Source organism: Rosettibacter primus (assembly GCF_036860675.1).
GTDB lineage: Bacteria > Bacteroidota > Ignavibacteria > Ignavibacteriales > Melioribacteraceae > Rosettibacter > Rosettibacter primus.
The window spans coordinates 137,844-195,514 of the sequence record NZ_JAYKGK010000006.1; the positions used below are offsets into that span (position 1 = coordinate 137,844).

The 57,671-nt window shown below is 32.8% G+C and carries 57 protein-coding genes and 4 tRNA genes (2 of these 61 cut by a window edge); 3 read left to right on the forward strand and 58 right to left on the reverse strand.

Going from position 1 to position 57,671, the window contains the following annotated elements; genetic code table 11:
- The 35 genes from rplR to VJY32_RS09515 form a co-directional block, all read right to left on the reverse strand.
- Positions 1-267 carry the 5' portion of a 50S ribosomal protein L18 gene (gene rplR / locus VJY32_RS09345; RefSeq protein WP_353677646.1) on the reverse strand. Its footprint begins 99 nt before the window's first position, so the window shows 267 of its 366 coding nt (coding positions 1-267); its start codon is at positions 265-267; its stop codon lies beyond the left edge, outside the window.
- 21 nt (positions 268-288) lie between these two features.
- Entirely contained in the window at positions 289-825 is a 537-nt protein-coding gene (gene rplF / locus VJY32_RS09350; protein WP_353677647.1) for a 50S ribosomal protein L6, read from the reverse strand.
- Positions 826-843: 18 nt separating this feature from the next.
- Positions 844-1,239, reverse strand: coding sequence for a 30S ribosomal protein S8 (gene rpsH / locus VJY32_RS09355; protein ID WP_353677648.1), 396 nt, complete (start codon positions 1,237-1,239; stop codon positions 844-846).
- Positions 1,240-1,256: 17 nt separating this feature from the next.
- Positions 1,257-1,526, reverse strand: a complete 270-nt coding sequence (rpsN, locus tag VJY32_RS09360; protein ID WP_353677649.1) for a 30S ribosomal protein S14 — start codon at positions 1,524-1,526, stop codon at positions 1,257-1,259.
- Between the two features lie 9 nt (positions 1,527-1,535).
- The gene (gene rplE / locus VJY32_RS09365; protein WP_353677650.1) at positions 1,536-2,180 is read right to left on the reverse strand and encodes a 50S ribosomal protein L5; all 645 of its coding nucleotides are present in this window, start codon (positions 2,178-2,180) and stop codon (positions 1,536-1,538) included.
- Between the two features lie 21 nt (positions 2,181-2,201).
- Positions 2,202-2,528, reverse strand: coding sequence for a 50S ribosomal protein L24 (gene rplX, locus VJY32_RS09370; protein WP_353677651.1), 327 nt, complete (start codon positions 2,526-2,528; stop codon positions 2,202-2,204).
- Positions 2,529-2,540: 12 nt separating this feature from the next.
- Positions 2,541-2,909: a 50S ribosomal protein L14 gene (gene rplN / locus VJY32_RS09375; protein WP_353677652.1), complete on the reverse strand. Its 369-nt coding sequence runs from the start codon at positions 2,907-2,909 to the stop codon at positions 2,541-2,543.
- A 26-nt stretch (positions 2,910-2,935) separates the two neighbouring features.
- Positions 2,936-3,193, reverse strand: a complete 258-nt coding sequence (rpsQ, locus tag VJY32_RS09380) for a 30S ribosomal protein S17 (RefSeq protein WP_353677653.1) — start codon at positions 3,191-3,193, stop codon at positions 2,936-2,938.
- A gap of 17 nt (positions 3,194-3,210) precedes the next feature.
- Complete coding sequence (gene rpmC, locus VJY32_RS09385; RefSeq protein WP_353677654.1) at positions 3,211-3,429, reverse strand: 50S ribosomal protein L29; 219 nt, start codon at positions 3,427-3,429, stop codon at positions 3,211-3,213.
- A 14-nt stretch (positions 3,430-3,443) separates the two neighbouring features.
- On the reverse strand, positions 3,444-3,863 hold the full coding sequence (gene rplP, locus VJY32_RS09390) for a 50S ribosomal protein L16 (protein ID WP_353677655.1): 420 nt from the start codon (positions 3,861-3,863) through the stop codon (positions 3,444-3,446).
- Positions 3,864-3,881: 18 nt separating this feature from the next.
- Positions 3,882-4,523 (reverse strand): 30S ribosomal protein S3, encoded by a 642-nt coding sequence (gene rpsC / locus VJY32_RS09395; RefSeq protein WP_353677656.1) that lies wholly within the window; start codon positions 4,521-4,523, stop codon positions 3,882-3,884.
- Positions 4,524-4,535: 12 nt separating this feature from the next.
- The gene (gene rplV / locus VJY32_RS09400; RefSeq protein ID WP_353677657.1) at positions 4,536-4,880 is read right to left on the reverse strand and encodes a 50S ribosomal protein L22; all 345 of its coding nucleotides are present in this window, start codon (positions 4,878-4,880) and stop codon (positions 4,536-4,538) included.
- A gap of 21 nt (positions 4,881-4,901) precedes the next feature.
- Positions 4,902-5,189, reverse strand: a complete 288-nt coding sequence (gene rpsS / locus VJY32_RS09405) for a 30S ribosomal protein S19 (RefSeq protein ID WP_353677658.1) — start codon at positions 5,187-5,189, stop codon at positions 4,902-4,904.
- 12 nt (positions 5,190-5,201) lie between these two features.
- Positions 5,202-6,026, reverse strand: coding sequence for a 50S ribosomal protein L2 (gene rplB, locus VJY32_RS09410; protein WP_353677659.1), 825 nt, complete (start codon positions 6,024-6,026; stop codon positions 5,202-5,204).
- A gap of 21 nt (positions 6,027-6,047) precedes the next feature.
- Positions 6,048-6,344, reverse strand: a complete 297-nt coding sequence (gene rplW / locus VJY32_RS09415) for a 50S ribosomal protein L23 (RefSeq protein ID WP_353677660.1) — start codon at positions 6,342-6,344, stop codon at positions 6,048-6,050.
- Between the two features lie 12 nt (positions 6,345-6,356).
- Complete coding sequence (rplD, locus tag VJY32_RS09420; RefSeq protein ID WP_353677661.1) at positions 6,357-6,983, reverse strand: 50S ribosomal protein L4; 627 nt, start codon at positions 6,981-6,983, stop codon at positions 6,357-6,359.
- 13 nt (positions 6,984-6,996) lie between these two features.
- Entirely contained in the window at positions 6,997-7,617 is a 621-nt protein-coding gene (gene rplC, locus VJY32_RS09425) for a 50S ribosomal protein L3 (RefSeq protein ID WP_353677662.1), read from the reverse strand.
- A gap of 10 nt (positions 7,618-7,627) precedes the next feature.
- Positions 7,628-7,936, reverse strand: a complete 309-nt coding sequence (gene rpsJ, locus VJY32_RS09430) for a 30S ribosomal protein S10 (protein WP_014854898.1) — start codon at positions 7,934-7,936, stop codon at positions 7,628-7,630.
- A gap of 66 nt (positions 7,937-8,002) precedes the next feature.
- Positions 8,003-9,208 carry an elongation factor Tu gene (gene tuf / locus VJY32_RS09435; protein WP_353677663.1) on the reverse strand — a complete coding sequence of 402 codons (1,206 nt, stop codon included), beginning with the start codon at positions 9,206-9,208 and terminating at the stop codon, positions 8,003-8,005.
- A 48-nt stretch (positions 9,209-9,256) separates the two neighbouring features.
- Positions 9,257-11,359, reverse strand: a complete 2,103-nt coding sequence (fusA, locus tag VJY32_RS09440) for an elongation factor G (RefSeq protein WP_353677664.1) — start codon at positions 11,357-11,359, stop codon at positions 9,257-9,259.
- Between the two features lie 23 nt (positions 11,360-11,382).
- On the reverse strand, positions 11,383-11,850 hold the full coding sequence (gene rpsG / locus VJY32_RS09445) for a 30S ribosomal protein S7 (protein ID WP_353677665.1): 468 nt from the start codon (positions 11,848-11,850) through the stop codon (positions 11,383-11,385).
- Positions 11,851-11,853: 3 nt separating this feature from the next.
- On the reverse strand, positions 11,854-12,231 hold the full coding sequence (gene rpsL / locus VJY32_RS09450) for a 30S ribosomal protein S12 (protein ID WP_353677666.1): 378 nt from the start codon (positions 12,229-12,231) through the stop codon (positions 11,854-11,856).
- Between the two features lie 101 nt (positions 12,232-12,332).
- Positions 12,333-16,574, reverse strand: coding sequence for a DNA-directed RNA polymerase subunit beta' (gene rpoC / locus VJY32_RS09455; protein WP_353677667.1), 4,242 nt, complete (start codon positions 16,572-16,574; stop codon positions 12,333-12,335).
- Between the two features lie 44 nt (positions 16,575-16,618).
- Positions 16,619-20,398, reverse strand: coding sequence for a DNA-directed RNA polymerase subunit beta (gene rpoB, locus VJY32_RS09460; RefSeq protein ID WP_434968536.1), 3,780 nt, complete (start codon positions 20,396-20,398; stop codon positions 16,619-16,621).
- A 114-nt stretch (positions 20,399-20,512) separates the two neighbouring features.
- Entirely contained in the window at positions 20,513-20,893 is a 381-nt protein-coding gene (rplL, locus tag VJY32_RS09465) for a 50S ribosomal protein L7/L12 (RefSeq protein ID WP_353677668.1), read from the reverse strand.
- A 38-nt stretch (positions 20,894-20,931) separates the two neighbouring features.
- Positions 20,932-21,453, reverse strand: a complete 522-nt coding sequence (gene rplJ, locus VJY32_RS09470) for a 50S ribosomal protein L10 (protein WP_353677669.1) — start codon at positions 21,451-21,453, stop codon at positions 20,932-20,934.
- A gap of 97 nt (positions 21,454-21,550) precedes the next feature.
- A complete protein-coding gene (gene rplA / locus VJY32_RS09475) occupies positions 21,551-22,252 on the reverse strand; it encodes a 50S ribosomal protein L1 (protein WP_353677670.1) in 702 nt (233 codons plus the stop codon).
- Between the two features lie 17 nt (positions 22,253-22,269).
- Positions 22,270-22,695 (reverse strand): 50S ribosomal protein L11, encoded by a 426-nt coding sequence (gene rplK / locus VJY32_RS09480; RefSeq protein ID WP_353677671.1) that lies wholly within the window; start codon positions 22,693-22,695, stop codon positions 22,270-22,272.
- A gap of 17 nt (positions 22,696-22,712) precedes the next feature.
- Positions 22,713-23,258, reverse strand: a complete 546-nt coding sequence (gene nusG, locus VJY32_RS09485) for a transcription termination/antitermination protein NusG (protein ID WP_353677672.1) — start codon at positions 23,256-23,258, stop codon at positions 22,713-22,715.
- Positions 23,259-23,260: 2 nt separating this feature from the next.
- Complete coding sequence (secE, locus tag VJY32_RS09490; protein ID WP_353677673.1) at positions 23,261-23,443, reverse strand: preprotein translocase subunit SecE; 183 nt, start codon at positions 23,441-23,443, stop codon at positions 23,261-23,263.
- A gap of 20 nt (positions 23,444-23,463) precedes the next feature.
- Positions 23,464-23,536: transfer RNA gene (locus VJY32_RS09495), tRNA-Trp, on the reverse strand.
- Positions 23,537-23,538: 2 nt separating this feature from the next.
- On the reverse strand, positions 23,539-23,706 hold the full coding sequence (rpmG, locus tag VJY32_RS09500) for a 50S ribosomal protein L33 (RefSeq protein WP_353677674.1): 168 nt from the start codon (positions 23,704-23,706) through the stop codon (positions 23,539-23,541).
- Positions 23,707-23,727: 21 nt separating this feature from the next.
- Positions 23,728-23,803, reverse strand: a tRNA-Gly gene (locus tag VJY32_RS09505).
- 104 nt (positions 23,804-23,907) lie between these two features.
- Positions 23,908-23,980: transfer RNA gene (locus tag VJY32_RS09510), tRNA-Thr, on the reverse strand.
- A gap of 22 nt (positions 23,981-24,002) precedes the next feature.
- Positions 24,003-24,086, reverse strand: a tRNA-Tyr gene (locus VJY32_RS09515).
- A 196-nt stretch (positions 24,087-24,282) separates the two neighbouring features.
- On the opposite strand from VJY32_RS09515, the gene proC reads away from it, so the two are divergent.
- Positions 24,283-25,107: a pyrroline-5-carboxylate reductase gene (gene proC / locus VJY32_RS09520; protein ID WP_353677675.1), complete on the forward strand. Its 825-nt coding sequence runs from the start codon at positions 24,283-24,285 to the stop codon at positions 25,105-25,107.
- A 40-nt stretch (positions 25,108-25,147) separates the two neighbouring features.
- Here proC and cimA read toward each other — a convergent pair whose 3' ends face one another.
- From cimA to VJY32_RS09615, 19 genes are all read right to left on the reverse strand, one after another.
- On the reverse strand, positions 25,148-26,734 hold the full coding sequence (gene cimA / locus VJY32_RS09525; RefSeq protein WP_353677676.1) for a citramalate synthase: 1,587 nt from the start codon (positions 26,732-26,734) through the stop codon (positions 25,148-25,150).
- Positions 26,735-26,773: 39 nt separating this feature from the next.
- Entirely contained in the window at positions 26,774-27,331 is a 558-nt protein-coding gene (locus VJY32_RS09530; protein WP_353677677.1) for a LeuD/DmdB family oxidoreductase small subunit, read from the reverse strand.
- Between the two features lie 20 nt (positions 27,332-27,351).
- A complete protein-coding gene (locus VJY32_RS09535; protein WP_353677678.1) occupies positions 27,352-28,647 on the reverse strand; it encodes a 3-isopropylmalate dehydratase large subunit in 1,296 nt (431 codons plus the stop codon).
- A 12-nt stretch (positions 28,648-28,659) separates the two neighbouring features.
- Positions 28,660-30,243 (reverse strand): 2-isopropylmalate synthase, encoded by a 1,584-nt coding sequence (locus tag VJY32_RS09540; RefSeq protein ID WP_353677679.1) that lies wholly within the window; start codon positions 30,241-30,243, stop codon positions 28,660-28,662.
- Positions 30,244-30,316: 73 nt separating this feature from the next.
- On the reverse strand, positions 30,317-31,411 hold the full coding sequence (leuB, locus tag VJY32_RS09545) for a 3-isopropylmalate dehydrogenase (protein ID WP_353677680.1): 1,095 nt from the start codon (positions 31,409-31,411) through the stop codon (positions 30,317-30,319).
- 25 nt (positions 31,412-31,436) lie between these two features.
- Complete coding sequence (gene ilvC, locus VJY32_RS09550; protein ID WP_353677681.1) at positions 31,437-32,429, reverse strand: ketol-acid reductoisomerase; 993 nt, start codon at positions 32,427-32,429, stop codon at positions 31,437-31,439.
- Positions 32,426-32,959 (reverse strand): acetolactate synthase small subunit, encoded by a 534-nt coding sequence (gene ilvN, locus VJY32_RS09555; RefSeq protein ID WP_353677682.1) that lies wholly within the window; start codon positions 32,957-32,959, stop codon positions 32,426-32,428. The genes ilvC and ilvN overlap by 4 nt, the downstream gene beginning before the upstream one ends.
- A gap of 1 nt (position 32,960) precedes the next feature.
- The gene (gene ilvB / locus VJY32_RS09560; RefSeq protein WP_353677683.1) at positions 32,961-34,679 is read right to left on the reverse strand and encodes a biosynthetic-type acetolactate synthase large subunit; all 1,719 of its coding nucleotides are present in this window, start codon (positions 34,677-34,679) and stop codon (positions 32,961-32,963) included.
- Positions 34,680-34,695: 16 nt separating this feature from the next.
- Positions 34,696-36,378, reverse strand: coding sequence for a dihydroxy-acid dehydratase (ilvD, locus tag VJY32_RS09565; RefSeq protein WP_353677684.1), 1,683 nt, complete (start codon positions 36,376-36,378; stop codon positions 34,696-34,698).
- A 597-nt stretch (positions 36,379-36,975) separates the two neighbouring features.
- Positions 36,976-38,877, reverse strand: coding sequence for a right-handed parallel beta-helix repeat-containing protein (locus tag VJY32_RS09570; protein WP_353677685.1), 1,902 nt, complete (start codon positions 38,875-38,877; stop codon positions 36,976-36,978).
- A gap of 65 nt (positions 38,878-38,942) precedes the next feature.
- Positions 38,943-40,481, reverse strand: coding sequence for a YifB family Mg chelatase-like AAA ATPase (locus VJY32_RS09575; protein ID WP_353677686.1), 1,539 nt, complete (start codon positions 40,479-40,481; stop codon positions 38,943-38,945).
- Positions 40,482-40,550: 69 nt separating this feature from the next.
- Positions 40,551-41,222 carry a hypothetical protein gene (locus tag VJY32_RS09580; RefSeq protein ID WP_353677687.1) on the reverse strand — a complete coding sequence of 224 codons (672 nt, stop codon included), beginning with the start codon at positions 41,220-41,222 and terminating at the stop codon, positions 40,551-40,553.
- Entirely contained in the window at positions 41,215-43,053 is a 1,839-nt protein-coding gene (locus tag VJY32_RS09585) for an ATP-binding protein (protein ID WP_353677688.1), read from the reverse strand. The genes VJY32_RS09580 and VJY32_RS09585 overlap by 8 nt, the downstream gene beginning before the upstream one ends.
- A 19-nt stretch (positions 43,054-43,072) precedes the next feature.
- Complete coding sequence (locus VJY32_RS09590; protein WP_353677689.1) at positions 43,073-44,362, reverse strand: TRM11 family SAM-dependent methyltransferase; 1,290 nt, start codon at positions 44,360-44,362, stop codon at positions 43,073-43,075.
- 41 nt (positions 44,363-44,403) lie between these two features.
- Entirely contained in the window at positions 44,404-44,898 is a 495-nt protein-coding gene (gene nuoI, locus VJY32_RS09595; protein ID WP_353677690.1) for an NADH-quinone oxidoreductase subunit NuoI, read from the reverse strand.
- Between the two features lie 36 nt (positions 44,899-44,934).
- Positions 44,935-45,966 carry an NADH-quinone oxidoreductase subunit NuoH gene (gene nuoH / locus VJY32_RS09600; RefSeq protein ID WP_353677691.1) on the reverse strand — a complete coding sequence of 344 codons (1,032 nt, stop codon included), beginning with the start codon at positions 45,964-45,966 and terminating at the stop codon, positions 44,935-44,937.
- Between the two features lie 301 nt (positions 45,967-46,267).
- Positions 46,268-47,959 carry an NADH-quinone oxidoreductase subunit G gene (locus VJY32_RS09605; RefSeq protein ID WP_353677692.1) on the reverse strand — a complete coding sequence of 564 codons (1,692 nt, stop codon included), beginning with the start codon at positions 47,957-47,959 and terminating at the stop codon, positions 46,268-46,270.
- A 13-nt stretch (positions 47,960-47,972) separates the two neighbouring features.
- The gene (locus VJY32_RS09610; RefSeq protein WP_353677693.1) at positions 47,973-49,229 is read right to left on the reverse strand and encodes a M16 family metallopeptidase; all 1,257 of its coding nucleotides are present in this window, start codon (positions 49,227-49,229) and stop codon (positions 47,973-47,975) included.
- 59 nt (positions 49,230-49,288) lie between these two features.
- A complete protein-coding gene (locus VJY32_RS09615) occupies positions 49,289-49,978 on the reverse strand; it encodes an NUDIX hydrolase (protein ID WP_353677694.1) in 690 nt (229 codons plus the stop codon).
- A gap of 140 nt (positions 49,979-50,118) precedes the next feature.
- Between VJY32_RS09615 and VJY32_RS09620 the strand changes: the two genes are divergently transcribed.
- Both VJY32_RS09620 and xylA read left to right on the forward strand, forming a co-directional pair.
- Entirely contained in the window at positions 50,119-51,600 is a 1,482-nt protein-coding gene (locus tag VJY32_RS09620; protein WP_353677695.1) for a xylulokinase, read from the forward strand.
- Between the two features lie 26 nt (positions 51,601-51,626).
- The gene (gene xylA / locus VJY32_RS09625) at positions 51,627-52,955 is read left to right on the forward strand and encodes a xylose isomerase (RefSeq protein ID WP_353677696.1); all 1,329 of its coding nucleotides are present in this window, start codon (positions 51,627-51,629) and stop codon (positions 52,953-52,955) included.
- A 74-nt stretch (positions 52,956-53,029) separates the two neighbouring features.
- On the opposite strand, the gene VJY32_RS09630 is transcribed toward xylA, so the two are convergent.
- From VJY32_RS09630 to VJY32_RS09645, 4 genes are all read right to left on the reverse strand, one after another.
- On the reverse strand, positions 53,030-54,241 hold the full coding sequence (locus tag VJY32_RS09630; RefSeq protein ID WP_353677697.1) for an aminotransferase class I/II-fold pyridoxal phosphate-dependent enzyme: 1,212 nt from the start codon (positions 54,239-54,241) through the stop codon (positions 53,030-53,032).
- Positions 54,242-54,451: 210 nt separating this feature from the next.
- Positions 54,452-55,813 carry an NADP-specific glutamate dehydrogenase gene (gdhA, locus tag VJY32_RS09635; protein WP_353677698.1) on the reverse strand — a complete coding sequence of 454 codons (1,362 nt, stop codon included), beginning with the start codon at positions 55,811-55,813 and terminating at the stop codon, positions 54,452-54,454.
- A 167-nt stretch (positions 55,814-55,980) separates the two neighbouring features.
- Positions 55,981-56,754, reverse strand: a complete 774-nt coding sequence (locus tag VJY32_RS09640) for an MlaE family ABC transporter permease (RefSeq protein ID WP_353677699.1) — start codon at positions 56,752-56,754, stop codon at positions 55,981-55,983.
- Between the two features lie 24 nt (positions 56,755-56,778).
- Positions 56,779-57,671, reverse strand: partial view of a cation:proton antiporter domain-containing protein gene (locus VJY32_RS09645; protein WP_353677700.1) — the 3' portion only. It continues 796 nt past the right edge of the window; the window shows 893 of its 1,689 coding nt (coding positions 797-1,689); its start codon lies off the right edge, out of view; it ends in the stop codon at positions 56,779-56,781.

Genomic DNA, 57,671 nt, shown 5'->3' on the forward strand with positions numbered 1-57,671 from the left:
TTTTTCTAATGCTTTTTGAGCTAATAATTTCCCAACTAATTTTGCTTTAGGTATTTTACCGCTTAAATTTTTTACTTCCTCTGCAATTTCCTTTGAAAGTGTTGATGCAAATGCTAATGTATGACCTTTATCATCATCAATTAATTGGGCATAAATGTGTTTCAAACTTTTATAAACACAGAGTCTTGGCTTTAAAGCAGTGCCATGAATTTTTTTTCTTATCCTGATTTTTTTTCTTAATCTTCTTTTATAATCTTTCAAAAACATTGTCACATTCTCCTAAGTGGATTATTTACCAGCTGTCTTACCAGCTTTTCTGATAATTACTTCATTAGAATATCTTATACCTTTGCCTTTATAAGGTTCAGGTTTTCTAAATGACCTAATTTTTGCTGCTACTATTCCAACCAATTCTTTATTAATCCCGGAAATTTTAATCTGTGTAGGTGTTGGAACTTCAATTTTAATTCCTTCCGGCGGAATAAAATAAATTGGGTGCGAATAACCAATTGTAATTAAAATATTATTTCCTTTTAATTCTGCTTTGTAACCAACACCTACAATTTCAAGTGTTTTGGTATAACCTTCGGTTACACCTTTTATCATATTATTAATCAAAGCTCTTGTTAATCCATGAAGAGCTCTGTTTTCTTTTGTATCGTCCGGTCTTTTAACAATAATTTCATCCTTTGTTATATCCACGGTGATATTAGGATGAATTTTCATCTCTAATTCACCGAGTTTACCTTTAACCTTAATTATATTATCGGTTTTGGTTACTGTTACATCTTTAATTGGTATTGGTTTTCTTCCTATACGTGACACTTTTTAACCTCTCAATTTTTACCAAACATGGCAGATAACTTCTCCGCCAACAGATTCTTTTCTTGCTTGTTTATCAGTTAATAAACCTTTTGATGTTGATATAATTGCAATTCCCAATCCATTAAGTACACGGGGAATATGGTCTTTATCAACATACAAATGTAAACCTGGAGTACTGATTCTTTTTAATCCTGTAATTGAAGAAACTCCATTAATATACTGAAGGTGAATTCTCAGTATATTTTGCTTATTATCTTCAATGATATTATAATCTTTAATAAACTTATTGTTCTTTAAAATCTCAGCAATAGCTACCTTCATTTTTGATGAAGGAACGTCAACATATTTTTTCCTTGCTTTAACAGCATTTCTAATTCTTGTTAAGAAATCTGCAATCGGATCTGTTACTGGCATTTAATATTCTCCTTCTATTACCAACTTGATTTTTTTAAGCCGGGGATTTCTCCACGTAAAGCCATTTCTCTAAGCACCAATCTCGAAACACCAAATTTTCTGTAATAACCTCTGGGTCTTCCAGTAATCATACATCTATTATGAAGACGAGTTGGTGAAGAATTACGGGGCAAAAGCTGTAATGCTTCATAATCCCCTTTTTCTTTCAGTTCTTTTCTTTTAGCAGCATATTTTTCATATAATTTTGCTCTTTTTATTTCCCGAGCTATTAAACTTTTTCTTGCCATAATTTTCCTTTAATTAGTTTCTTTTTTTCTAAATGGCATTCCAAATGCACTAAGCAATTCATAAGCTTCCTTGTCGGTCTTAGCAGTAGTAACAAAAGTAATATCCATTCCCAAAATTTTATTTACCTTATCAACATTAATTTCAGGAAAAATAATTTGTTCTTTTATTCCAAGAGTATAATTTCCTCTGCCGTCAAATGATTTATCAGAAATTCCTCTAAAGTCACGAACTCTTGGAAGAGCTATTGTAATTAATCTATCAAGGAATTCATACATTCGTTCTCTTCTTAAAGTAACTTTTGCACCAATTTTCATACCTTCACGCAATTTAAAATTTGATATAGACTTCTTAGCTGTTCTAATAGATGGTTTCTGTCCAGTAATTGTTTCTAAATCTTTTACAGCTTCTTCAAGAATTTTGGGGTCCTGAACTGCCTGGCCTACTCCCATATTTATAACAATTTTTTCAAGTCTTGGAACCTGCATTACATTTTTGTAACCAAATTGTTCCTTTAATTTTGGAACAATTTCTTTGAAATATTTTACTTTCAATCTTGCAGGCACTTTTTCTTCAACTACAGTTGCAGTAGTTTCTTCCGCTGCTTTAGTTTTCTTTTCTTTTTGTTGTTGAACTTGTTCTTTTTGTTTTCCCATTGCTATTATAAACCCTTAATTTTATACGAGCATTTCGCCACTTGCTTTACTAATTCTAACACTTTTCTTTTTACCTGTTTTTTCATCTATAATAATTTTTGAACCAATACGAGTAGGTTCATTTGTTTTTGGATCAAGAATCATAACATTAGAAACATGTATAGGAGCTTCTTTTTCAATTATTCCACCTTGTGGATTTTTCTGATTCGGTTTTGTATGACGTTTACGAATATTAACGCCTTCAACAATAATTCTATTTTTTTCAGGAAATACTTTTAAAACTTTTCCTGTTTTACCTTTATAGTTGCCGGCAATTACAATTACCGTATCGTTCTTCTTAATTTTCATTTTATCTATTCCTTATAAAACTTCTGGAGCTAAAGAAATTATTTTCATAAATTTTTTATCGCGAAGTTCTCTTGCAACAGGTCCAAATATACGGGTACCTCTTGGTTCACCTTGATTATTGAGAAGAACAGCTGCATTTTCATCAAATCTAATATAAGAGCCATCGCTTCTTCGAACTTCTTTTTTAGTTCTGACTATAACAGCACGTGCCACCTCGCCTTTTTTGACAGACCCACCTGGTATTGCAGATTTTACACTCACAACTATAACATCACCAACCGTAGCATAACGTCTATTACTTCCTCCTAGAACACGAATACAGCGAACTTTTTTGGCTCCTGAATTATCTGCTACCACTAAATTTGTTTCTTCTTGTATCATGATTATCTGCTCCTCATCAAACTTTATTATTTAACTTTTTCGATAATTTCAACTAAACGCCATCTTTTTCTTTTGCTCAAAGGACGTGTTTCCATAATTTTGACAACATCACCTATACTGCATTCATTATTTTCATCATGTGCCATCAACTTTGTTGTTCTTTTATAATACTTTTTATAAAGCGGATGTGCTACACGTCTTTCGATTGCAACTACAATGCTTTTGTTCATTTTATTGCTAATAACAGTGCCAATCCTAACTTTTCTTGTATTTCTTGTCTGCATGGAAGAACAATTGCTCCTTATTTATTTTCCTTTGAGTTTTTTGCTTCTTGCATTTCACGTTCTTTAAGAACTGTTTTCATTCTTGCAATATCTTTTTTAGTAAGACGCAATTTAGCTGTATTAGTCAAATTTTTTAGTTCATGTTGAAATCTCAAGTCCACAAGATTCTTTTGTTCTTCAAGAATTCTCTTTTTAATTTCTTCGGTGGACATTTCTCTTATTTGATATATCTTCATAGCGTCAAATCCTCTTAAGCTTCTAAATCAATACGTTGAACAATCTTTGTTTTAATTGGCAATTTATGTGCAGCAAGTGTAAGAGCTTCATGAGCAGTGGTTTTGTCAATACCACCAACTTCAAAAAGGATTCTACCTGGTTTAACAACGGCAACCCAGAATTCTGGAGCACCTTTTCCTTTACCCATTCTTGTTTCAAGTGGTTTTTTAGAAACAGGTTTATCTGGAAAAATTCTTATCCAAACTTTACCATCTCTTTTCATTTTACGAGAAAGAGCAACACGACATGCTTCTATTTGTCTACTTGTAATCCAAGCAGGTTCAAGAGCTTTTAACCCAAAGTCTCCAAAATTTACTATATGACCTCGAGTTGCTTTTCCTTTTCTTCTTCCTCTTTGCGCTTTACGATATTTTACTCTTTTTGGCATTAACATGAGAAAAACTCCCAAAGATTATTCAGTTGAACGTTTACCTAAAATTTCTCCACGGCAAATCCAAACTTTTACACCAATGGAGCCGTAAATAGTTTGAGCAGTAGCTTGCGCATAATCAATATCTGCTCTAATTGTATGAAGCGGTATCCTTCCTTCTTTGTATTGTTCTGTTCTTGCCATTTCAGCACCGCCTAATCTGCCAGAGCACATAACTCTTATTCCTTCTGCACCCATTCTCATAGCAGCTGTTATTGCACTTTTCATTGCTCTTCTAAAAGAAATCCTTCCTTCAATTTGCTTTGCAATATTTTCTGCAACTAAGTAAGCATCAAGTTCTGGTCTTTTAATTTCTGTTATCTGAACTTTTACTTCTTTGTTTGTAATTTTCTTTAATTCTTCTTCAATTTGAGCAATTTCTTTCCCGCTTTTGCCAATAACAACTCCAGGGCGGGAAGTATGAATTGTCACTATTACATTTTTGGAAGTTCTATCAATTTTAATTGCAGAAACACCAGCATTTTGCAATCTCTTTCTAATGTAAAGTCTGAGCTTGTAATCCTCAATTAACTTTGGTGCATAACTTTTATTTTCGAACCAGTTCGATTCCCAGCCTCTTATTATTCCGACTCTAAAGCCAATTGGATTTGTCTTTTGACCCAAAACTTCCTCCGATTACTTTTTAGTTGCTACTACAATTGTTAAATGATTAGAACGTTTTCTTATTCTATAAGCTCTCCCCATTGGAGCGGGAGTAATTCTTTTTAATGTTGGTCCCTGATTAACATAAACTTCTTTTACATATAAATCTGAAATCTCATGCTTAACATTTTCATCTTTATTCATCAAATTGGAAACTGCTGACCTCAAAACTTTTTCTGCTGATTTAGAAGCATGTTTTGGAGAAAAGTGAAGAATTTCAATTGCCTGATCAACAGATTTACCTCTAATCATATCAATAACCAAGCGCATTTTTCTTGGCGATGAACCGATATATTTATGTGTCGCTTTAGCTTCCATTATTTTCTACCTCAATTTCCATTATTTAACTTTTGATGCTTTTTCAGCTTTTGTGCCTGGATGACCTCTAAAAATTCTTGTTGGTGCAAATTCACCAAGTTTATGTCCGACCATATTTTCAGTAATATAAACAGGAATCATTTTATTACCATTATGAACAGCTATTGTATGTCCAACAAATTCAGGTGAAATTGTACTTGCACGAGACCATGTTTTAATAATTTTTTTCTGATTTGTCTCGTTAAGTTTACGAATTTTTCTTAACAACTTAACATCAATGTAAGGACCTTTTTTAACTGATCTTGGCATATGCTACTCTAATTATTTTCTTCTTTTAATAATATATTTATTAGAAGGTTTATTTCTCTTTCTTGTTTTCAATCCTTTAGACTTTTGACCCCATGGAGATACAGGATGTCCGCCACCAGATGTTTTACCTTCTCCTCCACCCATTGGATGGTCAACAGGGTTCATTGCAACACCTCTTGTATGAGGTCGAATTCCAAGCCATCTGCTTCTACCTGCTTTTCCAAGACTAATATTTTCATGGTCAGCATTTCCTACTACTCCATAAGTTGCCATACATTCAACACTCACCATTCGAACTTCGCCAGATGGTAATTTTAACTGTGCATACTTTCCTTCTTTTGCTAAAAGTTGTAATGATGTACCTGCAGCTCTTCCTAATTGTCCGCCTTTCTTAGGTTTCAATTCAACATTATGAACAAAGCTGCCAACCGGAATTTCTTTTAATGGTAATGCATTTCCTACTTTTATTTCAGAACCAGGTCCCGACATTAGAACTTCTCCAACCTTTAATCCATCTGGAGCTAATATGTATCTTTTTTCGCCGTCTGCATAATGCAACAGTGCTATTCTTGCAGAACGATTTGGGTCATACTCAATAGAAAATACTTTTGCTGGAATTCCAAATTTATCTCTTTTAAAATCAATGATTCTATATTGACGTTTATGTCCACCACCTCTATGACGAGCAGTTACTCTTCCTAAATTATTTCTACCACCAGATTTTTTTAGTGGAGCAAGTAGAGATTTTTCTGGTGTAGTTTTAGTTATCTCCTCAAATGTGGAGATACTCATAAATCTCGTACCAGGTGTTATCGGTTTTAATTTTCTAATTCCCATTGAATCTCCAATTCAATCGATTTATACTTGACCAAAGATGTCGATTGTTTGACCTTCTTTCAAAGTTACAATAGCTTTTTTGAATTTTGGTGTTCTGCCTGTAAAACGACCTCTTCTTGTAAACTGTGTTTTTGTTTTCCCTTTATATCTAATAGTATTTACCGAAACTACATCAACATTAAATTTTTCTTTAATAGCTTTAGCAATTTCGATTTTATTAGCATCAATATTCACAATAAAGCCATATTTATTAGGATGCTTCTCGCTAATTTTTGTCATTTTCTCTGTAATCAAAGGTCTAATTAAAATTGTTTTCATTTTCTTACCTGATTAATTAAATGTACTTTCAAGAAGAGTAAGTGCACTTTTTTGTAAAATTAGAACTTGATTGTTCAGTAATTCATAGGCAGAAGCTTTGTTAGCTTCGAGTATATTTACTCTTTCAATATTTCTTCCTGATTTATAAACATTTTCAAGTGTTCCATTTGTCAACAGCAATGTCTTCTTACCATCTATGTTCAATGCTTTAAGAATATTTACAAAATCTTTTGTCTTTGGTTTTTCAAAATTAAAATCTTCAAGCACAATTATTTGATTATTCTTAGCTTTATAAGATAAAGCGGATTTGCGAGCTAATGCATTAACTTTTTTATTCAACTTTTGTCTATAATCTCTTGGTTTAGGGCCAAAAATTGTACCGCCACCTATCCAGAGAGGAGAACGAATCGAACCAGCTCTTGCACCACCTCTTCCTTTTTGACGCCATGGTTTTTTTCCACCACCACGAACTTCACTTCTTTCTTTTGTTTTATGTGTCCCCTGTCTTTGATTAGCTAAATAAGCTTTAACAGCTAAATACAGAGCGTGGTCATTAGGTTCGATTTCAAAAATATCTTTTGAAAGCTCGACTTGTTCGCCTGTTTTTGTTCCGTCTATTTTATAAACATCTAATTTCATTTTCTATCAACAATTATTTATTAATTGCAACTATTGAATTAATTGAGCCAGGTACAGCTCCTTTTACCATTATAATATTTTTTTCTGGAATTACTTTTACAACTTTCAAATTTCTGATTGTTACATTTTCATAACCCATTCTTCCCGCCATTCTCTGTCCTTTAAAAACTCTGGACGGGAAAGAACTTGCACCTATAGAACCTGGGGCACGTACTCTATCACTTTGTCCGTGAGTAGTTGAACCAACCCCACCAAATCCATGACGTTTTACAACACCTTGGAATCCTTTACCTTTACTTTTTCCAGAAACTTTAACCTTATCCCCTTCCTGGAAAATATCAACTTTAATTTCATCACCAATTTTATAGTTCTCTATTTCAAAATTTCTAAATTCTTTTAGAACTCTTGGTGGTTTCAAACCAAGTTTTTGAAACACTGCTAACTGTGGTTTATTTACATGCTTTTCTTTTCTTTCGCCGAAGCCTAATTGAAGTGATTCATAGCCGTCTTTTTCTTTTGTTTTAACTGCATAAACAATGCAAGGACCAGCTTCAAGAACAGTCACTGGGATTATTTTCCCATCTTCGGCAAAAATATTTGTCATTCCCAATTTTTTAGCTAACAAACCTGGCATTTTATTCTTCCTATAACTTTATCTCAATATCAACGCCGGCAGGTATTTCTAACTTGCTCAGCGCATCAACAGTTTTATTATTAGAATTATGAATATCAATAATTCTTTTATGAGCCCTAATCTCAAATTGTTCACGTGATTTTTTATCTACGTGCGGCGACCTTAAAACTGTAAAAACAGTTCTTTTTGTTGGCAAAGGAATTGGTCCAGAGACAACCGCACCTGTACTTTTTACAGTCTTGATAATTTTTTCAGTTGACTTATCAATCAAAATATGATCGTATGATTTCAACTTAATTCTAATTTTTTGACCGGGCACTTTTTATAATCTCCTTTTTCAAACAAAAATAAAGGGAAAGAAAATTCTTTCCCTCAAATAATTTATTTATTCAATAATTTTGGTTACAACTCCAGCACCTACAGTTCTACCACCTTCACGGATAGCAAAACGCAAACCTTCTTCCATAGCAATTTCTGCAATTAATTCAACTTTCAATCTTACATTATCACCTGGCATAACCATTTCAGTTCCTTCTGGTAATGTTGCAACTCCAGTTACATCTGTTGTTCTGAAATAGAACTGTGGACGATATCCGTTAAAGAATGGTGTATGACGTCCACCTTCTTCTTTTGAGAGCACATAAACTTCACCTTCAAAAACTTTATGCGGTGTAATGGAACCTGGTTTTGCAACAACCATTCCTCTTTCAATTTCTTTTTTATCAATACCTCTTAATAACAATCCAGCATTGTCGCCAGCTATTGCTTCATCGAGTTCTTTACGGAACATTTCAATACCGGTGACAACTGTTTTCTTATGCTGGCCTAAGCCAATTAATTCAACTTCTTCGTTTAATTTAATTCTGCCTCTTTCAACTCTGCCTGTTGCAACTGTACCACGACCTGTAATTGAGAAAACATCTTCAACTGGCATTAAGAATGGTTTATCAATACTTCTTTCTGGAATTGGTATATAGCTATCAACTGCATCCATTAATTCCCAGATACATTTATATCTCTCGTCTGTAATTGGTGCACCTGCCATACCAGCTTCCATAGCTTTCAAAGCAGAACCTCTAATGATTGGAATTTCATTTCCAGGGAATTCATATTTTGATAACAACTCTCTTACTTCCATTTCTACAAGATCAATCAATTCAGGGTCATCAACCATATCAACTTTGTTTAAGAATACTACGATTCTGGGAACACCAACCTGACGAGCTAAAAGAATATGTTCTCTTGTTTGAGGCATTGGACCATCGGTTGCTGCAACAACAAGAATAGCACCGTCCATTTGAGCAGCACCAGTAATCATGTTCTTTACATAGTCTGCGTGACCTGGACAGTCAACATGAGCATAGTGTCTTTTTTCTGTAGAATATTCTACGTGTGCAGTAGCAATTGTGATACCTCTTTCTCTTTCCTCCGGAGCATTATCGATACTGTCGAATGTTCTAACCTGTGATAATCCTTTTTGAGCTAATGCCATGGTGATGGCAGCTGTAAGAGTAGTTTTACCATGGTCTACGTGTCCAATAGTACCTATATTAACATGAGGTTTACTACGATCAAATTTTTCTTTTGCCATCGAGTTACTCTCCTTGTTATTTATTTTCTAATTAATTTGTTTATTATTCTAAAATTGTTCAACTGATGATTTTTTCAATTGTGATTTTTCAGTAATTTCTTCAGCAACCGACTTAGGAACCTCTGCATAATGAGAAAATTGCATTGTAAAGATTGCTCGTCCTTGAGTCATAGATCTTAAAGTAGTTGCATAACCAAACATTTCAGCAAGTGGAACCTGAGCTTTAATTACCTGAGCATCCTTTCGCATTGTAAATCCTTCAATTTTTCCTCTTCTTGAGTTCAAATCACCCATAACATCGCCAAGATATTCTTCTGGTGTAATTACTTCAACATTCATAATCGGTTCAAGCAAAATCGGGTCTGCCTTTAGCGCACCTTGCTTGAAAGCAATTGAAGCTGCAACTTTAAATGAAATTTCATCAGAGTCAACTTCATGATAAGAACCATCAAATAATTTAACTTTTACATCTACAACAGGATAACCAGCAAGTACTCCATTCCTCATTGCATCCTGAATACCATGAATAATTGGATTAATATATTCTTTAGGCACAACACCGCCAACTATTGCATTTTCAAATTCGAAACCTTTACCCGGTTCATTTGGTGAAAGCTCAAGCCAGACATGACCATATTTACCTCGTCCACCAGTTTGTTTAATAAATTTACCTTCAGCTTGGACTGTTTTTGTAATTGTTTCTCTATAAGCTACTTGAGGTTTACCAACATTAGCTTCAACTTTAAATTCTCTTTTCATTCTATCAACTAAAATTTCGAGATGAAGTTCACCCATTCCACTAATCAATGTCTGTCCTGTTTCCTCGTCAACAAAAACTTTGAAAGTTGGATCCTCATCAGATAGCTTAGAAAGAGCATCTGATAATTTATCTTGGTCTGCTTTAGTTTTTGGTTCAATTGCAATCTGAATAACTGGTTCAGGGAATGCCATTCTTTCAAGAATTATTGGGTCGTCTTCGGTACATAAAGTGTCGCCAGTTCTTGTAAATTTCAAACCAACAAGTGCTGCAATATCACCAGCTCTAACTTCATCCATATCTTCTCTATGATTAGCATGCATTAAAAGAACTCTTCCTACTCTTTCTTTTTTATCTGCGACAGAATTATAAACATAAGAACCTGCTTTCAATGTGCCAGTGTAAACTCTAATAAATGTCAATTTACCTACATAGGGGTCTGTCATAATTTTAAATGCAAGAGCAGTAAACTTTTCATTAGGGTCAATTTTTCTTTCAACATGGTCTTTTTTATGAACATGATGTGCAACTAAGTTGCCTAAATCCAAAGGCGAAGGTAAGAAATCAACAACAGCATCAAGAAGCATTTGAACGCCTTTATTTTTAAATGAAGAACCGCATAGTACAGGAACAATTTTTAATTGAATAGTTGCCTGACGCAAAACTTTTTTAATTTCTTCAGCTGAAATTTCTTTACCTTCGAGATATTTTTCAAGAAGAGTATCATCAATCTCTGATACTGCTTCAAGCATTTGAGTTCTATATTTTTGAGCTAATGGCATTAAATCAGCAGGTATATCAACATCCTCGTATGTAGTTCCAAGAGTTTCTTCGTGATACATACGAGCTTTCATTGTCATTAAATCAATAATACCACTAAACAAGTCACCATCACCCACAGGCAAAGCAATAGGAACTGCATTTGCACCAAGTCTGTCCTTCATCATCTGCACTGCATTATAAAAATCTGCTCCAACTCTATCCATTTTATTCACAAAAGCAATTCTTGGTACTCCATATTTATCAGCCTGTCTCCAGACAGTTTCTGATTGAGGTTCTACTCCTCCAACTGCACAGAACAGTGCAATTGCACCATCTAAAACTCTTAAAGAACGCTCAACTTCTACTGTAAAGTCAACATGCCCAGGAGTATCAATAATATTTATTTGATGATTGTTCCACATTGTTGTTGTAGCAGCACTGGTTATAGTTATTCCTCTTTCCTTTTCCTGTTCCATCCAGTCCATTGTAGCAGAACCATTATGAACTTCACCCATGCGATGAACTTTGCCGGTATAATAAAGAATTCGTTCTGTTGTAGTTGTTTTACCGGCATCAATATGAGCCATAATACCAATATTTCTAACCCTACTTATGTCAACTCTATTAGACATTATAAATAATTACTCCTTTCTCATTACCACTTAAAATGAGCAAAAGCCTTATTAGCTTCCGCCATTCTATGTGTATCATCTTTTTTCTTTATTGCATTTCCTTCATTATTAGCAGCTGCAATTAGTTCTGCAGCTAATTTCAATGCCATAGATTTATCTTTTCTTTCACGAGCATAAGTTCTAAGCCATCTTAGTGCAAGAGCAGTTCTTCTTTCAGGACGAACTTCCATAGGGACCTGATATGTAGCTCCACCTACTCTACGGCTTCTTACTTCGACCATAGGAGATACATTTTGAACTGCTTTTTTAAAAACTTCTAAAGCCGGTTTCTTTGTTCTTTGCTCAATAATATCGAAACTTTCGTAAACTATTTTTCTGGCAATGGTTTTTTTACCATCCCACATTAAGTAATTAATAAATTTAGCAACCAAAACATCGTTATACTTTGGGTCCGGCTTAATAAATCTTTTTTCTGCTCTTTTCTTTCTCATAAACTATTTTGCTTTTGGTTTTTTAGTTCCGTATTTAGATCTACCTTTTTTTCTATCTTCAACTCCGCTTGCGTCGAGAGTTCCTCTTATAATATGATAACGTACACCAGGCAAATCTTTAACTCTCCCACCTCTAATTAATACTATAGAGTGTTCCTGTAAATTATGACCTTCTCCAGGAATATATGCCGTAACTTCTATTCCATTAGTCAATCTAACTCTCGCAACTTTTCTAAGAGCTGAATTAGGTTTTTTAGGAGTAGTAGTATAAACTCTTGTACATACACCACGTTTCTGAGGATTACCTTCCAGAGCTGGTGCTTTATTCTTAGCTTTTACTACTTCTCTTCCTTTTCTTACCAACTGATTAATTGTTGGCACTAATATTCCTCCAAATTTTTTCTTTTAAGTAAAAATTCAGACTCAAAATTTATTGATTATCAACCCAATTGTCAAGAAATCAATTTATATTTTTGAATTTTTTAAGCAGATTCTTCTTCAACTCCTTCCTTTGGAATAGCCTCTTTTGCTTCTACTTCTTCTTCTGTCAGAATAATATTTTTATATTTTTTCAGGCCAGTACCTGCAGGGATTAAATGTCCCATAACAACATTTTCTTTAAGTCCAATTAGATAATCAGTTCTTGCTTCAGTTGCTGCATTTGTAAGAACTTTTGTTGTTTCCTGGAATGACGCAGCAGAAATAAAGCTTTCTGTAGATAAAGCAGCATGTGTTATACCTAATAATATATTCTCAAATGTAGCAGGTTCTGCATCTCTTACTTTCATAGGTTTTTTGCCTTTACGAGTTAAATCCGCATTAATTTCTCTGTATTTTGAACGAGGTATTAATTGACCTGCTTTATATTTAGATTGTCCTGGGTCAATTATATAAACCATATTTTTAATGCGTTCATTCTCTTCAAGTAATCTATTTCTGTCAACCAAATCTTCTTCAATAAAATTAGTGTCGCCTGCAGAAATTATTTTCAGTTTTTGCAACATTTGACGAACAATGATTTCTATATGCTTATCATTAATTTTTACACCCTGTAAACGATACACATCTTGAATTTCATTTACAAGATATTCTTGAACGGCATTAGGACCTTTAATCTTTAAGATATCATGAGGATTAATTGGTCCATCTGTAATTTTTTCTCCAGCTGGAATTTCGTCACCTTCCTGAACAAGTATATGCTTTCCATAAGGAACAGAATATACTTTTTGAATTGAACCATCTAGTGATTCTATAATTATATCTCTTGCACCTTTTTTACGCGGTCCAAATTTTACTCTCCCTTCAATTTCTGAAACTATTGCTGGGTCATGCGGACTTCTTGCTTCAAATAATTCTGTTACTCTTGGCAATCCGCCTGTAATATCTCTCGTTTTAGCAGTTGCCTTTGAAATTTTTGCCAATACGGTTCCTGGCTGTATAACCTCACCTTCTTCAACTGATAAATATGCTCGTGTTGGAATATTAAATATCTTTTCATTTCCATTATCATCTTTAATTAAAATGCTTGGTGTAAGATTTTTGTCTTTTGATTCTATAACAACTTTCTGAACATGCCCTGTTTGTTCATCTGCAACCTGTTGATAAGTAACATTATCAACTAAATCAACAAAGCTAACTTTTCCACCAATGTCAGAAACAATTACAGAGTTATATGGATCGTGATTATAAAGTGGCTGACCTTTAACAACTTTTTGACCATCTTCAACCATTAACTCTGCGCCGTAAGGTATTTCATATTTTTTAATTTGTCTATCATCTTCATCAAAAATACCAATTGAACCTCTTCTTCCTATTACAACTTTTACTTTTCCGAATACATCATTCTTTTCTACATAAGAAATTCTTTCGAATTTTATGGTTCCAGCTACATTGGTTTCAACTTGAGATTGACTTGCAATACGAGATGAAGTTCCACCAAAGTGGAAGGTTCTAAGAGTTAACTGAGTGCCTGGTTCTCCAATTGATTGAGCAGCTATGATACCAACTGCTTCACCAATTTCTACTAATTGACCTGTAGTTAAATTTCTGCCATAGCATTTTGCACATACTCCATGTTTAGCTTCACAGGTCAATACTGTTCTTATATAAACTTGATCAATATTAGCTTCATCTATTTTTTCTGCAATTTCTTCTGTTATTAATTGTCCAGCTTCTACTATTAGTTCATCTGTTTTAGGGTCATATACATCTTCCTGAGCAACACGACCAATAATTCTTTCAGCAAGTGGTTCTCTTTCTAATTCTACATCTTTAAGGGCTGTTACATAAATACCGCGGATAGTGCCACAATCTTCTTCTGTTACAATTACATCTTGCGCTACATCGCATAATCTTCTTGTTAAGTAGCCAGCATCAGCTGTTTTCAATGCGGTATCAGCAAGACCTTTACGAGCACCGTGTGTAGAAATAAAATATTCAAGAACTGATAGCCCTTCTTTAAAGTTGGCTACAATTGGATTTTCAATAATTTCACCAGATTGACCAGTTAAGCTCTTTTGTGGTTTTTGCATAAGACCTCGCATACCGGCAAGCTGACGTACTTGTTCTTGAGACCCTCTTGCACCTGAATCAACCATCATATGAAGTGAATTAAATCCATTCTGGTCATTTTTCAATCTTTCCATTAATGATTTTGCAACATTATTTGTTGTAAATGTCCATACGTCAATAATTTTATTATATCTTTCAGCATCGGTTATCAAGCCTTGTTCATGTTCATTCAAAATACTGTTTACCTTTTTATTTGCTTCTTCAATTAATTTTACTTTTTCATCCGGAATAACCATATCACTAAAACTAATTGAAATACCTGCAGCAGTTGCATATCTATAACCTAATTCTTTAACATCATCAAGGAATTTAGCAGTCACTTCATTGCCTAATTTCATAAACATTTTATAAATCAATCCACTAAATGTTTTCTTAACTAGCAATTCATTTATGAATCCCATTTCTTTGGGAACTATTTGATTAAATATTACACGGCCAACAGTAGTTTCTAACAATTTATCTTCATATTTTACTTTAATACGAGCATGCAAATCAACTGCTTTGGAATTATATGCAATTATAACTTCTTCCATACTGCTAAAGATTTTGCCTTCTCCTTTTGCACCAGGTCTAACCTTAGTTAAATAATAGCAACCTAAAACTATATCCTGAGTTGGTATTACTATAGGCATTCCATTTTGAGGAGAAAGAATATTATGAGAACTAAGCATTAAAATTGAAGCTTCAAGTTGTGCCTCATAAGAAAGGGGCACATGAACTGCCATTTGATCACCATCAAAGTCAGCATTAAATGCGGTACATACCATAGGATGTAACTGAATAGCTTTACTATCTATTAATCTTGGCTGGAATGCTTGAATACCGAGACGGTGCAATGTTGGAGCTCTATTAAGTAGAACTGGATGACCATCAATTAATTTTTCAAGAATTTCCCAAATGATTGGGTCTTTTCTATCTACAGCTTTGCGAGCACTTTTAACTGTTTTGTAATGTCCTCTTTCAATCAGCTTTCTTATAATAAAAGGTTTGAACAGTTCAACTGCCATATCCTTAGGCAATCCACATTCATGCAATTTAAGTTCAGGACCGACAACAATCACAGAGCGGCCTGAATAATCCACACGTTTACCTAGCAAGTTTTGACGGAATCTTCCTTGCTTACCTTTAAGCATATCACTCAATGATTTAAGAGGACGATTACCATCACTTCTTACTGCACTTGCCCGTCGTGAATTGTCAAATAAAGCATCAACTGCTTCCTGAAGCATTCTTTTTTCATTTCGAAGAATTACTTCAGGTGCTTTAATTTCTATTAATCTTTTAAGACGATTATTCCTTATAATGACACGGCGATACAAATCATTTAAATCACTTGTTGCAAAACGCCCACCTTCAAGAGGTACAAGTGGTCTAAGTTCAGGAGGAATTACTGGAATAGCAGTTAATACCATCCACTCAGGTTTATTTTGAACTTTCCCTTCTTTTTCTCTGAAAGCTTCCAATACACGAAGACGTTTTAATATATCACTTCTTTTTTGTTGAGAAGTTTCATTTACAAGTTGAGCTTTTAATTCCTGAAATGTTTTTTCAATATCTGTATTTTTAAGCAGTTCTTTAATAGCTTCGCCACCTATTTTAGCAACAAATTTTTTGGGGTCGTTATCTTCAAGTGCATCATTATCATGAGGAAGAGATTGAACAATTTCATAATATTGTTCTTCTGAAATCAAGTCTTTTTTATTCAAACCAGTTGGACCCGGATTAATAACCACATAAGATTCATAATAAATTATTCTTTCAAGTTCTTTTGTGGTCATTCCAATAATATTGCCAATTTTGGAAGGGAGTGCTTTAAAAAACCAGATATGAACAACAGGAACAGCAAGTGCAATATGGCCCATTCTTTCGCGGCGAACACTCTTAAGTGTAATTTCAACACCACATCTGTCGCATACAATTCCTTTATAACGAATACCTTTGTATTTGCCGCATGCACATTCCCAATCTTTAACGGGTCCAAATATTTTTTCGCAGAACAAGCCATCTTTTTCGGGTCTGAATGATCTATAATTAATTGTTTCGGGTTTAGTAACTTCGCCTTTCGATCTATTAAGAATATCATCAGGGCTTGCAAGGCTGATAGTTAACTTTTCAATTGTCTTAGCTTTTGTATCTTGAGTTTTAGTTCGCATAATTTTTCTCCTTAATTTTTATACGCTTATGCGGCTTCTAACGGTTAATTAATTTTTATCTCAAGGCCTAAACCTTGAAGTTCTTTAATCATAACGTTAAAGGCTTCTGGAACATTTGGTTCCGGTATATTTTCGCCTTTAACAATAGCCTCGTATGTCTTAGCTCTTCCTGCAACATCGTCACTTTTAACCGTTAAGATTTCCTGTAATGTATGAGCCGCACCATAACCTTCTAGAGCCCAAACTTCCATTTCACCAAATCTTTGTCCACCAAACTGAGCTTTTCCACCAAGTGGTTGTTGAGTAATCAATGAATATGGTCCTATTGAGCGAGCATGAATTTTGTCGTCAACCATATGACCAAGTTTCATCATATAGATATATCCACATGTAACTTTTTGATGGAATCTTTCTCCAGTTCTTCCATCATAAAGCCATGTTTTACTGCCTTCATCAAGTTCAGCTTGTCTTAACCATTCTTCGACATCTTTAACACCTGCTCCATCAAAAATTGGCGTTTCAAATTTTACTCCTAATTTTTTACCTACCCAGCCTAATGCAGTTTCATAAAGCTGACCAAGATTCATACGGGATGGAACTCCAAGTGGATTTAATACAATGTCAACAGGAGTGCCATCTTCATGATATGGCATATCTTCAACTGGAACTACTTTAGCAACTACACCTTTATTACCATGTCTTCCTGCCATTTTATCGCCAACCTGGATTTTTCTTTTCTTAGCCACATACACTTTAGCTAATTGCGTTATTCCAGGAGGCAATTCGTCACCTGATTGTATTTTCAGTTTTTCTCTCTTATAATTTTCCTCAATTTCAGCTACAACTTTGAAATAATTAGAATATAATTTTCTAATCAATTCATTTGTATGTTTTCTTTCGAACCAATCTTTGGTATAATCAAGTCTTGTTACATCTTCAATATCAGCAAAGGTTGAGTCTTTAATCACTGTTCCACTTCTTAGAACAACAGTTCCATCAAGGTTGCGAATACCAGTTGTAGTTTTTCCTGAAGTTATTTTAGTTAACTTTTCGACAAGTTTTTTATAATAATTTTCTTGTTGTTTTTTATAAGAATTTTCTAATTCATCTAATTGTTTTTTCTCGAGCTTTTTAGCTTCTGCATCTTTTTTCTTTCTGCTAAATAATCTTGTTTTGATTACAACTCCTTTTAATCCTGGAGGAGCTTTTAATGATGCATCTTTAACATCTCCAGCTTTATCACCAAATATTGCTTTGAGTAATTTTTCTTCTGGAGTAGGGTCTGATTCACCTTTGGGCGTAATCTTTCCTATTAAAATATCACCTTCTTTTACTTCTGCACCTTCACGAACAATTCCATTTTCATCTAAATCTTTTGTAGCTTCTTCACTTACATTGGGAATATCTCTTGTTAATTCTTCTTCGCCCCGTTTTGTTTCTCTAACTTGAAGTTCAAATTCTTCTATATGAATTGAAGTAAATACATCTTCTGCTACCAATCGTTCACTTATTACAATTGCATCTTCAAAATTATATCCATTCCATGGCATGAATGCAACAGAGATATTTCTACCAAGTGCAAGTTCTCCCTTATCCATAGATGGACCATCAGCAAGTACATCTCCCTTCTTAACTTTTTGTCCTGTGACTACAACTGGACGTTGTGAAAAACAAGTTTCTTGATTAGTTCCAGCAAACTTTGTTAAGTTGTATTCGACTCGTCGTTCATCGTCAAAACTTACAAGTGCTTCTTCGGAATCAAGATTCATGTTGTATCTTACAATAATTTTTCTCGCATCTGCATACTCTACAACACCATCATCTTCTGCTAAGATAAGAAGTCGTGAATCTCTTGCTACTTTATATTCCATTCCTGTTCCAACAATTGGTGCTTCGGGAACTAAAAGAGGGACTGCCTGTCGTTGCATGTTAGAACCCATAAGCGCACGGTTTGCATCATCATGTTCAAGGAATGGAATTAATGCCGCAGCTGCACTTACAATTTGAGCAGGTGCAACATCCATGTAATCAACTTCTGAAGGAGGAACAATTGGGAATTCGCCTTTATGACGGCATTTTACTCTATCGAGAACAAATCTTCCTTGTTCATCAAGAGGAGCATTTGCCTGAGCAATAATGTATTCATCTTCCTGATCTGCACTTAAATATTCAATTGTATTTGTTACCCTACCATCTTTAACTTTTCTATATGGTGTTTCTAAAAATCCATATTGATTGACGCGTGCATAAATTGTAAGAGAAGATATAAGACCGATATTAGGACCTTCTGGAGTTTCAATCGGGCAAAGTCTTCCATAATGAGAATGATGAACGTCACGCACTTCGAATCCTGCTCTTTCACGAGTTAATCCTCCTGGACCTAAAGCTGAAATTCTTCTTTTATGTGTTAACTCAGAAAGTGGATTCGTTTGATCCATAAATTGTGAAAGTTGATTTGTACCAAAGAATGCATTAATAACACTGGTTATAGTTCTTGCATTTACCAAATCCTGTGGCTGCATATTTTCATTATCACGCATATTCATTCTTTCTTTAATAGTGCGAGCCATTCTTGCCAATCCAACATTGTACTGCTGCATCAATTGTTCGCCAACAGTTCTAACTCTTCTATTCCCAAGATGGTCAATATCATCAACGCTCACATTTCCATTTTTAAGCATGATAATATTTTTCATAATAGCAATAATATCTTCAACTGTTAGAACATGAATATTTTCATCAACATCCAGACCCAATTTATCATTCATTCTAAATCGGCCAACTTCGCCAAGGTCATATCTTTTATCATTAAAGAATAATTTATCAAGTAATGCAATTGCAGTTTCTAAATCTGGAGCTTCTCCAGAACGAAGCTGACGATAAATTGCATAGAGAGCTTCTTCTTTAGTTTTAGATGTATCTTTTTTAAGTGTATTTATAATTAAATCCTGCTCGTAGGATGTTTCTGCACTAATTAATTGAATTTTATTGAGTGATGATTTTTTAATGTTGTCTATAATTTCTTCTGTAAGCTGAGCATCTTTTGAAACATAAATTTCACCTGTTTGCAAATCAATAATATCATTAGCAGCAATTCTTCCTGAATGTTTTTCAGCATCTAAATGTTTAACGGGTACTTCTTCTATTAAATTGAATAAGTTAAGAATCTGTTCGTCGGTTTCGTAACCTAATGCTCTAAGCAAAGTAGTAGATGGAAACTTTTTTCTTCTATCGATATACACATATAAAACATTATTAATATCGGTAGCAAATTCTACCCAGGAACCTTTAAATGGAATTATTCTTGCCGAGTAAATTGGTGTTCCATTTGGATGAAATGTTTGTGCAAATGCTACTCCAGGCGAACGATGCAATTGGCTTACTATTACTCTTTCGGCACCATTTATAATGAAGGTGCCTCTTTCAGTCATATAAGGAAGATTGCCAAGATAAACTTCCTGTTCAACTGTATTGATATACTCGCCTGTTTCATCATCTTTTGTAGAAAGGCGTAATTTTGCTTTTAATGGTGCTGAATAAGTTAATCCTCTTTCTTCACACTCAGCTATAGAAAAGCGAGGTTTTTCAATATAATATTCAATAAAATCAAGGCGATAAAATTCTTTATTATCAAGAATCGGGAAATTCTGATTAAATACTGCCTGCAATCCTTTATTTTCTCGCTGTGAAGGCGGCACTTTTGCTTGCAGGAATTCCTCAAATGATTCAAGCTGAATATTCAATAAATCCGGGACCTTCAACACATTGGTAATCTTCGCAAAGGATATTCTCCCTGTGCTTTTGTTAATTTTTTGTTTTTCCAAAGCCTAACCTCCAATGATTTTATTAAATTCTTTCATTTTTATAATGAAAGAAAGTGGTAAAACGGAAATTCCATTTTACCACTTTAGATTTATCAAAAAATTAGTTGATAAAAATTATTTAATTGTTACAGTAGCGCCAGCTTCTTCTAATTCTTTTTTAATCTTCTCAGCTTCTTCTTTAGATATACCTTCTTTAACTGGTTTTGGGGCACCATCAACTAAATCTTTAGCTTCTTTAAGTCCAAGTCCTGTATGAGCACGAACTACTTTAATAACATTAATTTTAGTTGCACCAGCATTTTCGAGAATTACATCAAATTCGGTTTTCTCTTCAGCAGGTGCAGCTGCAGCACCAGCAGCTGGAGCTCCAGCCATTACAACAGGAGCAGCAGCTGTAACTCCAAATTCATCTTCTAATGCTTTTTTTAATTCTGCAGCTTCTACTAATGTAAGAGCTTTAATTTTTTCTACAATTTCAGCAATTTTTTCTGACATTTTATTTCTCCTATTAATTAATATTTCCTAAAAAAATTTTAAGCCGCTTTTTTCTTTGAGATTTCATCAATAACACTTACTAAATCTCTCATAACAGCATTAATTGCTCCAACAATGCCTGAAGAAGGTGAAGCAATACTTCCGATTATACCGGCAATAATTTCTTCTTTTGTTGGCATCGTAGCAATTGCATCTAACTGGTCAGAGCCATAATATGTTGATTCGAGATAACACCCTTTAAATGCAAATTTACCGGTATCGTCAAAATATTTTTTGATGATTTTAGCAGGTGCAACAAAATTATCTTTTGCAAATGCTACACCTGTCATCCCCGTAAGATGACCATAAAATTTATCATACCCTCCAATTTCTTCGAGGGCTTTTCTTAATAAGGTATTTTTAAAGACTTTGTAAGTAACTCCTTCCTTCTTGAAATTTGCGCGGAGTTTATTGATATCAGCAACATTTACTCCTTTATAGTCTACAAGAAACATTGCTGAAGAATCTTTTACAAGTTCTTTAATTTGTTGAAGTACTTCTACTTTTTTAGCTTTTTTCATTATTCTCCCGTATCAGTTATTTTAACAACTGTTCGGCTTTTGAAGCATTTTTAACCTTGATATAGCAAAGCTAAAATCAAGGCAGAGTGCGTAATTTTTATTTTGTAGCCAGGGCTGCTTCGTCTTTTGTTATTTTTAATCCTGGTCCCATTGTGGAAGATAGGTAAATACTTTTAATGTATTGACCTTTAGCCGAAGCTGGTTTCAGTTTTACAATTGTCTGCAAAAATGTTCTTACATTTTCTGCTAATTGTTCAACTGTAAAATTTAATTTACCTAATGAAGCATGAACAATTCCAGCTTTTTCAACACGGAATTCTATTTTACCAGCTTTTACTTCTTTAACTGCTTTTGTTACATCCTGTGTTACAGTTCCACTTTTAGGATTTGGCATTAAGCCTTTAGGACCAAGAACACGACCAAGTTTTCCTACTTCTCCCATAGTATCGGGAGTTGCAATGATTACATCAACATCTGCCCAGCCATTTTTTATTTTTTCAAGATATTCTTCAAAACCTGCATATTCAGCGCCAGCTTTTAATGCTTCTTCTGCTAAAGAACCTTTAGCTATTACAAGAACTCTAACCTGTTTACCAGTTCCGTGAGGTAATGAAACTGTACCTCTAACCATTTGGTCAGCATGTCGCGGGTCAACGCCAAGACGAACAGCACAATCAAGCGATTCTGTAAATTTAACTTTTGAATTTTCTTTAAGAACTTTAATCGCTTCTTCAATTGTATATTCTTTTTTTGTATCTACATTCTTTCTTATTGCTTGAACTCTTTTTGATACTCTCATTTTATTATACCATTATTTTATTCTTCAACTGTAATTCCCATACTGCGCGCAGTGCCAGCAATCATACTCATTGCATGTTCAATATCATGAGCATTTAAATCTGGCATTTTTAATTGTGCTATTTCTCTAAGTTGCTCTTTGGTTATTTTTCCAACCTTTGTTTTATTTGGTTCAGAAGAACCTTTTTCAATTTTTAGAGCTTTTTTTAATAAAACAGCAGCAGGGGGTGTTTTTGTAATAAATGTAAATGATTTATCGGAATAAACAGTAATAACAACGGGAATTATTAATCCCTGTTTATCTGCAGTTCTTGCATTAAACTGTTTGCAGAACTCCATGATATTAACACCTTTTTGACCCAATGCAGGTCCAACTGGAGGTGAAGGATTAGCCTGACCGCCTGGTATCTGAAGTTTAATATAACCTTCTATTTTCTTTGCCATAATTTTAACCTGATAATTTATTTCTCTAATTCTGCTTGTACAAAGTCAATTTCGACAGGTGTTTTTCTTCCAAAAATTGAAACCATAACTTTTATTTTCATTTTTTCTTCGTTCACTTCTTCAACAACACCAGTGAAATTATTGAATGGTCCATCAATAATTTTAACAAAATCACCTGCACGAAATACAGTCTCAGTTCTTTCTGCTTCTTCACCCTGAGAAATTCTGCCAACAATTCTTTTAACTTCATCAGGGAGTAATGGTAATGGATTTTTTGGATTACCCAAAAATCCCATCACAGAGGGAGTGTTTAATATAAAGTCCTTTACTTTCAAGTCTAAGTCCGCACAAATTAAAATATATCCCGGGAAAAAATTTTTCTTCTTTGTTTTCTTTTTCCCATCTTTAATCTCAAGTACTTTTTCGGTTGGCACTAATACTTCAAAGATTCTTGAACGTAATTCTTCATTATCTTTCAGTTCATTTTCGATTAAAGTCTTCACTTTATTTTCATGCCCCGAAAAAGTACGAACCACATACCATTTACCGTTTCCAGATTCCAATTTTAAAAAATCCCTTTAAATATTTGGCTAATACTCATGTCGATGATATAAGTAAACAAAGCAAGAATAAGACATACAACAATAACAATTGTAGTTGATTCTTTTAATTCGTCTTTAGAAGGCCATGTAACCTTCTTCATTTCTTTGACGACATCGTTTACAAAATTGATTATTTTTTCTTTCATATAATTTTTAATTTTGATTGCACGTCAGGAGGGACTTGAACCCCCAGCCTGCGGTTTTGGAGACCGCTGCTCTGCCAATTGAGCTACTGACGTGTTTACTTAGTTTCCTTAAAAATCACATGTTTTCTTACAATAGGGTCATATTTTTTATATTCAACACGACCGGGGTGATTTCTTTTGTTTTTTGTTGTAGTGTAGCGATAACCTGTTCCAGCAGAGCTTTCCAGTGTTATAATTTGTCTTACATTTTTAGATTTAGCCATTATAAATCCTCTTAACTAAATTGGAGCGGGAGACGGGACTCGAACCCGCGACCAACAGCTTGGAAGGCTGTGACTCTGCCAACTGAGTTACTCCCGCTTAAAATTTCACAACAAAATATTTATGAACTAATTTCTTGTTATAACTCTGTTTAATCAGAATTTTAGAAGTAAATTGTTAATTATGGTGAATAATATCGTATGAGCTGATGACCGGGATTGAACCGGTGACCTCTTCCTTACCAAGGAAGTGCTCTACCAACTGAGCTACATCAGCTTAATCAATATATAAAGAACTGTGGGCGGCGAGGGATTCGAACCCCCAAAGGCATTCGCCAACGGATTTACAGTCCGCCCCGGCTCTCCAACTCCGGCGTCCGCCCGGACAAATTTCACCCATAAACTTAAAAAACGAGCATCAAATATAGAAGCATAGAATAAAAAAAGCAAGAATGATGAAATAATTTCTTTAACTTCCTATAAGTTAAAAATAAAACCTGCTCTTAAAATTTATCCATATTTAATAAAAAGCAAAAATTCTTATTTTTGCACTTACTATTTTAATCAAAAGAGGATTAAATGAAAATAGCAATAATTGGTTGCGGCAATATGGGATTAACTTATGCACGCTCGTTTATTCAATATCATAAATCTTCCAAGAACGATTTATATCTTGTTGCTAAAAATGAAGAACACGCAAAACGACTTGAAGAGCTAAATCTTGGAACAGTTGTTATTAACCCTAATAATGATGTCCTTAATTCTGATGTTCTAATCTTAGCAGTAAAACCTCAAGATTTTTTATCTGTAGCTAATATTCTTTCAAGTAAAATTAACAAAGAAACACTTGTAATCTCAATTCTTGCAGGAATAAAATTGGAATTACTTTGCAAAACTCTTAATCATGATATTGTGGTTCGCGCAATGCCAAATATGCCTGCCCAATATGGTATGGGAATTACAGTTTATATTCCATCAGAGAAAACAACCATTCATCATTTATCAACAGTAGAAAATTTATTAAGCACTACTGGTAGAGCTTTTATGATAGAAGACGAAAATCTTATGGATGGAGTAACGGCGCTAAGTGGCAGTGGACCAGCTTATTTCTATTACATTGTAATGACAATGATTGATACAGCAAAAAAAATGGGTTTTGATGAAAGCTTAGCAAGTTTATTAGTTAAACATACTATGCATGGTGCTTTCCATGTTATTAATAATTCGGATTCAGATTTAGAGACTTTAATTAAAAAAGTAGCATCAAAGGGTGGAACTACTGAAGCAGCATTCGAAGTTCTAAAGAAAAATAATTTTGCTGAAATATTTTCACAAGCAATACTAAGAGCTGAAGAAAGGTCAAAAGAGCTATCACATTTAAATGGATTACAGCAGAAGGGATGATAAAAAGTGAAGATTGCTTTTATATCATCCCATTTTAAAATTAGGTTTTAGTTAATTCTTGTTTGCTTTTATACTTTTTAAATAAGCAATAATTAATACTGTCGCTCAAAGCTTTAAAACTTGCTTCGATTATGTTTGTTGAAACTCCTACAGTTCCCCATGTATCGTTTCCATCACTTGATTCAATCATTACTCTAACTTTAGCACCTGTTCCCTCTTTTTCGTCAAGCACGCGTACTTTATAATCTACTAATTTTATATTAGCAATTTCAGGATAAAATCTTAGTAATGCTTTTCTAAGTGCAGTATCCAACGCATTAACAGGGCCATTACCATCAGCGGCTGTATGTTCAATTTCGTTATTAACTTCAATTTTTAGAACTGCTTCTGACGAAGTATGGCCATCAGAATCATAAAATACATTTACCTTTGCATCAATCAATTTAAAGAATGGAGAAAATTCATTTGTCTCTGTCCTGAATAACAATTCAAAAGAAGCTTCTGCCCCATCAAACTGATAACCATCATACTCAAGAGATTTTATGTAGTTAACTAATCTTTTACTTAATTCTTTGTCTTCCGAAATATCTATGCCCACTTCTTTTGCTTTATATTTTATATTGCTCTGACCTGACAAGTCAGATATTAAAACTCTTTGTTTGTTACCAACCAATTCAGGCTGGATATGTTCATACATTTTGCTGTCCTTCATTACTGCGCTAACATGAACTCCGCCTTTATGAGCAAAAGCAGATTTTCCTGTATAAGCTGCTCTTGTATTAGGATGAATATTCATCAATTCGTAAACATAATTTGAAAGTGATGTTAAATGCTGCAGAGTATTTTTTTGATTTGTTTCATGATGTAATTTCAAAAGTAAATTAGGAATTATGCTGCACAAATTTGCATTCCCGCATCTTTCACCTACGCCATTAATTGTGCCATGAACATGAGTTGCTCCTGCATTTACTGCAGCTAAAGAATTTGCAACTGCTAATTCACCATCATTATGAGCATGAATTCCAATAGTTAAATTAAATTTTTTCTTAATCTCTTCTACAATATTATATACCTCGTCAGGTAATGAACCACCATTAGTATCACATAAAACTAAAGTATCAGCACCGCCTTCATATGCAGCCTGCAACATTTTAATAGCAAATTCTGCATTATGTTTGTATCCATCAAAGAAATGTTCTGCATCGAAAATTACTCTGTCTACATGTGCTTTTAGAAATTTTACAGATTTATAAATTAATTCTGCATTTTCCTCATCAGTCAATCCCAGCCCTTTTTGAGAATGCAGCTGCCATGTTTTCCCAAAGATTGTAACTATTGGGGTTTCAGATTTAAGTAAAGTATTTAGATTATAATCTCCTTCAACATCTTTAACTGATCTTGCAGTAGAACCAAACGAAGTTAGTTTTGCATGGGATAATTTCAAATGTTTTGCTTGATTAAAAAATTCTTCGTCTTTAGGGTTACTTCCAGGCCAGCCTCCTTCAATAATGTCAATTCCAAATTCATCAAGCTTTTTAGCAATTAACAATTTATCTTGAACAGATAGGCTGATGCCTTCACCCTGAGTGCCGTCTCTTAAAGTTGTATCAAAAATTTCTACAAACATTTTCTTTACCTCTCTATTTGTTATTTAATCCAGTGCTTATCATATCATATTATTCTGACGAGCATATTCAAAAATATTTCCTGCTTCGATAATCGGTAAAATATCACCTAATGGTTTTAAATTGTATTCAGAATCTGTGGTAATATTTTTTAATTTATTATTAATCAAGTCGATTTCTAATTCATCATTAGTTTTTATTTTATCATTCAACTTAATTGGAGTTTCATAAGGAATAGCAAAACCGCCATCAACACAATTTCTAAAAAATATCCTTGCATATGATTCAGCTACAATTACTTTAACACCAGCAACTTGCAATGCAAAAGGGGCATGTTCTCTTGATGAACCACAACCAAAATTAGAACCAGCAATTATAATATTATATTTTGATTGGAAATTCTCACCTTCAATAAAAGGTATACCACCATCAGGCAAACCAGAATTCTTTAGTGGTACACCAGATAATGCAAATCTTCCATATTTTTTTGATTCTTCAGGGTCACTTAAACTATAGACCAGATGTTCAGCTGGAATAATCTGGTCGGTATCAATATTATCACCCAGTACAAAAGCTTTTCCACGAATTATTTTTTCCATAAAATTAATTCCTGATTATTTTACAAAAATTCTCTTGGGTCTGTAATTACTCCAGTCACTGCCGAAGCAGCAACTGTGAATGGAGAAGCAAGATAAACTTCTGATTTTTTGCTGCCCATTCTTCCTGGGAAATTTCTATTTGTAGTTGAAATAATTACTTCGCCATCTGTAGCTCTTCCAACTGTATCAGATGGACCGCCAAGACATGCAGCACAAGAAGATTGAGCAATTACACAACCTGCTTTTTCAAATATTTCTTTTAGAGTTATTCCATTTATTGTTTCAACTTCTAATTGATGAGCAACATATGTACTTGCAGGAACTATAAATGTTGGCACTTTAACTTGATGCCCAAAAATAATTTTTGCTGCATTAATAAAATCGCGGAGTTTACCTCCTGTGCATGAACCTATATAACACTTTGTAAGTTTTGTGCCTTGAACATTTCTAACTGTATCGCGATTATCCGGACTATGAGGTTTTGCAACAAGCGGTTCTATTTTAGAAACATCGTATCTAAATATTTCTCTATAATTTGCATCAGGGTCACTTTCAAAAATTTCATAAGGTGCATTAGTTCTTTCTCTTACATATTTTTCTGTTAACTTATCTGCTTTAATAATGCCGTTCATTGCTCCTGCTTCAATAGCCATATTTGTTAATGTCATTCTCTCATCCATTTCCATAGAAAAAATTGCTTCACCGTCAAATTCTAATGCGCGATAAGTCCCACCTTCTGTTGTAATATCTCCGAGCACCTGAAGTATTAAATCCTTTGCAGTAAGATAATCTGGAAGTTGACCTTCAAATATAAATTTCATTGACTCAGGTACTTTTTCCCAAATTTTTCCTGTACCAAGAATAAACGCTGCATCTGTATTTCCAACTCCGGTAGAAAACATTCCAAAAGCACCTGAAGTGCATGTATGAGAATCAGTCCCAAATAAAACTGTTCCTGGCAAATTATAACCTTCTTCTGCGAGGGCTATGTGACAAACTCCTTTGTATCGTTCAGTACCAACATCATAATAATTTGGCAAATCATATTCTGCTGCAAATTCACGGAGAATATTTACATTACGATTTGCTTGTAGATTTTTTGTAAAAATATAATGGTCGGGAAATATTACAACTTTTTTCTTATCCCATATTTTTGCTTTATCTCCAAATTCTCTTTTCCAGATTTCTATTGTTGGCGGACCGCAAACATCGTGTGTCATCAATACATCTACATTAAGCCAGATATTTTCTCCGGGTTCAACTTTTCTTCTTCCGGAAGCTTTAGCAAGAATTTTTTCTGTAATTGTCATTCCCATTTATTAAATCCTTTATATTACTTCAGAAATTTTTTCATTATTATTTACTAATTGTTCTTCTTTAATAGATTGTTCTTTTTGATTAAGTGCATTTAAGTAGGCTTTTGCACTCGCTTCGATTATGTCTGTTGAAATTCCTCTGCCAGTAAAAGACTTATTTCCACTTCTAATTCTAACAAGAACTTCTCCCATAGCTTCCCTTCCTGCCGTTACCGACCTGACCTGATATGATTCTAATTCAGATTTAATAGATAAAGCTCTTTCAATTGAATTGAAAACAGCATCAACAGGTCCATCTCCAGTAGCAGTTTCTTCTATTATTTTCTCGCCTATTTTAATTCTCACAACTGCATTAGGAACCAGGTTTGTCCCTGCGTTTATATGTAAGTATTCAAGTTGATAAACTTCATCTTGTTTTTGAATTTCATCACCCATTAACATTCTTAAATCATCATCAAATACCTCTTTCTTTTTATCTGCAAGTTCTATGAAAGCATCATAAATTTTTTGAAGTTCTTCTTCAGTAACAGTATAACCAAGTTCTTGAAGTCTTGCTTTTAAACCATGTCTTCCTGAATGTCTTCCCAATACAATTTTATTTTCAGGGATTCCAACGCTTTCCGGAGTCATAATTTCATAAGTTTGACGATTTTTAAGAACCCCATCCTGATGAATTCCAGATTCATGAGCAAATGCATTTTCGCCAACAATTGCTTTGTTTCTTTGAACAAGTAACCCTGTAAACGCAGATACCATTTTGCTTGTGTTGTATATTTCCTTTGTATTTACATTTGTATAATAATTCAATAAATCTTTTCGAACATTTAATGTCATTACAATCTCTTCAAGAGAAGCATTGCCGGCTCGTTCACCAATTCCATTAATTGTGCATTCAACCTGACGAGCACCATTCATAATTGCTGCAAGAGAATTTGCAACTGCAAGTCCAAGGTCATTATGGCAATGAACACTGATGATAACATTATCTATATTTTTTACTCTTTTTTTCAATTCAGCAATTTTATTCCCAAATTCAAAAGGTAATGTGTAACCTGTTGTATCGGGTATATTAATTGTAGTTGCACCTGCTTCGATAGCAGCTTCCACAACTTCTGCAAGGTAGCCTATGTCGGTTCTTCCTGCATCTTCGGCAGAAAATTCAACATCATCTGTAAAAGTTTTTGCATAAGCTACGGAATCATAGGACATTTTTAATATCGTTTTTCTTTTTTCTTCAAGAGTTTTTCCATAGCGTTCATGACCAAACTTACCGAGAATATGATAATCTGAAGTGCTTGCAAAAGTATGAATTCTTTTACGAGGAGCAGCTGATAATGCATCTGCTGCAGCTTTAATATCTTTTTCATTCGCTCTTGCTAGTGCAGCAATAATGCAATCAACTTCTGCAGCAATTCTTTTTACTGCTTCGAATTGTGCTGGAGATGAAATAGGAAAACCAGCTTCTATTATATCTACATTCAGTTTTGCAAGCTGATGAGCGATTTCTAATTTTTCATGAACATTTAATGAAGCACCTGGTGATTGTTCTCCATCTCTTAATGTAGTATCAAAAATCAAAATCCTTGTTGGTTCCATAATTACCTCTATAATTAATTCATAGTTCTACAAATAAATTTTTTTGCAATTCATATCTAAACTTTAACTTCATTTAAAGTGTAAATACATTCAAAGCTTCTTTAGCAAAAAGTTTTTCAAACTCTTCAATTATTTTTTCTGTCATTTCATCAGTCGATACAAGTGTATCTCCATCTTTATAAATATCTTTTGTTCTGAATCCTTTTAATAAAACATTTTCGATTGCATTCTCAATTAAATCAGCTGCTTTATCCATCTGAAAAGAATATTTCAACATCATAGCTGCGGAAGAAATTGCTGCAATTGGATTTGCAATATTTTTTCCTGCAATGTCAGGAGCACTTCCGTGAACTGGTTCGTATAATGCATATTTTTCTCCCAAACTTGCAGATGGAAGCATACCAAGGCTTCCAGTTATCATTGCTGCAATATCACTTAGAATATCACCAAATAAATTAGAAGTAAGTACAACATCAAATTGTTTTGGATATCTTACAAGCTGCATAGCTGCATTATCAACATACATATGATTTAGTTCTATATCTGGATAATTTTTATGAACTTCTATAACAACTTTTCTCCAGAATTGTGATACTTCAAGAACATTTGCTTTATCAACTGATGTAACTTTTCTATTTCTTACTTTTGCAAGTTCAAAGGCTGTTTTTGCAATTCTTTCAACTTCTTCTTTTGTATAAATCATTGTGTTGAAGCCTTTGTTCTCATCATAACCACGAGGTTCACCAAAATAAATTCCTCCGGTTAATTCTCTTACAATTAATACATCAGTTCCTTTTAATACATCTTCTTTTAATGATGAATAAGAAAGCATTGGTGTATAAACTTTAGCTGGTCGTAAATTAGCATATAAACCCAATGCTTTTCTTAGTTTTAGCAAAGCAGCTTCTGGTTTTAAGTGATGAGGAAGATTTTCCCATTTAGGACCACCTACGGCACCAAGAAATACAGCATCAGAACTGTAGCAAACACCAAGAGCTTCATCAGTAAGAGGAGTAGAATATTTATCGTAAGAAGCGCCGCCAATTAATTCTGTTGCGAATTCGAATTCAGTATTAAATTTTTCACCAGCTACTTTAAGAACTTTTACAGCAGCATTGGTAACTTCTGGTCCAATTCCATCTCCGGGTAAAAGAGTAATTTTATACATTTTCTTCTCCATACTTTCACTCGTTTTATTTATTGACTAACCAGCTCATCATGCTTCTTAATTGAGCACCAACTTTTTCAATCAAATGATTTTTAGTTTCTTCTCTTAATTTTTTTAGAACTGGTTGACCATTTTTATTTTCGTTAATCCATTCCTCTGCAAATCTTCCAGATTGAATGTCATCAAGTATTTGTTTCATTACTTTTTTTGTTTCTGCATTTATTACTTTTGGTCCTCTTGTCATTCCACCATATTCTGCAGTATCGCTTACAGAATAATTCATTCTGGTTAATCCACCTTCATAATAAAGATCTACAATTAATTTCAGTTCATGCATACATTCGAAGTAAGCTAATTCAGGAGGATAACCAGCTTCTACCAGAGTTTCGAAACCTGCTTTAACTAATTCAGCAGAGCCTCCACAAAGTACTGCCTGTTCTCCAAATAAATCTGTTTCTGTTTCATCTTTAAAAGTTGTTTCTATTACACCGGCACGAGTTCCGCCAATTCCTTTTGCCCATGCAAGCGCAATATCTTTAGCTTTACCTGTATAATCCTGATGAATTGCAATTAAACATGGTGTTCCGCTTCCATTTTGAAAAGTTCTGCGCACTAAATGTCCAGGACTTTTAGGAGCAATCATAATTACATCAACATCGCTTGGTGGGATAACCTGCTTATATAAAATATTAAATCCATGAGCAAATGCTAAAGCTTTACCTGGTTTTAGGTGAGGTTTAATTTCATTTTCATAAACTTCTTTATGATTCTGGTCGGGCAATAAAATCATAATTACATCACCCCATTCTGAGGCTTCGTCTACTGTAAAAACTTTTAAGCCAGCTTCTTCTGCTTCTTTCCAGCGGGGACTTGTTTTTCTTAATCCAACGCCTACTTCCATTCCGCTATCTTTTAAGTTCAATGCATGAGCATGGCCCTGACTACCAAAACCAATGACAGATAAATTTTTCCCTTTAAGCAAATCTAAATTTGCATCTGCATCATAATAAATTTTCATTTTAATTCTCCCACTTTATTTGTTTCAATTTCTGCTTTAGTATTTTTTCGAGATTGTTCTCCACGACGCAAGGCAACAAGACCTGACCTTGCAATTTCTTTTATACCATAAGGTTCAAGAACATTAATTGCAGCATCAATTTTTTCTGGTGGTCCTGTAATTTCAAGCATTAGTGTTTTATTATTTATGTCAACAACATTACCACGGAATATTTCACAGATATCAATTATTTCAGACCTAGTGCCCTTTTGATAACCAACAGAAATCAATAGAAGTTCTCTTTGAACTTTTGGTTGATAAGTCAAATCAACTATTTTGATTGTATCAATCAACCGATTGAGCTGTTTTACAATCTGTTCAATTACTTTATCTTCTCCTTCAGTAACAATTGTCATTCTTGAAATTGTTGGGTCTTCAGTTTCTCCAATAGAAATTGAGTGAATGTTATAACCTTTAGCGCTGAACATTGTAACTACACGATTGAACGCGCCAAATTTATTTTCGACTAAAGCTGATATTACATGTAACATATTACATCATCTCCTTTGGGTCTAATCTTCGAATTATCATATCACTTATTGAGGCTCCTGCAGGAACGATTGGGAAGACCATATCTTCCTTTACAACTTTAAAGTCAACTAAAATTGGTCCATCATTATATTCTAATGCTTCTTTTAAAACTGGTTCGACATCACTGATATTACTTACAGAATATGCTTTAATATCAAATGCTTCTGCCAATTTCACAAAATCTGGATTACTATCCGATAAATCTGTAAAGCTATATTTTTCTGCATGGAATAATTCCTGCCATTGGCGAACCATTCCAAGGAAAGAATTATTTATTATAAAAATTTTTATTGGAAGTTTGTTATAAGCTGCAGTTGCTAATTCCTGCATATTCATCTGAAAGCCACCATCGCCAGTAATACACAAAATAGGTTTATCTTTAACAGCGAAAGCAGCTCCAATTGCTGCTGGTAAAGCAAATCCCATTGTCCCGAGTCCTCCACTTGTAATATTAGTTCTGGGATGATTAAACTTATAATATTGAGCAACCCACATTTGATGCTGACCAACATCTGTGACCACTACTGCATCACCGTGAGTTAATTCAGAAAGTTTTTCAATTATGTATTGTGCTCTTAATCTTCCATCGGACATATCATACTCAAGCGGGCATTCTTCTTTCCATTCTTCTATTTGTTCCCACCATTCTTTTAAGTCAGGTTTTTCAGAAATTTCGGCTGCGAGTTCTGCCATAACGTGTTTAACATCACCAACAATTGGCAAATCAACGATAACATTTTTATCAATGCAAGTTGGGTCAATATCAACATGAATTTTATATGCATTCTTCGCAAAAGTATCTATCTTACCTGTAACTCTATCATCGAATCTTGCACCAAGAGATATAAGTAAGTCACAATTATTCACTGCTTGATTTGCCCAATAAGTTCCATGCATTCCAAGCATGCCAAGTGATTGTGGTTCTGTTCCTGGGAAAGCACCCAAACCCTGAAGTGTCATAGTTACAGGAAGATTATTTTCTTTTGCCAGGAGATATAATTCACGATGACCCCCTGACATAATAACTCCACCTCCGACATAAAGTAATGGTCTCTTCGATTTTTGAATCATCATTGCTGCTTTTTTAATTTGGTTCTGGTGGCCAAATATTCTTGGTTTATATCCTCTAAGCTCAACTTTTTCAGGATAATGAAATTCTGCGATGCTATTAATTACATTTTTAGGTAAATCAACAACAACTGGTCCTGGTCTTCCTGTTGATGCAATATAAAAAGCTTGTTTGATTGTTGATGCTAATTCTGAGATATCACGAACAAGAAAATTATGTTTTGTTATAGGTCTGGTAATTCCACAAATATCGGCTTCTTGAAAAGCATCATTGCCAATTAAATGAGTTGGTACCTGACCTGTAAAAACAACAATTGGAACAGAATCCATATATGCATCAGCAATTCCTGTAACAGTGTTTGTAGCACCAGGGCCCGAAGTTACAAGAACAACTCCGACTTTACCTGTGGCTTTAGCATAACCTTCAGCCATATGAGTTGCACCTTGTTCATGACGAACAAGTATATGTTTAAGAAAATCCACATCATAAAGTTTTTCATAAATTTTTAAGACTGCGCCTCCCGGATAACCAAAAATGTATTCAACTCCTTCTCTACGGAGGCATTCGAAAAATATATCGGCACCTGTCATTTGTTTTTTCTTTGTATTCATAATAAATCCTTTTTGTTTATTCTGGTAAACTTAAAATTGCTCCTGTGTAAGCTGAAGTAACCATTTTTGTATAGCGAGCTAAATAACCTTTAGTAATTTTTGGTTTGAATTTTGGTACCTCAGATAATCTTCTTTGAATTTCCTCATCAGTTAATTCCACATTAAGAGAGCAATTAGGAATATCAATTGAAATTATATCCCCATCTTTAAGAGCAGCAATAGGACCTCTTTCAGCAGCTTCAGGTGAAACATGACCAATGCAAGCTCCACGAGTACCACCTGAAAATCTACCGTCAGTAATTAAGGCAACTTTATCACCCAATCCCATTCCCATAATTTCACTTGTTGGAGCTAACATTTCAGGCATACCTGGACCACCTTTAGGCCCTTCATAACGAATTACAACAACATCTCCTGCTTTAACTTTTCCACCTCTTATTCCCTCAATAGCTTCATCCTGTGAATTATATATAACTGCTGGACCTCTAAAGACAAGCATATTTTCATCAACCGCACCTGATTTTACTATAGCACCTTTTGGGGCTAAGTTACCAAAGAGAATTGTAAGTCCTCCGGTTTTTCTAAAAGGTTGTTCAACACTTCTAATCACATTTCTATCTTTTATTTCCGCATCTTTTATATTTTCTCCCAATGTCTTGCCAGTAACTGTTGGTCTGGATAAATCTAGAACACCATCAAGCTTTGATAGTTCTTTGAGAATAGCAGAAATTCCACCTGCTCTATCAACATCCTCGATATGTACATTTTTAACAGCTGGAGAAACTTTACATATATATGGGACTTTTTCAGAAAGCTTATTTATTTCTTCTAATTTGAAATCTACACCTGCTTCGTTTGCAATTGCAAGTGTATGAAGTACAGTATTTGTACTTCCACCCATTGCCATATCAAGAGCGAAAGCATTTAAGATTGATTCACGAGTAATTATATCTCTTGGTTTTAAGTCAAGTTGAATTAACTCCATTATTTTACGAGCAGCTGCTCTTGCAAGTTCATGTCGTTTTGAATCTATAGCGAGAATTGTACCATTTCCAGGAAGAGCTATTCCCAAAGCTTCCATTAAACAATTCATAGAATTAGCTGTGAACATACCGGAACATGAACCACAAGTTGGACATGCAAAATCTTCCAATTCTTTTAATTTTTTTTCATTTATTTCACCTGTTGAAAATTTTCCTACACCCTCAAAAACAGAAATTAGATCCACAACTTCACCAGATGGAGTCAAACCAGATTTCATCGGACCACCAGAAATAAAAATTGTAGGGATGTTTACTCTTACTGCTCCCATCAACATACCAGGCACAATCTTATCACAATTAGGGATACAGATAAGTGCATCAAGTCGATGAGCTTCGGCAACTGTTTCTAAACTATCCGCAATTAATTCTCTACTTGCAAGAGAATAACGCATTCCGATGTGTCCCATTGCAATTCCGTCATCCACTCCTATCGTATTAAACTCAAATGGGACCCCTCCAGCTTTACGAACTTCCTCTTTTATAATTTTACCAAATTCCTGCAAGTGAACATGGCCGGGAATTAAATCGATATAAGAATTGCAGATTCCAATAAATGGCTTATTGAAATCATCATCTGATTTAATTACTCCCGTTGCTTTTAACAAACTCCTGTGTGGAGCTTTATCAAATCCTTTTTTGATAAGATCAGATCTCATAAGACCTCGAAAATTATTTATAAAAATTATACATCTTTAGATATACCTCATGGGTTTAGTCAATCCCTAATTTATTTTTTGGTAAAAATGTAGGGATTGACTACTATTAGCCTAGAATAATTAGGTTAATAATTAGAATAGTAATCCCAAGGAGGAGAATATCTAAAGATGTGTTAAATGCAAAATTTATACGGTCGAATGCTAAGAGCTTTTGCTGCCCATTTAATTTTTGATACGTAACGATATGTTTTCTATTGTCAACCATAACTTGGTTGCAATTATAAGGTATAAAAAACTTTATGTCAAGTCTTATAAAAAAATTTTTTGCATAATTATTCATATTAATGAATAATTAGATTATTCAATTGTGTTTTTGTGAACAATTTTATTTTATGAATTTGTAATTGAATAATATTCACTTTCCTTAAGCAAACTAATAATTGCAGGATAAGTATATGAGATTAACATCTTTTTTTAATGCTTAAATACCGCTTGATTTTTCCCTAATAAAATGTTCGCATATAACTTTTCTTCATGAAAAAGATTTTAATTCACTAACAAAAATTTCATCTCTGTAAAATAATTTGTATTTCGTTCTTACTTTACAGGATAATATGCACCTACATAATTCTTAATATTTTTAGTTTGTCCTGTTAATTTTTTTATTTCATCCGGTAATTTCATGCCAGAATTTGCATCAGGAAATGATTGTAGCAATCTGTAATCTTTTAGCTCTGCACATTTGAATAATGGTAAATTAAATTCAGAGTAATACTTACTATGAATTTCAAATTGAGGATATAAAGTTCGAAGCTCATCTAACGATTTAAATGCTGCTTGGCATTTTTCATTATTAATAGGGCTCCATAAGATTAAAGTATTATAATCTGATTGTGTTACATAAAAATTATAATCAAGAGATTTTAATTGAGGTTGAGTAAGTTTTTGACAAAGTGATGCAGGCTGCCAGACATAGAATAATGGTCTTTTAAAATCTTTATCGCCGAATAATAAATTGTTAATGAAGATATGACCTTCGCGTTTATCAACATCTGGACCTGTGCTTGCATGCCAGCCAAAATGGTCACCAGCTGCCACGCGGGCGTTTCTTGAAATGCAAGCTGTACTGTTAATAAATGTATTGTTATAAATTTGCACATTAGAACTATTCAATATCCATATTCCATGGTCACAATTAACAAATACATTATTTGCACATATTGCACCTTTAGATATTTCAAAGAAAAATCCATTATCACTTGGCCATGGCTGATTAATATTTAATTCAGTCCTGTTATTCCCAACATTTTCTATCCAATTATTTATAAATACTCCGTCAACATTCCCGACATCATACCAAATCCCATTTGAATATGGCAGGTCAATTACTAGATTATCATTGCATGTAACACGATGACATTGATTGAAAATTTTTACAGCTGCTGGATAATATCCAGTAATTCTTTCGATGTTATTACGGGTAAAAATATTTTTTTCAAGCAGAACATCATTTGAACTAATGATATAAATTCCTTCTGTGCTTGTATCACTAATCTTGCAATGTCTAATTGTCAAACTATCTCCCCTTATGTATCCAGCCACTCTTGAGCAAAATGATATTTCACAATTTTCTATTAATGTTCCTACAACATCTTTCCCAAAAGTTTTTTCATCAGCAAGTCCTTCTGGTTCAGTGCCTTCTATTTCAATTGCACGATATGCATATTGAGTAAATTTAATTCCTCGAATAACTGGACCTTTTCTATCTGCCACTTTTCCATTAACATCTTTTGTCGTTCTAATTAAAGCTCCATCAAATGCTGTAATTTCAACAAGTTTATTTGTTGGGTCAGTACCAATGTAAACTGTTTTAGTATCATAATCGATATAAAAAGAATTTTCATCTACTTCTCCTTCCCATCCTGCTGATTGCAAAAATTTTCCATTTATAAAAACCATATCATTATTAAATCTATGCAGTGGAGTTTTCTTTCCTTCTCTATCACGCATCCACCAGTCGGCAGGTTTTGACGGAAATAATTTTTCCCATTTAGTTACCCAAAGACCATTTCCTAAACTTTTCCAGTTATCAGCAATATAAGTTCCTTTAAAAATTGGTTGTTCATCTTTATAAGGTTGAATTATAATTCCTTGATTAAAAATTAGATTTCCAGTTCTATAAATACCGCCTCTTAAAATTATTGCATCACCAGTTTTTACCTTTTGAATAGCAGATTCAATTGTGGTAGGATTAATGATTGATTCTCCGGAATTCTCAGGTTTGCCATCTGGTGAAACATAATAAATTTTTCCAGAGATTTTTGGAATTTCATAAACTTGATAAATTGGCCCATATGGACCGCCAGAAGGTTGTGCAATTATTTTTAGTGAAGAAAGCAAGATTAAAAAATAGCACAAAATAAACGTGTATGATTTCAAATTATTTTTATGAATTACTCCCACATTAAAATTCATCTTTGAGGTTATGTTATATCTCATAATTTTTTCCTTTAATAATTTAATATCATTGATTGAATATAATAATTTTGTTAATAAATTAAATCTCAATGCCCCCAAAGTTCTCTGTCCAAAGCTCTGTATTGAATGGCTTCACTGATATGCTGCGGAAGTATGTTTTCAGAATTTTCAAGGTCAGCAATAGTTCTGCTGACTTTAATTATTCTATCATAAGCTCTTGCAGAAAGTCCTAATCTAGTCATTGCCATTTTTAATAGTTCTTCGGATTGGCTATCGAGTTTGCAAAACTTACGAATTTCTTTTGTGCCCATGTGTGCATTACAATAAATATTTTTTAATCCCTCAAATCTTTTCAATTGAATCTGACGGGCAGCAACAACTCTTTTTCTAATTTCTTCTGATTTTTCTCCAGTTGATGCAGAAGAGAGTTCCTTAAATTTTACAGGCGGAACTTCGATGTGAATATCAATTCGGTCCAATAAAGGACCGGAAATTTTTGACATATATTTTTGAATTTGTGCAGTTGTGCATGTGCATTCTTTAGACGGGTCAGTAAAATATCCACAAGGACAGGGATTCATTGCTGCAGCAAGCATAAATTTAGCAGGAAATTCTAAAGACATTTTAGAACGACTGATAGTAACTTTCGAATCTTCGAGAGGTTGACGAAGAACTTCCAGCACATTTTTTTTGAATTCTGGCAATTCATCTAAGAACAAAACTCCATTATGAGCAAAAGAAACTTCACCGGGACGAGGGATACTACCACCTCCAATCAATGCTGCATCACTTACGGTATGATGAGGACTGCGGAATGGTCTTTCTGTTATTAATGCTTTATCTTTTGGTAATATTCCAGCAACAGAATGAATCTTAGTTGTTTCGAGAGCTTCTTCAAATGTAAGAGGCGGTAAAATAGTAGGTAATCTTTTAGCAAGCATTGTTTTGCCGGAACCTGGCGGTCCAATCATTATTATATTGTGTCCGCCTGCAGCAGCAATTTCTAAAGCACGTTTTGCATTTTCCTGTCCTTTAACATCGGAAAAATCAATGTGATAATTATTTACTTCTGCAAATACTTCATTTTTATCAGTATAAACAGGTTCAAAATGATTTTCACCATTTAGAAATTGAATTACTTCGTTTAAAGTTTCAAAGCCATAAACATTTATTCCATCAACAATAGAAGCTTCTTTTACAGATTCTTTTGGAAGAATGATATTTTTTATTCCTAATCTTTTTGCTTCAACTGCAATTGGGAGTCCTCCTTTAACTTTTCTTAAAGAACCATCGAGAGAAAGTTCTCCCAATATCATGGTTTCTTCGAGCAAATTTTGGCTAATTAAATCATTAGATGCGAGGATACCAATTGCAATAGGCAAATCAAAAGCACTTCCTTCTTTTTTGATGTCGGCAGGAGCTAAATTTACTGTAATTTTTTTTAGAGAAATATCAATCCCAGAATTTTTTAGGGCAGCAGTAACTCGTTCTTTGCTTTCTTTTACTGCGTTATCGGGCAATCCAACAATTGTTATGGAAGGAAGTTGTTTTTCGCTGTGAGTTTCAACTTCGACTTTGTATGCATCAATTCCAAATGTAGAAGCTGAAATAATTTTGGAAAACATTATTGTTGATGAATTAATTATTAATAAAGTAATAAAAAAAATAATTTAACAAAATAGCCCTCGATATAATTACAACAAATCACCTTCTTTTAAAATTATTGCACCATCTCTACCTGAATACATCCTTTTATTGTCTGAGTTAAATTCATACTTAACATCAAGAGAAAGTTTTTCTATAGATAATATTTTATAATGTTTACACTTATAGATATGATTTTGCTTTCTTTCACCTGCAACATAAATTGCATAAGATAATAAAAAATGAGTTGCATCATGTATTACCTTAAATTCATTTGAGGGAGAAAAGTAAAAACTCCTCTGATTCGTTCTAATATTCTTAATATTATAGGTTTTACATTCTAAATAATATGGATTATTATTATACCAAAAAATAATATCAGGATAACCAGTTGATTTTTTCCGCCCATTTTCACTTTCTGGTGTTTCAGCATTCAACCCCTGAGAATTTAATGCCTCTTTAACAAAAGGCTCAATATCATTCCCAACTTCATTCGGGCGTGATCTTAATATACCTTTCTTATTAATCATTCGTCCAGCATTAATAGCAGCTTTTTCCAATAAATCTAAAACCCTTTTATGGTCATTATTGTTGAAGTCGAAAAAAATAACTTTCTTACCTGTCATTGCTTCAATAACAAGATTAAAAGGAATATCTTTCAAAGGCTGTAACATTTGTTTTACAATATTTTCAAGCCATTTAGTATAATCTTCTTTATTCATTATTTCTACCTTCTTCAAATATTTTTAAAATCTCTTCATATCTTCTTTTAGCCTCTTCAATAATTTCATTATAACTTTTTAAATAAATAGTAACTTTTCCTTGAATTGTAGGTTCTTTACTCATTGACGAATCATATTTTTTACCAATAAGATAACAGTCTAATTTTTCAGAATTTGGGAAGTTATTTTTTAATATATTGTTATATAACATAACTTGTGGGTAATCTTTTATTGTTATATTATATGAAGGACGTTTTAATTCAATTACTAAATAGCGATCTAATAAATTCTTGCATATCAAGTCAGGTCTCGCTCTAATACGTTTATTTTTATCTAAAAGTTTATGTTTATTTTTATCCAAAAGTTCTTTTTGTAAAATTGTTTTCAATTGTTGATTACTTGAATAGAGTTTATAATTATCATCTAATATCCATAAGTTTTTTTCTAAAATTTTATGAATATTTGGAAATTCTTTAGTTGACGAGCTATTTATCATTTCATTAATCTTTTTTATCACTTCCAATCTATTTTTGATAAGATTTGATAATGCAGTTATTTCATAAATGCCCCATTCTTCCAATAATTTTGAGAGATTTTCAATATCTCTTGCACTAGCTTTATTTAAGCTTTCTAAAATTTGCAACATAGATTCCGTCTCGGCTAAACGAGCAATAAATTCTATAATAGTATTTGCATTATCGTCCGATAAATTATTTAATCTAGGTATTATTGTCTTTATAGCATCTTCAAATTTTTCTCTAAGTGGTTTGGGTAAGTTTTTAAGTATTCTTTGAATATTTGGGTTTTGATTTATTCTTTTAATCCTTTCATCAGCTTGTTTTTTTTCTAATTCCCGAGAAATTTTAATTAGTAAATTTTCTACCCAAGTTTTATATTTTTGATATTTTGGATGACTTTTATTAAAACTATCTCTACTTGTAGATATAATAAAATTATCTATCGTCATCTCAGGATTGTCAGGATCCAAAAAATCTGCATTGATTTCTCCAATAATTCTATTAGCAACATTAAAATAATGTGACGGAGTATTTATATCATATAAAGTTGGTCCCTCTATTGCTCTCCCTCTAACATATGTAATTATCCCTGGTTTTTTTACATCCTTTAATATTTCGGCTATAACTATTTTACCACTTATAACACCCAACCCCTCTATTTTATCCTTTATTTCTCTTCTTTCCCCTTTTATATCAAGCGGTGAAAGTTTTTGCTTATTTACATAAATATAAAAATTATCTGTAAGACCAAACTCCTTAATCAAAAATTCTCTTAACCCTGATGTATCCAATTCTAATGCATGTTCTAGCATATTAATTAAATAAATTTTTGTACCACATTTTGTTTTATCAACATCATAATTTATTTCTAATGGGAACTCAAGTAAATTTAAATCTTTTTTATCTTCAAAATAATTTCTAGAAATTTCTAAAATTGATTTGATACCTTCTTTAAAAGTAATTACTTTCATAATTTTTGCTATACCTAATCCAGCTAATTTACCGATACCTTTATTACCAATAGGCTTTCTTTTATACTTAGGTGTTTCTTGAATAATATTTCTTTTGTTATAACCAAGAGATAAATAAATATTTTTAACTTCCTCTGGTAACATCCCACACCCATTATCTTCAATAATAATTTCCTTTATTTTTTTGTTTTCATCTACTTTAATATCAATAAATACTTCTGAAGCATCAGCATCATAACAATTAGCAACTAATTCTGAAATTGCCTTAGGGATACTATTATACATAGCTAAACCAATGTTATCCAATAAACGAGGAAAAATTCTAAATTTTACCTTTTCCATTTTAATCTATATATTCTATTTATTCGAACTTTTTAAAAATCAATATATTTTCTTTTTTCATTACATTATATAAACCAAATATCAACTTTAAAATATTTTTTTCTAGTTTAAAACCAATCTTAGTCATATAGTCTATTGTGAATTCAACGGTTTTTATTTCTTGTCCCTGATATGTAGCATTTCCTATAACAATTACTGCATATTTATTAGGTTTAAGTATTCTGTACATTTCATCATAAGACTTTTTCATATCCTCATTATATAATTCCACTCTATTTTTACTATTTCCTCTAACACCAATAAATTCATTTCGCATTCTCAAAATATCATACCCTAAATCCTTTAGTGAATGTTCATCGTTTTGTACATAATCGAGTGCAATAGAGTAAGGCGGTGATGTAATAATTCCATCAATTGAATTTTCTGGCAAATTTATATTCCTTGAATCACCTCTTTTTATTTCAACATCACCTAAAGTTAAATTCAAAATTTTATAAAGATCTCTATAATCCTTTACAGATTCTATCATTAAATTAAGATTCTTAATAAATGATTGTTCAAATTCCCTTCCTCTTCTAGCATTATCACTAACTGCTAACAACCTTGCCAGTTTATAAAAGTCTCTAACATCTTCGTTTGGAATTTTATCTATCACATTATAAAAATCTTCTTCGTAATTAAACAAGTTTGTCCTGAGTTTTGATAAAATGATTTCTTTAGATTCTATAATTTCATCTAATACATAAAGTGCTTTTGTTTTAACTTTACCTTGTAAAACACATAAAGGGGAAATATCAATGCCTATGAAATTAATACCCAAAAGTTGTGCCTCAAGTGCAGTTGTTCCACTCCCAGAAAATGGATCACAAACATATTCACCTTCTTTTAATCTAATTATATTTAATAATGCTCTTATCATTTGTGGATGAAACTTACCTTTATAAGGATATATCCAATGAGTTAAATATTGATTCACTGAACGTGTTTGGTTTTTTTGTATAATGTGAAAATAATCTGTGTATTCGCCAAAAACAGTTTTAAAGTATGACCCTCTTTTTTTAATAAGTCTAATAATATCATCTGATTTGTTCAAAATCCTAAATTCTCTTAAGCCATTAGTAATTTCATATTCAACCCCCAATGCTTCTAATTCTAATTCTGCTAAAGATAATTCATAAATAAATTGCACATTGTCCAACAAAACTAAATCTTTTTTTTCTAAATCATCTTCAATTTGATAAGCCCAAAATTGAGTCTCTGCTCTTTCTAACATTGTTTCGCCTTTGCTTTTAATTTTATTGATTTCCATCAATTTCTACCCTAATTCACTTTTAATAAATATTCATAGATTTATTTAAATCTCCTCAAGAACTCAATTCTATCTCTAAGTTTTTCAACGGGGACAAGCAATTTATCTTTCCCAAATATTGCATCTTCTCGATTTGTAAAAACTAATTCATAATCTTTGCTCATTACAATTGCTTCTTCTGGACAAACTTCTTCGCAGAATCCACAAAAGATGCATCTTAACATATTTATCTCAAATTTCTCTGGATATCTTTCTTTTTCTAATTCTGTTTCTGCAGGCTGAACTTCAATTGCTAAAGCAGGACATACTCTCGAACACAATCCACATGCAACACACCTTTCTACTCCATTTTCTTCTAATACTAATACAGGTCTTCCACGATATGATGCAGGCGGTTCAAATTTTACTTCTGGATATTCCATAGTAAATTTGGGACGAAACATGTTTTTCAATGTCAATATCATCCCTTTAATAATTTCTACTATATAAATTCTCTCAAAAAAATTTAAATCCTTTTTCCTTTTCTTGACTGCCATATTAATCCTTTCTCCTTTAAAGAAGAATTTCTAAAACTATAATTTGAAAATCATAATTAATAATGCAACCCATACAATATTAATTAGTGATAATGGAAACATAACTTTCCATCCTAAATTCATCAACTGGTCATATCGAAATCTCGGTATACTCCATCTTACCCAGATAAATACAAAAAGCATGAATGCTACTTTAAATAAAAATGCTCCTATTTGTAAAATTGTTGTTAAACTTGAGCTCAACCCTAATTTATCAATATAAGGAATTTGCCAGCCGCCAAGATAAAGAGTAACAATTAAACAGCTTGCAATTATCATATTAGCATATTCTGCTAAGAAAAATCCAGCAAACTTGAAAGAACTGTATTCCGTATGATAACCTCCAACAAGTTCAGGTTCGGCTTCTGGTAAATCAAATGGAAGACGGTTTGTTTCTGCAAATGCAGATACTACAAAAGTAATAAATCCAATTGGTTGAAGAATTGCATTCCACATCCAGCCATGCTGTGCATTTACAATATCAATTGGTCTTAATGATTCTGAAAACAACAATACTCCTGCTATTGAAAAGCCCATTGATACTTCATAAGAAATCATTTGAGCAGAGGAACGAATTCCTCCAAGCAAAGAATATTTACTGCCTGATGACCATCCTGCAAGTGTAATCCCATAAACTCCAAGTGATGTTAATGCAAGAACGTAAAGAATTCCAATATTTACATCAGCTGTAACTAATTTAATTTCATAACCAAATAAATTTATTGTTGGACCAATTGGTATTACTGCATAAGTAGCAAATGCAACAAAAAGTGAAATTGCAGGAGCCAATGTATGCAGAGTTCTATTTGCAGCTTGAGGAACAATATCTTCTTTTAGTAATAATTTGAAAACATCTGCAAATGGTTGAAGAAGACCTTTGTAACCAACTCGATTTGGACCTATGCGATTTTGTGCCCATGCACTAATTTTTCTTTCAAAGTACACCATATATGCTACGGACAATAATAAAGTTGTAAGTGCAATTATAATCTTGATTATTGTTATGATTATAATTTCCCAGATATTCATTTAAAGGCACTCCAATATTTAATAGAAAATTTAGTCTTAGTATTAGACTTTCTTTTTCGCTCAATTTAGCTTTGGCGTAGACTATTTATTTCACTGTCATTCAGAGCCTGCCAAAGTGAACGAAGAATTTAAAATCATTCTAATCTTTCAAAGAAATTCTCCAATTTAAGAATGAGTATAAGTTGCTAAGCAAAATTTTTTTTCATTAAATGCAGTAAAAATATTTCTTTTTACAATAAGCGATATAAATCCTGCATTACAATTTTTATCTTGCACACTAATAAATTCAAATAAATTTTCTTCATTTAGATATTTCAATTATCTCACTTTTTAACTGAACTCCCATCTCACCAATTTTATCGTAATCCAAATCTTTAAAAGCTTCAATCGAATTTGCAAGATCTTCAAAAACTTCTTCAGCCATTTCATATTTAATTTTGAAACCGAGTTTAGCAGCAATGAGTGCTAAAATTTTCCAGCTTGGTTTTGCATCAAATTTGTGACCCTGCATCCATCTGTCGAATGGTGTGCCAAATTTATCCCATCGGCTCATGCTCATTCCATCAAGTGCTCTGTCTAATTCAACCGTAGCAACTGCAGGCTTAATTCTTTGAACTCTTCCCAGAAAATTTACAAATGTTCCATGCTTTTCCGCATAAGTTGCAGCAGGAAAAACAATATGAGCAATCTCTGTAGCTTTATTTTTATTAGTAGCATGAACGATTAATAACTCAAGTTTTTTTAGAATTGATTCAACTTCGCTGTCTGATTCATTATTCGCAAATATTACATCAACATCATCTTCCATTAAATAAAGTGCTTTGATTTTTCTTTCTTTTATTTCATTAATAATTTCTTCTTTATAAAATTTATCAAGTGGAATTAAACCAATTAATTCTGCCCCAAGTGAATTTGGTGTTTTATCTTCTCGAATTAAGATATCATCCTGGTCACCTTGTTTGATATGTTTTGCAAAATACATTTTTGTAATTCCAAAAGCTTTTGCAAATTTTTTCAAAACAAAATTATCTTCGCATGTTGCATATGGGGAACCTATAAAACAAATTTCGTTTGATTTGAATTTCTTTAACTCATTGGCTGCTTGGTTTAATGCTTCGTCCCATGAAACTTTTTGCAAATTTTGATTTTTGCGAATAAATGTTCCATCAATTCTTGTTTCAGAGTTTACATGTTTAAAAGTATTTAATCTTCCATTGTCACACATCCAGTAGCTATTAACTTCTTCGTTGTGACGAGGAGTTAATCTCAAGATTTGATTATTACGAACCCAGATTTCGATATTGCACCCGCGTGCACAGCCAATACATATAGAATTAGTTTTAGACATTTCCCACACACGGGTTTTAAATCTAAAATCTTGATTTGTTAATGCACCAACTGGACAAATATCTGTAGTATTCAAAGTATAAGGATTATCAAAAGATTCGCCGGGGAAAGTTGTGATTGTAACTCTATCACCTCTTTTAATAAATGTAAGTTGATGTGATTTAGCAATTTCATCTGTAAATCTTATACATCTCGAACAAGAAATGCACCGTTCAGCATCAAATTTTATGTAAGGTCCAAGTTGAACTCGTTTTTCTTTTCGAATTTTCATTTCTTCAAAACGGCTTTCTCCTTTTCCGTGTGCATAAGCATATTCCTGAAGTTTGCATTCACCAGCTTCGTCACAAATTGGACAATCGAGAGGATGATTGATTAATAGAAATTCCATAACAGCATTTCTTGCTTCGAGTGCTCTCGGTGATTTTGTATGAACAACCATTCCTTCGGAAGCTAATGTAGCACACGAGATAACAAGTTTGGGCATTTGTTCAACTTCAACCAGACAAACTCTGCAATTACCAGATACAGATAATTTAGGATGCCAGCAAAAATGAGGAATATCAATTTTTGCATCTCTTGCTGCTTCGATTATTGTTTGTCCAGGTTTAAATTCTATTTCTTGACCATCTACAATTATTTTTGGCATAATTTACCTTTCGTTATGCTGCTTTTTCTAATAATAAATTTTTTGGACTTAATATTACTCTTGTCAATGAATCATTATCAAATAATTCATTGGACAATTCTAAAATTTCTTCTCGAGTTACTGATTTTATTTTTTTAATTGTTTCTTCAACTGATTTAATTTTACCAAAATAAATTACTGATTGTGCAATTCTATGCATTCTGTTTGTTGTGCTTTCAAGACTCATCAAAATATTCCCGATTAAATATTCTTTTGCTCTGTCGAGTTCTTTTGTATCAACTTTTTTTTGTTTTAATTTTTTTATTTCATCAAAGATTAGATTTTGTGCTTTAAAAATTGATTTAGCATTTGTCGAAAGATAAACTCCAAAAGTCGAAACATCAAAAAAAGAGTTTAAGAAAGTATTTATTTGATAAGCAATTCCATTTTCTTCTCTTAATTTTTGAAATAATCTCGAACTGCTTCCTTCGCCTAAAATTTGAGAAAGTACTGCAACAGACATTCTTTTTTTATCTTTGAAACCATAAGTAGGTCTTCCGATAATAAAATGAATCTGTTGAGTTTCCTTTTCTACATGAAGGTCGTGTGTTTGCTGCAAAATCAAATTTCTTTTTTTGTTGTTTGTTTGCTTAAAATCTTTTTTTATATACTTCTCAGTAAACTTAATCAGTTTGTTGTGGTCAACATTTCCAGATGCAACAATATAAAATCTATCAAGCGTGTAATTATCATTTACATATTCAAATAAATCTTTTTGTTTGAATGAACGTAAATTTTTTTCTGTGCCAATTATTGGCATACCAAGAGAATTACCATTAAATACATTGCTTTCAAATTTGTCGAAAATTAGTTCTTCTGGAGAATCTTCAATATCATAAAGTTCATCGATAACCACTTTTGATTCTTTTTGAATTTCTTTAGGATCAAAAGTGGAATTTTGAATCATATCTGCCAGTACTTCAAAAGTTTGTTCGATATGTTCGCTCAAACCGCGGCCATAGTAGCATGTGTGTTCTTTTGAAGTAAATGCATTAAGGTAACCACCGAGTGATTCTATATCTTCTGCAATTTTTTTAGCAGACCTTTTTCTGGTTCCCTTGAAAAACATGTGTTCGAGAAAATGACTTATGCCATTATTTTCCGGTAGTTCATCTCTTGAACCTACATTGAACCAGAATCCAAGCGAGAAAGATTTTACATAATTTATTTTCTCGGAAACTATTGTGATGCCGTTTGATAATCTCGTTATGTTCAAAGAAGATTTTGCCACTAATTATCTTAAAAGTTTAGAACAAATATAGATAAAGCAACAAAGCTTTTCAAAAACAATTACAGTTCAAAAATAAAACCCTTCTCTTTTAATCTTTCATAATTTCTTTTGTCAAATTTATAAAGAAAGGCTGGGCGTCTTTTACCATTTGTGCTTGTTTTTTTAAATCTTATTAAAAGATTCATATTCATCAGTTTTTTTCTGAAATTTCTTTTATCGAGTTTCTTCCCCAAAATTACTTCATACAATGTTTGAAGTTGTGGAAGTGTAAATTTTTCAGGCAATAATTCAAATCCAATCGGACGATATCTAATTCTTGTCCTTAGTTTTTCCAGAGCAACTTTTACGATTTCATTATGGTCAAAAGGCAATTTTGGAATTTCTGATAATTTGAACCATTTTACTTCGGAAGTATCAACCCCGGAAGATAATTTATAATGTTCGGGTTTAACAAGAGCAAAATGGCCAATTGTGAAAACTCTTCTTAAAGGATATCTGTCAATTGCATCAAATATAGTAATTTCTTCAAGGTAAATATTTTTAATTCCTGTTGTCTCCTCAAGAATTCTTTGTGCAGCTTCTTTAACTAATTCATTCTTCTTAATAAATCCACCCGGGAGTGCCCATTTGCCTTTTTCGGGATTGATAGCTCGCTTAACCAGTAGAACTTCCAGGGATGAATTTTCAAATCCAAAAATCACACAATCAATAGAAATATTTTTTATAACATCTTTAAGAATGTGAGACATTATTTTATTCCTGATTAATTTATTCTTTCAGCCTCAAATTTAAAAAATAATTTATCCATAACCTTAAAATATTTTTAGTGACTTTTTATTTCTTTAAGTGTATTTTATACACATAATTTTCAGAATAATAGGAGGTAAAATTGTATTCCATTGGATATGACATTGGAAGCTCATCAATTAAATGTTCAATCCTGGATATTGAAAAAGGCAAAGCTATAATTCAAGGTTATTATCCTGAACAGGAAATGCAAATCAATTCGCCCAAACCCGGCTGGGCAGAGCAGAATCCAGAAACATGGTGGGAGTATGTTAAAATATTAACCAGGCAATTAATTCAAAAAGCAAATATTGATGCACAACTGATAAAATCTATTGGCATTTCTTATCAAATGCACGGTTTGGTTGTAGTTGATAAAAATAAAAATGTGTTGAGACCATCAATAATCTGGTGTGACAGCCGAGCAGTTGAAATTGGAAATAATGCTTTTCAAAAAATTGGAGAAGATTATTGCTTAAATAATTTATTGAATTCACCGGGTAATTTTACGGCTTCAAAATTAAGATGGATTAAAGAAAATGAACCTGATATTTACAAAAAAATTTATAAAATAATGCTTCCCGGTGATTTCATTGCAATGAAATTAACTGATGAAATAAACACTACGGTTTCAGGTTTATCAGAAGGAATTTTCTGGGATTTTAAATCAAATTCTATCTCAAAGGAAATTCTTAAATACTATGAAATAGACGAATCACTGCTACCTGATGTAGTTCCAACTTTTTCAGTTCAAGGGAAATTAACTAAATCAGCTGCTGAAGAATTAGGTCTAAAAGAAGGAGTAGTTGTTTCTTATCGTGCAGGTGATCAGCCAAATAATGCATTTTCACTTAATGTGCTCAACCCTGGTGAAATTGCCGCAACAGCAGGCACATCCGGAGTTGTTTATGCTGTAATTGACAAATTAAATTACGACAAAAAATCACGAGTGAATCAGTTCGCTCATGTAAATCATTCTTCTGAACAAACTCGAATTGGTGTTTTGCTTTGTATTAATGGAACAGGAATTCTTAATTCTTTTATTAGAAAAAATATGGCTCCCGAACTTTCCTACAACGAAATGAATAATCTTGCAGAAAAAATTGATATTGGGTGTGATGGATTAACAATTCTGCCTTTCGGCAATGGTGCAGAAAGAATGTTTGAAAACAAAAACATATGGAGCCATTTCCTTAATGTCGATTTTAATCGTCATACAAAAGCTCATTTCTTCCGAGCAGTTCAGGAAGGAATCGCATTCTCATTCAAATATGGAATTGAAATAATAAATGAAATGGGTTTGAATATAAACATAATTCGAGCAGGTAATTCTAATTTATTTTTAAGTCCAATATTTAGAGAAACATTAGCAAATTTAACACAGGCAACTATTGAACTATATGATACTGATGGTGCTCAGGGTGCTGCTCGAGGAGCTGCTTATGGTGCAAATTATTATAAATCTTTCGAAGAAGCATTCAGAAATTTAGAAAAGATTAAAGTTATTAATCACAAAGTAGAATTAATTGAAAAAACCATGAATGCATACAATAACTGGAATGAACAATTAAAAAAATTTCTATAAATCATTAACAAAAAAAGGTGAACAATATGGGAGTACTAATCGGTAACAAAGAATATTTCAAAGGAATCAACAAAATTCAATATGAAGGAAAAGATTCCAAAAATCCATTAGCTTTTAAGTGGTATGACGAAAATCGAATTGTTTTCGGAAAAACCATGAAAGAATACTTCAGATTTTCTGCTGCATACTGGCATAGCTTCTGTTCAGAATTATCTGACCCATTTGGAAGAGGTACAAAAAAACTTCCCTGGAATGAGGAAAAAGATCCCATATCAAGAGGCAAAGCAAAAATGGATGCAGCTTTCGAATTTATCACAAAATTAGGATTACCATTTTATTGCTTCCACGATTTCGATTTAGTTGAAGAAGGAGATACAATCGAAGAATCTGATAAAAGGCTTCAGATAATGATTGACTATGCAAAAGAAAAACAAAAAGCTTCTGGCGTTAAATTACTCTGGGGTACTGCAAATTTATTTTCACATCCTCGTTACATGAACGGTGCTGCAACTAACCCAGATTTTCAGGTAGTTACATATGCTGCCACACAAGTCAAAAGAGCAATTGATGCTACAATAGAACTGGGCGGCGAAAATTATGTATTCTGGGGAGGTCGAGAAGGTTACCTAACTCTCCTTAATACAAATATGAAAAGAGAAAAAGAACACATGGCTAAATTCCTTGAATTAGCAAAAGATTATGGACGTAAGCAAGGTTTCAAAGGAACATTTTTAATTGAGCCTAAACCTATGGAACCTTCAAAACATCAATATGATTATGATGTTGAAACAGTAATTGGATTTCTTAGATATTTTGGATTAGATAAAGATTTCAAACTAAATATTGAAGTTAATCATGCTACATTAGCAGGACATACATTCCAGCATGAAATTCAATGTGCAGTTGATGCAGGACTTTTCGGAAGCATTGATGCAAATCGCGGAGATTATCAAAATGGATGGGATACAGACCAGTTCCCAATCAATATTTATGAATTAGTTGAAGCTATGCTTGTAATAGCAGAAGCTGGTGGTTTTGGAACTGGTGGTGTAAACTTCGATGCAAAAGTTAGAAGAAACTCTACAGATATTGAAGATATTTTTATTGCTCACATAGCTGGAATGGATGCATTTGCAAGAGCATTGATTGTAGCAGAAAAAATATTAAACGAATCTGATTACAAAAAAATACGTAAAGAAAGATATGCCTCATTTGACAGCGGTGATGGTGCAAAATTCGAAAAAGGTGAACTAACACTTGAAGATTTAAGAGAACTTGCAATTAAATATGGTGAGCCGAAATTAATTAGTGGTAAGCAGGAATTATTAGAGCAAATGATAAATATGTATATCTAATTTTTCACCTTTTAAACTAAAAAAGGCTTTAGCTTCTTTTAATGCTAAAGCCTTTTTATTATAAATATCCAGCTTTATTTAACATAAACTTCCATATACTTTTCATGAAAAGAAGCAATTAATTTATATGCTTTTTCTAATAAATTTTCTGGTGGTAGAAATACTATACGGAAATGATTAGTACCTGGCACTTGTCCAAAACCACTTCCTGGTACAACAACCACACCTGTTTCTTTTATTAATTCTGTAGTCCAATGAACATCATCGGAAATATTATGAATTCTGGGAAATGCATAAAAAGCTCCTTTCGGTTCAACACAAGATATACCGGGAATTGAATTAAGCATTTCAACTGTTAAATTTCTTCGGCTTGTTAATTTATGAACAGCGACTTCGAGATGCGACTGGTCGCCCAGTAAAGATGGAGCAATTCCAAACTGTTCAGGATGATTTGCACATAATCTTGCTCTTAATAATTTATTAATTGCTTCAATATAGTCTTTAAGAACTGATTTATTTCCGCTTACAATACCCCAGCCAATTCTAAAACCTGGAACCATATAATTTTTTGATAGGCCTCCAAATGTAACCACAGGAACCTCAGAATTTATTGAAGCTATTGAAATGTGTTCTTCTCCATCCATTAAAAGTTTGTCATAAATTTCATCAGAAAAAATTACCAGATTATGTTCAATCGCTAAATCCACAATTTGTTTTAAAGTGTCATATGAATTATTAGCACCAGTAGGATTATTTGGATTAATGATAATAATAGCTTTTGTTTTATCATTTATTTTACTTTTAATGTCATCAATATTTGGTTGCCAGCCATTATTTTCATCGAGGTAATATGGATTTTCGATTAATTGCAGTTTACTTTGAATTGCTGTATAAAGAGGATAACCTGGGGTTGGAGTTAGAATATTTTCTCCTTCATTGACAAGTGCAGTTAAACAAATATCAATAGCCTCGCTTGCACCAGTAGTAATAAAAATATCCTGGATATTTTTAATTCCTTTTCTTTCGGCTTCTTTTTCTATCGCATCGATTGCAGGCTTAATTCCTGAGGACGGGGCATAACCATTAAAATTTTTCAGCATTGCCTTATAAGTTTCTTCAATCAAATGTCTTGGTGGTTCAAAATCAAAGAGATTTGGGTCCCCAATGTTGAGATATAACATTTCTTTGCCAGTCTTTTCTACCTCTTTTGCAATAACTACAATATCTCTTACAGCATATGCAACATTTTCTATTCTTTTAGCAGGTTTAATTATAAAGTTATTCATTATTGCCTCAATAAATATTTAACAAAAATAAATTAGCTGTGTATTGAAATATACGAAGTTATAACAGAAAATATTATATGAAGATAAAATTAAGGAAAGCATAATATTTCAGGGTTGACCAAAAAGTATAACCATCAAGATAAATTTAGTATCATTAACATTGTTTTAATAAACCAATTTTTAATTTTTTGGTCAACCCTAACAAATTTATTAAACAAGTCCTTGATCAATCATTGCATCAGCAACTTTAATAAATCCACCAATATTAGCACCATTAACATAATTTCCAGGAGTTCCATATTTTTCTGCAATATCAACACAGGTTTTATGAATATTTTTCATTATTAATCTTAGACGATTATCTACTTCGTCTCTTGTCCATGAAAATCTCATACTATTTTGAGCCATTTCTAATCCAGAAGTAGCTACTCCACCAGCATTAGCAGCTTTACCCGGTCCATAAAGAATTTTTGCATCGATAAATTGGTCTATTGCTTCTGGTGTAGAAGGCATGTTAGCACCTTCACAAACAAGGTATACACCATTTCTCAATAAATTAGCTGCATCATTACCATTTATTTCATTTTGAGTGGCTGATGGAAAAGCGCAATCTGCTTTATGATTCCATAGTGGATTATAATTAAGATTTGGGTCAAATGGAGTATAAATTGCACTTTTATATTTTTCTGCATATTCTTTAATTCGTCCTCTGCGGTTATTTTTGAGGTCCATAACAAATTGTAACTTTTCAAAATCAATTCCTGCTTCATCATAAATATATCCGTTTGAATCTGAAAGCGTCAAAACTTTTCCACCGAGTTGTAAAATTTTTTCTACTGTATATTGAGCTACGTTGCCACTACCAGAAACCAAACATTTTTTTCCTTCCAGAGTTTGTCCTCTTGTAGCCAGCATTTCGGCAGCAAAGTAAACTGCACCATATCCTGTTGCTTCAGGTCTAATAAGAGAGCCACCCCAGTTTAATCCTTTACCAGTAAGAACTCCGGTAAATTCATTCATTAATTTTTTGTATTGTCCAAATAAGTACCCAATTTCTCTACTGCCTACACCAATATCACCTGCAGGTACATCTGTGTCTGGACCTATGTGTCTAAACAATTCATTCATAAAACTTTGGCAAAAGCGCATAACTTCTGCATCACTTTTACCTTTAGGGTCAAAATCAGAACCACCTTTTGCACCGCCCATTGGTAAAGTTGTAAGACTATTTTTAAAAACCTGTTCGAAAGCTAAAAATTTTAGCAAACCTAAATAAACCGATGGGTGAAATCTTAAACCACCTTTGTAAGGACCAATTGCACTATTCATCTGAACTCTAAATCCTCTGTTAATTTGAATTTCTCCCTGATCATCAACCCAAGGAACTCTAAACATAATCACTCTTTCTGGTTCAATAATTCTTTCAATAATTTTTTCTTTCCTATACTCAGGATGTTTTTCTACAACTAATGATAAAGATGATACAACTTCATAAACTGCTTGATGGAACTCAGGTTCATTTGGATTTTTTGACTTCACTAAATCCATAATATAACTGACAAAGTCCGACATTTTGATACTCCATTATTTAGTTTGATAATTGAATTTAATGAATTAATATCATGTAATATTAAAAATAAGTGCATAATTATGCAATACTATTTATAATTATTCATAAAAATTTTTTATTATTTTAGACATAATATCAATTTATTTTAGTTAATAGATTGTTAGTAAATTTAGAAAATGAGTGTCCAGAGGATATAATCTAAGATTAGAATTAATGCAGAACTTAACACGAAAGAACGGATTGTAGATAATCCAACCCCTTCAGCCCCTCCTTCAGTCTTAAAGCCAATATGACAACCAAGTAAAGAAGTTACAGCACCAAATACCATTCCTTTGAATAAACCAAACATGAAATCAGCAAAAATAAAATATCTTCTTACCGATTCAAAAAATACACTATAAGAAACTCCTAGAAAAAAATTTGAAATAAAATAAGCCCCAATAGTTGCAATCACATTCGCAAATATTACAAGGATTGGCATCATAATAATTGATGCAAAGAATCGAGGTGTTGCTAAAAATCTAACTGGACTAATACCCATAGTTTCAAGTGCATCAATCTGTTCTGTAACTTTCATTGAACCAAGTTCTGCTGCTATTGACGCACCTACTCTTCCGGCAATTACAATCGCAGTAAGAACTGGACCAAGTTCTGTTATAATAGCTCTACTTGTTGCAGCTCCTAAAAATGAAAGTGGCGCTAATCCTTTCAATTGATATGCAGCCTGCCAGGCAGATACAGCGCCAGTAAAAATTGCAATGATAAAAACAAGCGGTAACGAATTTACTCCAATATGTTCCATTTGATATACAAAATTCTTTCTTCCTTTAATTAACGATGGGGCATAAAACAATATTTCTCCAAGTAATTTAAATACCTGTCCACTCTCTTGAAAAAAATATAGTGTAGTCTTTCCTATTTTTTGAAATAAATTTAGTATCATAGATAAATTTTCATTTTAACAAAACTAATAAAGTTGTTTGATTTTAGAAATTACTTCATCTGCATCTTCACAATTAATTAATTCTTCTATAAAATTTTTGTTACTGAATTTTGCGGCTATTTCAGAAAGTAATTCAAGCTGCATTTCAGGTTTATTTTCCGGTGTAATTAAAAGTATTATTAATCTGGCTGGTAAATTATCAATAGAATCAAAATCAATACCTCTTTTATGAATTGCAAGAGCTGCAAGAGGAGCTTGAATATTCATTCTTGCATGAGGAACTGCTAAATGACTTTCTAAGCCGGTTGAAATTTGATTTTCGCGTTCGATAACACGACTAATTAATTTTTCACAGTTAATTTTGTTATTAATTTGGCAAATATGCCGGCAAAGTTGTTTTATCAATTCTTCCTTTTTGTCTACATCAGTAAATATTATGTTTTGAGGTTTTAATAAATCTGACAATTTCAATAACATTTTACTTCTCTTAATAAAAATGCTCATTAAAGGTGCACTTGTAAGAGTTGTAATAAGTGCCATAATTATCAATGCGACATAAACTTTTTCACTAATCAATCCTGATTCATATGCAACCATTCCCAAAACAATCTCTATTGTACCATGAGCATTCAATCCAAATGCTACTGTTAAAGATTCATATTTATTAAATCCTGATAGAAATGCTCCTGAATAAGTTCCAATTATCTTTCCAATAAGAGATAATGATAAGAATATACAGACAAGCACAAAATCAAAGTTTTGAATAAAATTAATTTTCAACCCAATCGAAACAAAAAATAATGGAGCAAAAATATTTGTAACTAACTGATTAATCATTTCTTTAATATTTTCAGTAATGTATACTGAATCACCTATTGCAATACCAATGATAAATGCACCAAAAATTGCATGGATAC

What these genes read in the sequence shown, in the direction of transcription:
- VJY32_RS09585 (WP_353677688.1), bottom strand. Translation starts at nt 43,053, where the DNA reads ATGGAAAAGGTAAAATTTAGAATTTTTCCTCGTTTATTGGATAACATT.
- ilvN (WP_353677682.1), bottom strand. Translation starts at nt 32,959, where the DNA reads ATGTTACATGTAATATCAGCTTTAGTCGAAAATAAATTTGGCGCGTTC.
- VJY32_RS09630 (WP_353677697.1), bottom strand. Translation starts at nt 54,241, where the DNA reads ATGAATAACTTTATAATTAAACCTGCTAAAAGAATAGAAAATGTTGCA.
- rpoC (WP_353677667.1), bottom strand. Translation starts at nt 16,574, where the DNA reads ATGCGAACTAAAACTCAAGATACAAAAGCTAAGACAATTGAAAAGTTA.
- rpsN (WP_353677649.1), bottom strand. Translation starts at nt 1,526, where the DNA reads ATGGCAAGAAAAAGTTTAATAGCTCGGGAAATAAAAAGAGCAAAATTA.
- VJY32_RS09605 (WP_353677692.1), bottom strand. Translation starts at nt 47,959, where the DNA reads ATGCCAAAAATAATTGTAGATGGTCAAGAAATAGAATTTAAACCTGGA.
- rplX (WP_353677651.1), bottom strand. Translation starts at nt 2,528, where the DNA reads ATGAAAATTAAGAAGAACGATACGGTAATTGTAATTGCCGGCAACTAT.
- rplK (WP_353677671.1), bottom strand. Translation starts at nt 22,695, where the DNA reads ATGGCAAAGAAAATAGAAGGTTATATTAAACTTCAGATACCAGGCGGT.
- rpsH (WP_353677648.1), bottom strand. Translation starts at nt 1,239, where the DNA reads ATGCCAGTAACAGATCCGATTGCAGATTTCTTAACAAGAATTAGAAAT.
- nuoI (WP_353677690.1), bottom strand. Translation starts at nt 44,898, where the DNA reads ATGGCAGTCAAGAAAAGGAAAAAGGATTTAAATTTTTTTGAGAGAATT.
- xylA (WP_353677696.1), top strand. Translation starts at nt 51,627, where the DNA reads ATGGGAGTACTAATCGGTAACAAAGAATATTTCAAAGGAATCAACAAA.
- leuB (WP_353677680.1), bottom strand. Translation starts at nt 31,411, where the DNA reads ATGTATAAAATTACTCTTTTACCCGGAGATGGAATTGGACCAGAAGTT.
- proC (WP_353677675.1), top strand. Translation starts at nt 24,283, where the DNA reads ATGAAAATAGCAATAATTGGTTGCGGCAATATGGGATTAACTTATGCA.
- rplL (WP_353677668.1), bottom strand. Translation starts at nt 20,893, where the DNA reads ATGTCAGAAAAAATTGCTGAAATTGTAGAAAAAATTAAAGCTCTTACA.
- VJY32_RS09540 (WP_353677679.1), bottom strand. Translation starts at nt 30,243, where the DNA reads ATGGAACCAACAAGGATTTTGATTTTTGATACTACATTAAGAGATGGA.
- secE (WP_353677673.1), bottom strand. Translation starts at nt 23,443, where the DNA reads ATGAAAGAAAAAATAATCAATTTTGTAAACGATGTCGTCAAAGAAATG.
- VJY32_RS09590 (WP_353677689.1), bottom strand. Translation starts at nt 44,362, where the DNA reads ATGGAAATCAATAAAATTAAAAGCAAAGGCGAAACAATGTTAGAAAGA.
- ilvC (WP_353677681.1), bottom strand. Translation starts at nt 32,429, where the DNA reads ATGAAAATTTATTATGATGCAGATGCAAATTTAGATTTGCTTAAAGGG.
- rplA (WP_353677670.1), bottom strand. Translation starts at nt 22,252, where the DNA reads ATGAGAGTATCAAAAAGAGTTCAAGCAATAAGAAAGAATGTAGATACA.
- gdhA (WP_353677698.1), bottom strand. Translation starts at nt 55,813, where the DNA reads ATGTCGGACTTTGTCAGTTATATTATGGATTTAGTGAAGTCAAAAAAT.
- rpmG (WP_353677674.1), bottom strand. Translation starts at nt 23,706, where the DNA reads ATGGCTAAATCTAAAAATGTAAGACAAATTATAACACTGGAAAGCTCT.
- rplJ (WP_353677669.1), bottom strand. Translation starts at nt 21,453, where the DNA reads ATGAAAAAAGCTAAAAAAGTAGAAGTACTTCAACAAATTAAAGAACTT.
- rplB (WP_353677659.1), bottom strand. Translation starts at nt 6,026, where the DNA reads ATGGGAATTAGAAAATTAAAACCGATAACACCTGGTACGAGATTTATG.
- rpsG (WP_353677665.1), bottom strand. Translation starts at nt 11,850, where the DNA reads ATGAGAAAGAAAAGAGCAGAAAAAAGATTTATTAAGCCGGACCCAAAG.
- VJY32_RS09640 (WP_353677699.1), bottom strand. Translation starts at nt 56,754, where the DNA reads ATGATACTAAATTTATTTCAAAAAATAGGAAAGACTACACTATATTTT.
- fusA (WP_353677664.1), bottom strand. Translation starts at nt 11,359, where the DNA reads ATGTCTAATAGAGTTGACATAAGTAGGGTTAGAAATATTGGTATTATG.
- VJY32_RS09575 (WP_353677686.1), bottom strand. Translation starts at nt 40,481, where the DNA reads ATGTTTTCCAAAATTATTTCAGCTTCTACATTTGGAATTGATGCATAC.
- rpsS (WP_353677658.1), bottom strand. Translation starts at nt 5,189, where the DNA reads ATGCCAAGATCAGTTAAAAAAGGTCCTTACATTGATGTTAAGTTGTTA.
- VJY32_RS09580 (WP_353677687.1), bottom strand. Translation starts at nt 41,222, where the DNA reads ATGAATAAAGAAGATTATACTAAATGGCTTGAAAATATTGTAAAACAA.
- VJY32_RS09615 (WP_353677694.1), bottom strand. Translation starts at nt 49,978, where the DNA reads ATGTCTCACATTCTTAAAGATGTTATAAAAAATATTTCTATTGATTGT.
- VJY32_RS09570 (WP_353677685.1), bottom strand. Translation starts at nt 38,877, where the DNA reads ATGAGATATAACATAACCTCAAAGATGAATTTTAATGTGGGAGTAATT.
- rplC (WP_353677662.1), bottom strand. Translation starts at nt 7,617, where the DNA reads ATGCCAGGTTTGTTAGCTAAAAAATTGGGAATGACAAATATTTTTGCC.
- rplP (WP_353677655.1), bottom strand. Translation starts at nt 3,863, where the DNA reads ATGTTAATGCCAAAAAGAGTAAAATATCGTAAAGCGCAAAGAGGAAGA.
- ilvB (WP_353677683.1), bottom strand. Translation starts at nt 34,679, where the DNA reads ATGAATACAAAGAAAAAACAAATGACAGGTGCCGATATATTTTTCGAA.
- ilvD (WP_353677684.1), bottom strand. Translation starts at nt 36,378, where the DNA reads ATGAGATCTGATCTTATCAAAAAAGGATTTGATAAAGCTCCACACAGG.
- rplN (WP_353677652.1), bottom strand. Translation starts at nt 2,909, where the DNA reads ATGATACAAGAAGAAACAAATTTAGTGGTAGCAGATAATTCAGGAGCC.
- VJY32_RS09530 (WP_353677677.1), bottom strand. Translation starts at nt 27,331, where the DNA reads ATGGAAAAAATAATTCGTGGAAAAGCTTTTGTACTGGGTGATAATATT.
- VJY32_RS09535 (WP_353677678.1), bottom strand. Translation starts at nt 28,647, where the DNA reads ATGGGAATGACAATTACAGAAAAAATTCTTGCTAAAGCTTCCGGAAGA.
- rplD (WP_353677661.1), bottom strand. Translation starts at nt 6,983, where the DNA reads ATGAAATTAGATGTTTATAAAATAGACGGAACAAAAACAGGCGAACAA.
- tuf (WP_353677663.1), bottom strand. Translation starts at nt 9,208, where the DNA reads ATGGCAAAAGAAAAATTTGATCGTAGTAAACCTCATGTTAATATAGGT.
- rpmC (WP_353677654.1), bottom strand. Translation starts at nt 3,429, where the DNA reads ATGAAGATATATCAAATAAGAGAAATGTCCACCGAAGAAATTAAAAAG.
- rplE (WP_353677650.1), bottom strand. Translation starts at nt 2,180, where the DNA reads ATGGGAAAACAAAAAGAACAAGTTCAACAACAAAAAGAAAAGAAAACT.
- rplW (WP_353677660.1), bottom strand. Translation starts at nt 6,344, where the DNA reads ATGAAAACAATTTTAATTAGACCTTTGATTACAGAGAAAATGACAAAA.
- nuoH (WP_353677691.1), bottom strand. Translation starts at nt 45,966, where the DNA reads ATGAATATCTGGGAAATTATAATCATAACAATAATCAAGATTATAATT.
- cimA (WP_353677676.1), bottom strand. Translation starts at nt 26,734, where the DNA reads ATGTTTGTAGAAATTTTTGATACAACTTTAAGAGACGGCACTCAGGGT.
- rplV (WP_353677657.1), bottom strand. Translation starts at nt 4,880, where the DNA reads ATGGAAGCTAAAGCGACACATAAATATATCGGTTCATCGCCAAGAAAA.
- rpsQ (WP_353677653.1), bottom strand. Translation starts at nt 3,193, where the DNA reads ATGCAGACAAGAAATACAAGAAAAGTTAGGATTGGCACTGTTATTAGC.